The organism is Marinospirillum celere, from assembly GCF_900112235.1.
GTDB lineage: Bacteria > Pseudomonadota > Gammaproteobacteria > Pseudomonadales > Halomonadaceae > Marinospirillum > Marinospirillum celere.
Genome location: NZ_FOLH01000001.1, coordinates 686,634 through 742,394, shown reverse-complemented (window position 1 = coordinate 742,394; position 55,761 = coordinate 686,634). Strand labels below are relative to the sequence as shown.

Annotated in this window: 56 protein-coding genes, 2 tRNA genes and 1 pseudogene (2 of these 59 running past the window's edge); 26 read left to right on the top strand and 33 right to left on the bottom strand. The window is 50.6% G+C overall.

Annotation, left to right across the window (positions count from 1 at the left end; all coding sequences use genetic code 11):
* Both BM185_RS03495 and BM185_RS03490 read right to left on the bottom strand, forming a co-directional pair.
* Positions 1-117 carry the 5' portion of an ATP-binding protein gene (locus BM185_RS03495; RefSeq protein ID WP_091959301.1) on the bottom strand. Its footprint begins 657 nt before the window's first position, so only the first 117 of its 774 coding nucleotides appear in the window; it begins with the start codon at positions 115-117; its stop codon lies off the left edge, out of view.
* Positions 114-1,253, bottom strand: a complete 1,140-nt coding sequence (locus tag BM185_RS03490) for an E22 family MetX-like putative esterase (RefSeq protein WP_091959298.1) — start codon at positions 1,251-1,253, stop codon at positions 114-116. Before BM185_RS03490 ends, BM185_RS03495 begins: the two co-directional genes overlap by 4 nt.
* Before the next feature lie 82 nt (positions 1,254-1,335).
* Here BM185_RS03490 and apbC point away from each other — a divergent pair, with 82 nt between their 5' ends.
* Positions 1,336-2,142 carry an iron-sulfur cluster carrier protein ApbC gene (gene apbC, locus BM185_RS03485; RefSeq protein ID WP_091959295.1) on the top strand — a complete coding sequence of 269 codons (807 nt, stop codon included), beginning with the start codon at positions 1,336-1,338 and terminating at the stop codon, positions 2,140-2,142.
* A gap of 83 nt (positions 2,143-2,225) precedes the next feature.
* On the opposite strand, the gene BM185_RS03480 is transcribed toward apbC, so the two are convergent.
* From BM185_RS03480 to BM185_RS03470, 3 genes are all read right to left on the bottom strand, one after another.
* Positions 2,226-2,301 (bottom strand) — tRNA-Ala (locus BM185_RS03480).
* Between the two features lie 50 nt (positions 2,302-2,351).
* Entirely contained in the window at positions 2,352-2,552 is a 201-nt protein-coding gene (locus tag BM185_RS03475; RefSeq protein ID WP_091959292.1) for a DUF3185 family protein, read from the bottom strand.
* Positions 2,552-3,799 (bottom strand): YihY family inner membrane protein, encoded by a 1,248-nt coding sequence (locus BM185_RS03470; protein WP_091959289.1) that lies wholly within the window; start codon positions 3,797-3,799, stop codon positions 2,552-2,554. Before BM185_RS03470 ends, BM185_RS03475 begins: the two co-directional genes overlap by 1 nt.
* Positions 3,800-3,876: 77 nt before the next feature.
* Between BM185_RS03470 and arsC the strand changes: the two genes are divergently transcribed.
* The 3 genes from arsC to BM185_RS03455 are packed head-to-tail and all read left to right on the top strand — an operon-like array spanning position 3,877 to position 5,283.
* Positions 3,877-4,230: an arsenate reductase (glutaredoxin) gene (gene arsC / locus BM185_RS03465; RefSeq protein WP_091959286.1), complete on the top strand. Its 354-nt coding sequence runs from the start codon at positions 3,877-3,879 to the stop codon at positions 4,228-4,230.
* Positions 4,231-4,240: 10 nt separating this feature from the next.
* A complete protein-coding gene (gene wrbA / locus BM185_RS03460) occupies positions 4,241-4,843 on the top strand; it encodes an NAD(P)H:quinone oxidoreductase (protein ID WP_091959283.1) in 603 nt (200 codons plus the stop codon).
* A 38-nt stretch (positions 4,844-4,881) separates the two neighbouring features.
* A complete protein-coding gene (locus tag BM185_RS03455; protein ID WP_091959277.1) occupies positions 4,882-5,283 on the top strand; it encodes a DUF2069 domain-containing protein in 402 nt (133 codons plus the stop codon).
* On the opposite strand, the gene BM185_RS03450 is transcribed toward BM185_RS03455, so the two are convergent.
* The 4 genes from BM185_RS03450 to BM185_RS03435 form a co-directional block, all read right to left on the bottom strand.
* Positions 5,280-6,437: a carboxylate-amine ligase gene (locus BM185_RS03450; RefSeq protein WP_091959274.1), complete on the bottom strand. Its 1,158-nt coding sequence runs from the start codon at positions 6,435-6,437 to the stop codon at positions 5,280-5,282. The genes BM185_RS03455 and BM185_RS03450 overlap by 4 nt on opposite strands.
* Before the next feature lie 115 nt (positions 6,438-6,552).
* On the bottom strand, positions 6,553-7,479 hold the full coding sequence (locus BM185_RS03445) for a GGDEF domain-containing protein (RefSeq protein WP_091959271.1): 927 nt from the start codon (positions 7,477-7,479) through the stop codon (positions 6,553-6,555).
* Positions 7,480-7,586: 107 nt separating this feature from the next.
* Positions 7,587-8,282: a DnaA regulatory inactivator Hda gene (gene hda / locus BM185_RS03440; RefSeq protein WP_091959269.1), complete on the bottom strand. Its 696-nt coding sequence runs from the start codon at positions 8,280-8,282 to the stop codon at positions 7,587-7,589.
* 8 nt (positions 8,283-8,290) lie between these two features.
* Positions 8,291-9,547 (bottom strand): DUF2066 domain-containing protein, encoded by a 1,257-nt coding sequence (locus BM185_RS03435; RefSeq protein ID WP_091959266.1) that lies wholly within the window; start codon positions 9,545-9,547, stop codon positions 8,291-8,293.
* Positions 9,548-9,697: 150 nt separating this feature from the next.
* Between BM185_RS03435 and purM the strand changes: the two genes are divergently transcribed.
* From purM to BM185_RS03385, 10 genes are all read left to right on the top strand, one after another.
* Entirely contained in the window at positions 9,698-10,756 is a 1,059-nt protein-coding gene (gene purM / locus BM185_RS03430) for a phosphoribosylformylglycinamidine cyclo-ligase (RefSeq protein WP_091959263.1), read from the top strand.
* A complete protein-coding gene (gene purN, locus BM185_RS03425) occupies positions 10,753-11,430 on the top strand; it encodes a phosphoribosylglycinamide formyltransferase (RefSeq protein ID WP_091959260.1) in 678 nt (225 codons plus the stop codon). The genes purM and purN overlap by 4 nt, the downstream gene beginning before the upstream one ends.
* Positions 11,431-11,613: 183 nt before the next feature.
* Positions 11,614-13,527 carry a threonine--tRNA ligase gene (gene thrS, locus BM185_RS03420; protein WP_091959258.1) on the top strand — a complete coding sequence of 638 codons (1,914 nt, stop codon included), beginning with the start codon at positions 11,614-11,616 and terminating at the stop codon, positions 13,525-13,527.
* Positions 13,528-13,559: 32 nt separating this feature from the next.
* Positions 13,560-14,138, top strand: coding sequence for a translation initiation factor IF-3 (gene infC / locus BM185_RS03415; RefSeq protein WP_425434187.1), 579 nt, complete (start codon positions 13,560-13,562; stop codon positions 14,136-14,138).
* Positions 14,139-14,276: 138 nt separating this feature from the next.
* The gene (gene rpmI, locus BM185_RS03410; RefSeq protein ID WP_091959255.1) at positions 14,277-14,471 is read left to right on the top strand and encodes a 50S ribosomal protein L35; all 195 of its coding nucleotides are present in this window, start codon (positions 14,277-14,279) and stop codon (positions 14,469-14,471) included.
* Positions 14,472-14,508: 37 nt separating this feature from the next.
* Positions 14,509-14,865 (top strand): 50S ribosomal protein L20, encoded by a 357-nt coding sequence (gene rplT, locus BM185_RS03405; protein WP_072326259.1) that lies wholly within the window; start codon positions 14,509-14,511, stop codon positions 14,863-14,865.
* 115 nt (positions 14,866-14,980) lie between these two features.
* Positions 14,981-15,973: a phenylalanine--tRNA ligase subunit alpha gene (gene pheS / locus BM185_RS03400; protein WP_091959251.1), complete on the top strand. Its 993-nt coding sequence runs from the start codon at positions 14,981-14,983 to the stop codon at positions 15,971-15,973.
* A 35-nt stretch (positions 15,974-16,008) separates the two neighbouring features.
* A complete protein-coding gene (gene pheT / locus BM185_RS03395) occupies positions 16,009-18,399 on the top strand; it encodes a phenylalanine--tRNA ligase subunit beta (protein WP_091959248.1) in 2,391 nt (796 codons plus the stop codon).
* Positions 18,400-18,478: 79 nt separating this feature from the next.
* The gene (gene ihfA, locus BM185_RS03390; RefSeq protein WP_091959246.1) at positions 18,479-18,772 is read left to right on the top strand and encodes an integration host factor subunit alpha; all 294 of its coding nucleotides are present in this window, start codon (positions 18,479-18,481) and stop codon (positions 18,770-18,772) included.
* A 123-nt stretch (positions 18,773-18,895) separates the two neighbouring features.
* Positions 18,896-18,972, top strand: a tRNA-Pro gene (locus BM185_RS03385).
* A 296-nt stretch (positions 18,973-19,268) separates the two neighbouring features.
* Here BM185_RS03385 and BM185_RS03380 read toward each other — a convergent pair.
* The 11 genes and pseudogenes from BM185_RS03380 to BM185_RS15010 all read right to left on the bottom strand — a co-directional run.
* Positions 19,269-19,502, bottom strand: coding sequence for a hypothetical protein (locus BM185_RS03380; protein ID WP_091959244.1), 234 nt, complete (start codon positions 19,500-19,502; stop codon positions 19,269-19,271).
* 18 nt (positions 19,503-19,520) lie between these two features.
* Positions 19,521-22,676, bottom strand: coding sequence for a type I restriction endonuclease subunit R (locus tag BM185_RS03375; RefSeq protein ID WP_091959241.1), 3,156 nt, complete (start codon positions 22,674-22,676; stop codon positions 19,521-19,523).
* Between the two features lie 9 nt (positions 22,677-22,685).
* Entirely contained in the window at positions 22,686-23,684 is a 999-nt protein-coding gene (locus BM185_RS03370; protein WP_091959238.1) for a virulence RhuM family protein/type II toxin-antitoxin system death-on-curing family toxin, read from the bottom strand.
* A 41-nt stretch (positions 23,685-23,725) separates the two neighbouring features.
* The gene (locus BM185_RS03365) at positions 23,726-24,901 is read right to left on the bottom strand and encodes a DUF4268 domain-containing protein (RefSeq protein WP_091959235.1); all 1,176 of its coding nucleotides are present in this window, start codon (positions 24,899-24,901) and stop codon (positions 23,726-23,728) included.
* Complete coding sequence (locus BM185_RS03360; RefSeq protein ID WP_091959232.1) at positions 24,894-26,366, bottom strand: restriction endonuclease subunit S; 1,473 nt, start codon at positions 26,364-26,366, stop codon at positions 24,894-24,896. The genes BM185_RS03365 and BM185_RS03360 overlap by 8 nt, the downstream gene beginning before the upstream one ends.
* Before the next feature lie 90 nt (positions 26,367-26,456).
* Positions 26,457-27,497, bottom strand: a complete 1,041-nt coding sequence (locus tag BM185_RS03355) for an ATP-binding protein (RefSeq protein WP_091959229.1) — start codon at positions 27,495-27,497, stop codon at positions 26,457-26,459.
* A complete protein-coding gene (locus BM185_RS03350; RefSeq protein ID WP_245751664.1) occupies positions 27,487-29,214 on the bottom strand; it encodes a class I SAM-dependent DNA methyltransferase in 1,728 nt (575 codons plus the stop codon). Before BM185_RS03350 ends, BM185_RS03355 begins: the two co-directional genes overlap by 11 nt.
* A gap of 134 nt (positions 29,215-29,348) precedes the next feature.
* Positions 29,349-29,696, bottom strand: a complete 348-nt coding sequence (locus BM185_RS14920) for an HNH endonuclease (RefSeq protein ID WP_218149366.1) — start codon at positions 29,694-29,696, stop codon at positions 29,349-29,351.
* A 95-nt stretch (positions 29,697-29,791) separates the two neighbouring features.
* Complete coding sequence (locus tag BM185_RS03340; protein ID WP_091959226.1) at positions 29,792-30,643, bottom strand: DUF429 domain-containing protein; 852 nt, start codon at positions 30,641-30,643, stop codon at positions 29,792-29,794.
* Positions 30,640-30,906 (bottom strand): caspase family protein, encoded by a 267-nt coding sequence (locus tag BM185_RS03335; protein WP_177203457.1) that lies wholly within the window; start codon positions 30,904-30,906, stop codon positions 30,640-30,642. The genes BM185_RS03340 and BM185_RS03335 overlap by 4 nt, the downstream gene beginning before the upstream one ends.
* A 209-nt stretch (positions 30,907-31,115) precedes the next feature.
* Positions 31,116-31,295, bottom strand: a pseudogene (locus tag BM185_RS15010) (transposase); the annotation flags it as partial.
* A 14-nt stretch (positions 31,296-31,309) separates the two neighbouring features.
* On the opposite strand from BM185_RS15010, the gene BM185_RS03325 reads away from it, so the two are divergent.
* Positions 31,310-31,564, top strand: a complete 255-nt coding sequence (locus tag BM185_RS03325) for a hypothetical protein (RefSeq protein WP_245751690.1) — start codon at positions 31,310-31,312, stop codon at positions 31,562-31,564.
* Here BM185_RS03325 and BM185_RS03320 read toward each other — a convergent pair.
* The 3 genes from BM185_RS03320 to BM185_RS03310 form a co-directional block, all read right to left on the bottom strand.
* On the bottom strand, positions 31,547-31,834 hold the full coding sequence (locus tag BM185_RS03320) for a helix-turn-helix domain-containing protein (RefSeq protein ID WP_218149364.1): 288 nt from the start codon (positions 31,832-31,834) through the stop codon (positions 31,547-31,549). The genes BM185_RS03325 and BM185_RS03320 overlap by 18 nt on opposite strands.
* Positions 31,835-32,119: 285 nt before the next feature.
* Entirely contained in the window at positions 32,120-33,112 is a 993-nt protein-coding gene (locus tag BM185_RS03315) for a sensor domain-containing diguanylate cyclase (RefSeq protein WP_091959217.1), read from the bottom strand.
* Between the two features lie 58 nt (positions 33,113-33,170).
* Positions 33,171-34,346 (bottom strand): DUF3095 domain-containing protein, encoded by a 1,176-nt coding sequence (locus BM185_RS03310; protein ID WP_177203456.1) that lies wholly within the window; start codon positions 34,344-34,346, stop codon positions 33,171-33,173.
* Between the two features lie 123 nt (positions 34,347-34,469).
* Between BM185_RS03310 and BM185_RS03305 the strand changes: the two genes are divergently transcribed.
* The 4 genes from BM185_RS03305 (at position 34,470) to BM185_RS03290 (ending at position 39,106) form a co-directional block, all read left to right on the top strand.
* Positions 34,470-35,021, top strand: coding sequence for a DUF3833 domain-containing protein (locus BM185_RS03305; RefSeq protein WP_245751663.1), 552 nt, complete (start codon positions 34,470-34,472; stop codon positions 35,019-35,021).
* A 10-nt stretch (positions 35,022-35,031) separates the two neighbouring features.
* Positions 35,032-35,571, top strand: coding sequence for a glutathione peroxidase (locus BM185_RS03300; RefSeq protein WP_091959211.1), 540 nt, complete (start codon positions 35,032-35,034; stop codon positions 35,569-35,571).
* The gene (locus BM185_RS03295) at positions 35,568-36,635 is read left to right on the top strand and encodes a DUF3080 family protein (RefSeq protein WP_091959208.1); all 1,068 of its coding nucleotides are present in this window, start codon (positions 35,568-35,570) and stop codon (positions 36,633-36,635) included. Before BM185_RS03300 ends, BM185_RS03295 begins: the two co-directional genes overlap by 4 nt.
* Positions 36,636-36,697: 62 nt before the next feature.
* Positions 36,698-39,106 (top strand): EAL domain-containing protein, encoded by a 2,409-nt coding sequence (locus BM185_RS03290; RefSeq protein WP_091959205.1) that lies wholly within the window; start codon positions 36,698-36,700, stop codon positions 39,104-39,106.
* Here BM185_RS03290 and BM185_RS03285 read toward each other — a convergent pair.
* Positions 39,101-39,679, bottom strand: a complete 579-nt coding sequence (locus BM185_RS03285) for an IMPACT family protein (RefSeq protein ID WP_091959202.1) — start codon at positions 39,677-39,679, stop codon at positions 39,101-39,103. The genes BM185_RS03290 and BM185_RS03285 overlap by 6 nt on opposite strands.
* A complete protein-coding gene (locus tag BM185_RS03280; protein WP_091959199.1) occupies positions 39,679-39,882 on the bottom strand; it encodes a tautomerase family protein in 204 nt (67 codons plus the stop codon). Before BM185_RS03280 ends, BM185_RS03285 begins: the two co-directional genes overlap by 1 nt.
* A gap of 94 nt (positions 39,883-39,976) precedes the next feature.
* On the opposite strand from BM185_RS03280, the gene BM185_RS03275 reads away from it, so the two are divergent.
* A complete protein-coding gene (locus BM185_RS03275; RefSeq protein ID WP_091959196.1) occupies positions 39,977-41,173 on the top strand; it encodes an alpha-hydroxy acid oxidase in 1,197 nt (398 codons plus the stop codon).
* Here BM185_RS03275 and BM185_RS03270 read toward each other — a convergent pair.
* From BM185_RS03270 to ppsA, 4 genes are all read right to left on the bottom strand, one after another.
* Positions 41,158-41,760 carry a Maf family protein gene (locus BM185_RS03270; protein WP_091959193.1) on the bottom strand — a complete coding sequence of 201 codons (603 nt, stop codon included), beginning with the start codon at positions 41,758-41,760 and terminating at the stop codon, positions 41,158-41,160. The two genes, BM185_RS03275 and BM185_RS03270, sit on opposite strands and share 16 nt — an antisense overlap.
* 1 nt (position 41,761) lies before the next feature.
* Positions 41,762-43,564, bottom strand: coding sequence for a gamma-glutamyltransferase (gene ggt / locus BM185_RS03265; protein WP_091959190.1), 1,803 nt, complete (start codon positions 43,562-43,564; stop codon positions 41,762-41,764).
* Between the two features lie 29 nt (positions 43,565-43,593).
* On the bottom strand, positions 43,594-44,082 hold the full coding sequence (gene rraA / locus BM185_RS03260) for a ribonuclease E activity regulator RraA (RefSeq protein WP_091959187.1): 489 nt from the start codon (positions 44,080-44,082) through the stop codon (positions 43,594-43,596).
* Between the two features lie 157 nt (positions 44,083-44,239).
* Positions 44,240-46,639, bottom strand: a complete 2,400-nt coding sequence (gene ppsA, locus BM185_RS03255; protein ID WP_281247323.1) for a phosphoenolpyruvate synthase — start codon at positions 46,637-46,639, stop codon at positions 44,240-44,242.
* Between the two features lie 130 nt (positions 46,640-46,769).
* On the opposite strand from ppsA, the gene ppsR reads away from it, so the two are divergent.
* A complete protein-coding gene (gene ppsR / locus BM185_RS03250; protein ID WP_091959185.1) occupies positions 46,770-47,600 on the top strand; it encodes a posphoenolpyruvate synthetase regulatory kinase/phosphorylase PpsR in 831 nt (276 codons plus the stop codon).
* Between the two features lie 6 nt (positions 47,601-47,606).
* Positions 47,607-47,762 (top strand): hypothetical protein, encoded by a 156-nt coding sequence (locus tag BM185_RS14645; RefSeq protein ID WP_177203455.1) that lies wholly within the window; start codon positions 47,607-47,609, stop codon positions 47,760-47,762.
* A gap of 27 nt (positions 47,763-47,789) precedes the next feature.
* On the opposite strand, the gene BM185_RS03245 is transcribed toward BM185_RS14645, so the two are convergent.
* The 4 genes from BM185_RS03245 to BM185_RS03230 all read right to left on the bottom strand — a co-directional run bounded on the left by BM185_RS03245 (position 47,790) and on the right by BM185_RS03230 (position 50,710).
* Positions 47,790-48,014 (bottom strand): addiction module protein, encoded by a 225-nt coding sequence (locus tag BM185_RS03245; RefSeq protein ID WP_091959181.1) that lies wholly within the window; start codon positions 48,012-48,014, stop codon positions 47,790-47,792.
* 69 nt (positions 48,015-48,083) lie between these two features.
* Positions 48,084-49,127, bottom strand: coding sequence for a proline racemase family protein (locus BM185_RS03240; protein ID WP_091959178.1), 1,044 nt, complete (start codon positions 49,125-49,127; stop codon positions 48,084-48,086).
* Positions 49,128-49,136: 9 nt separating this feature from the next.
* Complete coding sequence (locus BM185_RS03235) at positions 49,137-50,264, bottom strand: zinc-binding dehydrogenase (protein ID WP_091959899.1); 1,128 nt, start codon at positions 50,262-50,264, stop codon at positions 49,137-49,139.
* 71 nt (positions 50,265-50,335) lie between these two features.
* Positions 50,336-50,710 (bottom strand): hypothetical protein, encoded by a 375-nt coding sequence (locus BM185_RS03230; protein ID WP_091959176.1) that lies wholly within the window; start codon positions 50,708-50,710, stop codon positions 50,336-50,338.
* A 141-nt stretch (positions 50,711-50,851) separates the two neighbouring features.
* Between BM185_RS03230 and BM185_RS03225 the strand changes: the two genes are divergently transcribed.
* The 4 genes in view from BM185_RS03225 to BM185_RS03210 are tightly spaced (at most 22 nt apart) and all read left to right on the top strand, a layout consistent with a single transcriptional unit that may run on beyond the window.
* Entirely contained in the window at positions 50,852-51,343 is a 492-nt protein-coding gene (locus BM185_RS03225; protein WP_143089473.1) for a hypothetical protein, read from the top strand.
* 22 nt (positions 51,344-51,365) lie between these two features.
* Positions 51,366-54,974, top strand: a complete 3,609-nt coding sequence (locus BM185_RS03220) for an AsmA family protein (RefSeq protein WP_091959170.1) — start codon at positions 51,366-51,368, stop codon at positions 54,972-54,974.
* Positions 54,971-55,249 (top strand): hypothetical protein, encoded by a 279-nt coding sequence (locus tag BM185_RS03215; RefSeq protein ID WP_091959168.1) that lies wholly within the window; start codon positions 54,971-54,973, stop codon positions 55,247-55,249. The genes BM185_RS03220 and BM185_RS03215 overlap by 4 nt, the downstream gene beginning before the upstream one ends.
* A gap of 10 nt (positions 55,250-55,259) precedes the next feature.
* Positions 55,260-55,761, top strand: partial view of a tetratricopeptide repeat protein gene (locus BM185_RS03210; RefSeq protein ID WP_143089472.1) — the 5' portion only. The gene runs 2,999 nt beyond the window's last position; the window shows 502 of its 3,501 coding nt (coding positions 1-502); it begins with the start codon at positions 55,260-55,262; its stop codon lies beyond the right edge, outside the window.

Sequence of the window (55,761 nt, the reverse complement as noted above, 5' to 3'; positions counted from 1 at the left end):
ACCCAGCAGGCGCTCTAAGGGCAAAGCCTCAAAAGTATACAAAGGTTTAATCTTCTGGCTGTGCTGACGCCAGACTCCGCCATAAGCTTTTTGCCAATCAATCGCATCAATATTCATGCATCCGTCTCCAGAAATTCCTGCAAAAAATCAGCTTGACTGGAAATCGTGTAGATACCATCCAGATGTCCCCAAGAGCCTTCAATTTCGCGATAAAAACTTTTTTTGCCTAGCTCCAGAAGTAATTCATGGGTTTGCTTGGCTAAATAGGGTTGCAGCATTTGATCCTGGGTTGCTGGCAGGAACAGGCACTTGGCTTTAATTTTGGCAAGGCCCTCTTTCAAACTACTGCCCTGCCCCGCAAGAAACAGTTGATTAGCCCGGATCAGATAGAGCAGATGATTGGCATCTGCAAATTTGGTACGGGCCCGACATTCCTCACGAAAACGTTTGATCAGGCGATATTCACCCAGTAGCTGCTCAAGAGGCTCCTGCTCTAAGGGATGGTGCTGAAAAAAGGTTCGGTTGATGAGTTCTGGACTCAACGCTTGGCGATTGATTTGCATAAGGGTTTGCAGCACCCCCTGTTCGGGAGCTTTCTGGTCATAATAATCACCTTGACGCCAGTTGGGATCGGCCAAAATAGGTTCAGCCCACTGCTGTAAGCCTAGACAGGTCCATGCATCGGCCTCGCCCATACCGATCACAGAAACCATGCGTTCAACAGCATCAGGAAAATCGATAGCCCACTGTAAGGCTTGTAAGGAACCCATCGAGGGGCCTATCACGGCATGCAGGCGCTCAATGCCGAGAGATTCCATCAAGGCTTTTTGGGTAGCCACAAAATCAGCAATGGTGACAACAGGGAAGTCTAATCCCCAAGGGCGGCCTGTTTCTGGATTAATAGTTGCAGGCCCGGTGGTGATTACTTGTGGGTTAAACGGCTCCTGATTAACCAGGGTGTCACAACTGAAAATAAAATAACGGTCGGTGTCCAGGGGTTTGCCAGGGCCGATGATGGCGTCCCAGTAGCCAGGAAGAGGGTCCTCCTCCGAGTAACGGCCAGCCGCATGGCTGGAGCCTGAAAAATAATGGGTTACCAGAATTGCATTGTCCTTACGACTATTGAGGCTGCCCCAGGACTCCCAGCCCAAGCTGATTTCTGGTAGGAAACGACCGTTAAAAGTTGTGAAATCGCGAAGTTCAAAGCGTTTTTTAGTGACCAGCAACTTGTTGGCTCCCTGGCTTAATGACATGTAAAGAAGGTTCTGCTTTGCCAGCTATAGGAATCAGAGCTAAGATGTTGCTACATTCAAGAAAAGTAGCAGGAGATTCCAAGTGACTGAAGGCGTTAAGCATATTATCGCAGTAGCTTCGGGTAAAGGTGGCGTAGGTAAAAGTACCGTCACTGCCAATCTCGCTCTGGCCATGGCGGCTCAGGGCATGCGAGTGGGTGTGCTGGATGCCGATATTTATGGTCCGAGTCAGGCGCAGATGTTTGATGTGCCAAGCGACCAAAAGCCCAAATCTGATGATGGCCAGACTTTTGACCCGGTAACCGCTAAAGGCGTTCAACTGATGTCGATGGCTTTTCTGGTTGACCAGAAAACCCCGATGATCTGGCGAGGCCCTATGGCTTCAGGTGCTTTTCAGCAACTGTTAAACCAAAGCCGTTGGGATAATCTGGATTATCTATTTATTGATATGCCACCAGGCACAGGTGATATTCAGCTTACGATGGCGCAAAAGGTTGAAGTCAGTGGCGCGGTTATTGTGACTACACCACAGGATATCGCTTTGCTGGATGCCAAGCGCGGCATAGAGATGTTTAGACAGGTTAAGGTGCCCGTTTTGGGTGTTGTTGAAAACATGAGTCTGCATACCTGTTCTCAGTGTGGCCACAGCGAGCCTATTTTTGGGGAAGGTGGTGGCGAACGTATTGCCAAAGAATACCAAACAGAGCTGCTGGGTCAGTTACCTTTGGCGCTATCGATTCGTGAGCAGATGGACAAAGGGCACCCTAGTGTAGAAGTTGATCCTGAAGGACCGGTTGCTCAGGTTTTTGCCAAGATTGCCCAAAAAATTCGTTCAGAAATGGACAACAAGGAAGAAACCTCTGGACCTAGCATTTCGTTCAGCGACTAAGTTCAGTTAAACGGGCATAAGGAAGTGCCCTGCCTTGGCAGCAGGAAAAAGGCTTTAAGGAGAAAAACAATCAGGGAAGGAATTGGTGGAGCTAAGCGGGATCGAACCGCTGACCTCTTGCATGCCATGCAAGCGCTCTCCCAGCTGAGCTATAGCCCCACAAGCTGAAGAGGCTCGAATTATATAGCTCCCTGTTCAGCTGTCAAGCCTCACCTGCCAAATTTCCATAAGCCCAAACCACCCATCAGCAAACAAATGGTGCCCGTTACATAATACTGCCAGACGGCTTCAGGGGTTTCCCCGGTAATTTCACGTATCAGGCGAGTATCCAGCTGCTGCTGTAGATCATAGCCCCAGTAAATTAAAATCGCGCCCATCAGGATTAACACCAAGCTGATAGCTCTTCTCATCAGGATTTCCTTTGTTCAAAGTAATGGCTCAAGGGTTGGTCGAAAAGTTGTTTTTGTTGCTCTTCGAGCTGTTTATGGGTGCTCTGAAGGAGTGTGAGGTCAGCCAGGTTCTCTGGCCAGTCTTCAGCAGGGGGCAGGCGCCAGGGTAGCTGTTCCAACCAATCAGAGAAGGTAATATGGGCGAAATTACAGCCAGGAAGCCATTCCTGACGCTCAGCGTCAAAAACAATCCAGTGCCTTTCCTGTAGCCAGGCCAATTCTTCCTGCCATAAATCAGAGCTTTCATTGCCGGCCAGATTGCGTAAACGGTTTTCTTCCAAGCCCTCTCCGCGGCCAAAGGCATCCCAAAGCACGCGCAGAACGACCAGGAGTTGCAAGCCCGGCTCCAGCTTTTCAGACACCTTTTCTTCTTCGGGAAGGCCTCTTAGAGCCACCCATTCGGCACACAGCAGGATTAGCATCCAGGACACATACATCCAAAGCAGAAACAAGGGAAAGGCTGCAAAAGCACCATAAACCAGCTGATAGTTAGGAAAGTTGGTTACAAACCAAGTGAAGCCAGCTTTGGCCATTTCAAACAATAAAGCCATCGCCATACCCCCTAAGGCTGCATCCTTAAAGCGTACCCGGCAGTGGGGTACTGCCCAGTAGAGAAGCGTGAACGCCAGGGCACTAAATACAAAAGGCAGGTAATTCCACAAGACCACGCCGCCACCAATGGGGTCGGTAACCTTTTCCAATAGAGGCAAGGAAGTCAGATAAGAGCTGAGAACCAGGCCTGCACCAAGCAGTAAAGGGCCCAGGGTTAATACCGTCCAATAAATTAAAAAAGCCTGCAGTCCTCTTCTTGGCTTTTCAACGCGCCAAATAGCATTGAAGGCTTTTTCAATATTGATGATCATCAACCCTGCTGTGACAATCAAAAAGGCCACCCCGACCAAGGTTAGCTGCCGTGCCTGTTCGGCAAAGTTACCCATGTAGTCCTGAACAACTTGGCCGGTTGCCGGTACAAAATGATCAAACAGCATGCTTTGAAGCTCATCACCAACCCCCCTAAATACCGGCAAGGCAGCCAGCATGGAATAGGTGACTGTTAAGAGCGGCACCACAGCAAAGAGTGAGGTATAAGTCAGCGCTGCTGCATTGCGTGGGCAGTCATCTGTGATAAATCGTTGAAACACTGCATGCAAAGCCTTTATCGGTGACCAAGTCAGTATCAGTGCGTAGAGCTCGGCAATTCTTTGCATGGGCAAGGTTCCTTCAAAGCGGTCAGACAGTTAGAATAGTGCCAGTTTATCACTGACCAGAGAAAGGCAACAATTCAATGACTGCTCGTCTGCTGCATAATCCACGTTGTTCCAAATCCCGTCAGGCACTACAGCTGCTAGAAGAAAAAGGACTTAGCTTTGAAGTGCGTAAATATCTTGATGAGCCTTTGGATGCTACTGAATTGAAACAGCTGTTAAAGCAGCTGGATATGAGTGCCAGAGACCTGATGCGCAAAGGCGAAAGCGTCTATAAAGAGCTTAACCTGGCTGATTCATCTCTTACAGAAGAGCAGCTCCTTCAGGCCCTGGTTGGACACCCCAAGCTCATTGAGCGCCCTATTTTGATCAATAACGGCAAGGCTGTTGTTGGGCGCCCTCCCGAGCAGGTTCTGGATATTATTGAACTCTAAGGATTATTGGATGGATCTTCCCTATATACTGGTACTCTATTATTCTCGTCATGGCAGCTTAACTAATATGGCCCGGGAAATGGCGCGCGGTGTTGAACAGGTTGCAGGCATGGAAGCGCGCTTAAGAACCGTACCTTCGGTTTCGCCGGTTTCTGAAGCAACCCAGCCACCGATTCCTGAAACCGGAGCTGTTTATGCCACTGAAGAGGATTTGCGCCACTGCTCAGGCTTGCTGCTCGGTAGCCCGACTCGATTTGGCAACATGGCTGCTCCCATGAAGTATTTTATTGACTCAACCAGCGGGCTTTGGCTATCCGGAGCGTTGATTGATAAACCCGCCGCCACCTTTACCTCGACCTCCAGCCTGCATGGTGGTCAGGAAACCACCCTGCTATCCATGGCGCTTCCGCTGCTTCATCACGGCATGCTTTGGGCGGGTCTACCCTACTCCAATAGTGAGCTGGTAACGACTCGTGATGGTGGAACACCCTATGGTGCCACCCATGTTGCAGGCAGTAAAAACACTTCCGAATTAACAGCAACAGAAATCAGCCTTTGTCGCGCACAGGGCAAGAGAATTGCACAGCTGGCTAAAAAGCTGTCTGCACACTAGTCGTCTCTTACCAGAATTCATCAACTCAAGGTCTTATTGTGAAAGCTGCTCAACCCCTCCCCAAGCGTGAACTGGAAATGAAGCTCAAAGTCAGCCGAATACTGACTTTAATCTGCTATTTTGGCCTTCTGGTGACGCTGTTACTGGGGCTGGTTCTCTTCCCGCCACCTGAAGAAGCCCGTTTTGCTGTGATTCTAGGTGTCCTTTGGGTGCCTTTATTGGTCTTTTTTCCCTTCGTATGGCTTAAAAAGCCCCGCCCCCATATTTGGCTGTGTTTTGTCAGTTTGATTTATTTCATGCAGGGCACGACCACGGCCTTTGTACCTGGCAAAGCAGGTATAGGCTTTGCTCAGGCACTCTTTGCATTAATACTTTTTACGGCGGCCATGCTCTATGGACGCTGGCGCGCCATGCAGTTACGCGGAGCCTACCTGGATTAATCAGCAAGAGTCATATCCAGTAGGAGACGCACAACTTCTAACCAGGCTTCCTGTTCGCTTCGACCTGAACGTAGCGCCGAGGCCTGGGCACCGATCTGCAAATGAGCACTGGTGCCCCGGCCCAGAATTTTGACGCAGGTTTCCAGCTCTTCCAGACAACCCATGGCCTTGGCATCCTCTTGCAGCATGGCAACCATTTCCAGTAGCAGCTGCTTATAAGGGCGGATTTCACCTGTACCCAAATCCACCAAGCCGGCATCGGTTCCATAGCACTGAGCTCGCCAACGATTTTCATTGATCAACATCCGGGCATAGCTCCGCCAGCGTTGATTTTTCAGGCGCAGTCGATAGAAATAGCGCAGCAAGCAGCGATACAGGGCTGCTATAGCCACTGAGTCATCAACTCGGGTGCAGGAATCAGCAACCCGCATCTCCAAGGCTTCATGACGGCTGGAAGGCCGTAAATCCCACCAAAGACGGGAAATATCTTCAATAAGGCCTGATTTCACCAATACATTGGTGTGGGCTTCAAAATCAGCCCAGGAATCAAAAAGATCAGGCAGGCCGGTGCGTGGTAACTCGGAAAAAGCACTGATCCGGTAGCTTTTCAGGCCGGTATTGGCTCCCAGCCAGAAAGGCGAACTGGTCGACAGGGCAAGAATATGAGGAACAAAATAGGAAACCTGATTCATAAGATCAATGCGCAGATCCGGGTCCTCGATCATCACCTTCACCTGCATGCCGCAGGTCAGCAAACGCCTGGATAGATCGCGTAGTTCAAGCACCATGCCGTGCTGTTGCCCGTCTTGGGTTTGTCGCTGCCGGTGCCAATCTGCAAAGGGATGGGTGCCAGCGGCCATAGGCGCCAAACCAAATTCACTGGCCAGATCAGCCAGTTGACGACGCAATTGCCAAGCTTCCTTGCGCATTTCAACCAGGCTTTCATGAAAACTGGTTGAGGTTCGTATCTGAGCGCCAAGGAATTCGGGACGAATTTTCTCACCCAACTGCTCACGAAGGCGTCTGACCAAGTCTGCTGGTTGCTCAACGATTACATCCAGCGTTTGCAAATCGACCAGTAGAAACTCTTCTTGAAGCGCAGTTGCAAAAGTCGGTGGTTTTTGGGAAGGGGGAATAACCTGACTATGGAACATATGAACTCCATGTACAATGAAGTTCATATTTTAAAGCTTAGTGGCGGGATTCCAATCTTATTTGTCAGCTATGCGACCAAAAGAGAACGGACCTTTTGTCGCACCGGGTCAGAGCTTAGGGCAGCTGCAAGCTAACCAAGCCCAGTCGATGAACTTCGTGAGCAATGTCCGGGTTTTTCAATTCCCGCATTCTGCTGATCACCTTGTCGAGCAAAAGATCTGGCTCACCGGGTTCAGGCAGCTCTGCAACACCAACAGATGAATGAATACGCAGTGTTGGAAACTCAGAATATTTAACTTTACCCAGAGCTTTGCTGATTTTTTCGGCAATCTGTAGGCCATCGTGCTGACCTTTGTTGGGCATAAGCACACAGAGCTTGCGTCCACTAAAGCGGGCACAGATATCATCACGGCCAGCGCAATGCTGTAAAAGACTGCCCATATTTTTCAGGACCCGGTCGCCTATGCTTTGACCAAACTGCTCGTTGATCTCATGAAGATTCTTCATATCAATAGCCAGAAGGGTCAAGCGCAGGCCACTTGGGCCAACCTGATCAATCAGCTCGCGGAACAGCTGCAAAAAAGCATCCCGCTGGTAAAGATGGGTGGTTTTATCTTGACGGGATTCTATTTGGGCATCTGCCAGAAGGTTGTGTACTTGATCGGTCACTGCAACCCGTTCAGCAATGTCGCGACCATTAGCCACAACATAAGAGCGCCCTTCAAAGTCAAGCAGCTGGATTCGGAATTCAAAGTCGTGATCTGATCCTATACTGCGCCTGACTGGGGTGACCAGAGTCATGCCTTCGCCAATATCAATATATTGCAGGTTTTCCAGTATCCCTTCCAGCTCGCCATCTGTTAGTTCCGGTAGGAAGCTAAAAGGCCCCTGCTCCATAAGTTCATCAACGGTTTTTCCCAGCCAGGCAGCGCCGTGTTCGTTGATAAACAGTAGGCTACGATCCCTCGGATCGAGTACCAGTACCAGATCCAGAGACTGTTGCAGGATGTGGGCAATTTCTTGTTCAGAAATCTTGGCCAAGATGCTTTCCTTCTGCTGCTATAGATAATAATGACATAAACAAGCCATCAGCTTCTAGATTTATAGTTCAACTGAATGCCGGAAGCAAGACATCCCGAACAGTCAAATTACCACTTTAATGCTTGGCGCACAAAAGGAATCGTCAATTTCCGCTGTTCCTTAAGGCTGGCATCATCCAGTACATCCAGGGTTGAAAAGAGGCCGCTCAGGCGCCTGGGGCTACGGTGAAGCAGATAACGGGCCACCTCATCAGGCATTTGCAATCCCCTTTGACTGGCCCGCATTTTCAACGCAGCCAGCTTGTCTTCATCTTCAAGGGTTTGAAGTTGATAGGTCAAGCCCCAAGCCAGCCGGGAAGCCAAGTCCGGCAGTCTAATTGGCAGGTGGGACGGGCCTGACAGAGCGGTTATTAACAGCATCTTGCCTTGTTCGCGAAGACGGTTGAAAAGATGGAAAAGAGCCTCTTCCCAAGCTGGAATACCAGCGACTGCATCCAGGTCGTCCAGGCAAACCACTTCCTGATCAAGCTGATCCAGCTGCTGGGGTGCTTCGCCTGCTTTTTCCTGTAGGGACACATAGGCTGCGGTCAGCCCTTGATTTAAAGCCTGGTGGTAGCTGGCTTGCAATAAATGGGTTTTACCGCTGTCCTGCTTTCCCCAAAGAAAGACATAACGAAAATCGGGCTGTTCAAGCATTTCGGGCAAATGAGCCGCAATTGCAGGATTTTTACCCAGATGAAAATTGGAAAACTGGGCTGCATCTTGCAAATTGACACTTAATGAAAGCTGAACTGGTCCGCTCATGGTGATTCCTAGTTGGCCTGCCATTCAAACCAGGCATCAACCTGTCTGAATAAGCTGGGTTCTTCACTTGAAGTTCCAAGGTCCTGATCCAACTGCTGGGGCTGCAGGCCGAAGTTCTGATCACCCGATTGTTGCAGGCTATAAAAAGAAGCTTCGGTCAGACGGCCATCCAGACTCAAGTTGGCACGCAGTTGATTCATCCCGCCTCGCAAATCCACTTTCAACAACAATTGGTCATCCTGCACTCTGACCAGCTCAACCGAATTGGTCAGCGAAAGACCGCCCAGATAATCCATCAGCTGGGCAAAGTGGCGTATTTGGCGGATATTGGTGATTGCCAGATGGTAAACCCCGGCTCCCTGATCTGGTGAGCTGGCATAACGCTCAGAAAGAGACTCGGCCACAAAGTTAACCCCCGTGGTCAAGGCTTCCCCCAGAGTGCCTGCATTGGTTCTGCTTGCTACCCGGTCCAGCCCTGTAAACAGCTGCCAATTAACAGCCCAGGTTCCTGATGAGGGGTAAATGCGTCCAATAGCAACCGCATCGGGTTGGTAGGTTTGGCTGGCAGCTAGAATTTCACGGCTAAATCCACCCCAGATATCTGAAAGCAGTGAAGAAGGCAGCTGCTCTTCAGAAGCAGGTAGAAGCATGGGGATGCCCCTTTCTTCGGCCAGATCGACAAGTAGTTCACTTAAGGATTCATTACTTTCAGGGGTGACCAGATAGCGCCCCTGGCGGCCTTGTAAGGCAATAAAAAACAACGTTTTAGGACGACTGGCATCCCACACCGGAGCCTGCATGCGTTGCAGAAGGTTGTTGATGGCACTGGGATCAAAATCCAGCTCCAACTGATGGGCTCTGACTTGCTCCCCGGCTTCATTTTCAATTAATTCTTGCGTGCTTTGGTAGCTATACTGACTGACCCAACGCTGGGCGTTGCTTAGCTCGCGCCAAAGCTCATAGTGTTCATGCTCACGATAGCTGGCATAGGGCTCAGCATCCTGGCCTTCTTCCCGTGCCTTTTGGAAGTCATCCGGTGGCATCTTTTCCAGGACCGCCTCAGTCCCTGAAACCCGAACCAAAAGACGTTGCAATAACTGATTAGCTGTTTTTGCGCGTGTCCTATCACTGGTATCCGGTACCAAAGTCTGAAGACTGTAGAGATTATCGACGCGGTCCGCATAAAGTGGCTGGCTGGCAACCAGGCATAGAAAAAACAGAAAACTTATAGAGGGGGCAGCCTTGATCAGTTTCACCTTGCTCATCCGTTGGTCTGTGCAGTTTTATGATTAAGCAAACTATTTTAACTCAGACGACCCATCTTCGTGGAGCCTGAAGCATCTGGATGCTAGAATACGCAAGTTTTTTGGCCTTGCCCATTTTTACCGACTGATTTTTCCAATGCAGGACACTCCATGAGCCGTAGCAAAACACCGATTACCTATAAAGATGCTGGCGTTGATATCGATGCTGGTAATGCCCTAGTTGAACGTATTAAAGGTGTTGCCAAGCGCACCAGTCGCCCCGAGGTCATGGGTGGCCTGGGTGGTTTTGGAGCCCTTTGCCAACTTCCCGCTGGTTATAAAGAGCCCCTACTGGTCTCAGGCACCGATGGCGTGGGCACCAAACTTCGCTTGGCAATGGATCTAGGCCAGCATGACACTATTGGTATCGATCTGGTTGCCATGTGTGTTAATGATTTGATCGTTTGTGGTGCCGAGCCTCTCTTCTTCCTCGACTACTACGCCACAGGCAAACTTAATGTTGATGTAGCTGCTGATGTTGTCACCGGCATAGGCACTGGTTGCGAGCAAGCGGGCTGCGCCCTGGTGGGTGGCGAAACAGCCGAAATGCCAGGTATGTACGAAGGTGATGATTATGATCTGGCCGGTTTTTGCGTCGGTGTCGTCGAAAAATCGCAAGTTCTGGATGGCAGCAAAGTCGGTGAAGGCGATCTGCTGCTGGGTTTAGCCTCCTCTGGCCCCCACTCCAACGGCTACTCGCTGATTCGTAAACTCCTGGAAGTCAGTGGCGATTCCTTGGATATGCAACTGAGTGATGGCAAGACTCTGGCTCAGGCGCTGATGGAACCAACCCGCATCTATGTTAAGCCTCTACTGAAACTGCTTGGTCAAAACCAAGGGGTTCACGCCCTGTCTCATATTACCGGTGGCGGCCTCTACGAAAATATTCCTCGTGTTTTGCCTGAAAACTGCAAGGCCAACCTGGATTTGACTCATTATCAGCGTCCAGCTGTTTTCGATTGGATGCAGGATGTGGGTCAGGTGCCTGAAAAAGAAATGTACCGCACCCTCAACTGTGGCATCGGCATGGTCTTGGCTGTGGCAGCCGACCAGGCAGCCAGCGTTCAGAGCTTGCTGGAAGCTGAAGGTGAACAGGTTTTCCAGTTGGGGCGCATAGAAACACGTGCTGCCGGCGAGGAACAGGTTGAAATCAAGGGGTTGAAGGAATGATCTATTCCAGCCAGCCTGCTGAAGGGCGTCGTCTGGTTGTTCTTATTTCCGGTAATGGCAGCAATCTTCAAGCTTTGCTTGATGCTCAGCAATCAGAAGAAGGCCTGGGTGGTCAAATCGTTGCAGTGGTAAGTGATCAGGCCGATGCCTATGGTTTGGAAAGAGCGCGCCAGGCCGGTGTCGCTGCCGAGGTTTTACCAGCTGGCACTTATACTAGCCGCGAAGATTATGATCAGGCATTGATTCGCCTGATTGATGATTACCAGCCGGATTTATTGGTGCTGGCAGGCTTCATGCGCATCCTCTCACCAGCCTTTGTACTGCGCTATCATGGTCGTCTGCTCAACATCCACCCTTCGTTGTTGCCTAAATACAAAGGGCTGCATACTCATCGTAGGGCTTTGGAAGCAGGTGATAATGAGCATGGTGTCAGCATTCATTTTGTCACCGAAGAGCTGGATGGTGGCCCTTTAGTGATTCAGGCCAAGGTGCCGGTGGAAGTGGATGACGATGAAAAAACTCTGGCCAGACGTGTTCAGGTCAAAGAGCACCTCCTCTACCCCATTGTGGTGCGCTGGTTTCTTCAGGGGCGTTTGCAGCTCCAGGGCGATCAGCCGCAGTTGGATGGTCAGCCTCTTCCAAAATCAGGTGTTTTATACCAGGAAAGCGCCTAAAAACAGTGGCTTTCTCTGGACAGGCGGCCAGCTGCCTGTCATCATTTTACTTTTACAAACTTGCCTCCGGCCTGCGGTGGGAAAGTGTCGCCTTCGTTTGGCGGCCGCCACCAAAAGAAAGGAATGCAAGCCAGTTGAACCAAGTGTCCTCTCGTAAGGGACACCACTGCTCAGGAAAAAATTATGCCTGTTATTACCCTCCCCGATGGAAGTCAGCGTTCCTTTGATCACCCAGTTACTGTGCACCAGGTTGCCGAATCAATCGGTAGTGGCTTAGCCAAGGCCGCACTTGGTGGCAAAGTCAATGGTGAACTGGTCGATACCAGCTATACCCTCACTGATGACAGTGAACTGGCCATAGTGACTCCCCGGGATGATGATGGTCTGGAAATTCTACGCCACTCATGTGCTCACTTGATGGCTCAAGCCGTCAAAAAGCTCTTCCCTGAAGCTCAGGTCACTATCGGTCCGACCATCGAAGATGGTTTTTATTATGACTTTGATGTGCCTGAAGCCTTTACGCCGGAAGACCTGGAAGCTATCGAAAAGGAAATGAATCGCCTGGCCAAGGCGGACATCCCTGTTGAGCGCTTTGTAATGAGCCGTGAAGAGGCCATCCCCTATTTTGAAGAGCAAGGCGAGATCTACAAAGCTGAAATCATTCGTGATATTCCAGCTAAAGAAGAACTCTCACTCTATAAGCAGGATGATTTTACTGACCTTTGCCGCGGCCCTCATGTACCCAGTACCGGCAAAATCAAAGCTTTCAAATTGATGCGGGTTTCCGGTGCCTACTGGCGCGGTGACTCCAAAAACAAGATGCTGCAGCGGATCTATGGGACCTGCTGGGCTGACAAGAAAGACCTCAAAGCCTATTTGCACCGCCTGGAAGAAGCTGAAAAGCGCGACCACCGCAAACTGGCCAAGCGCATGGACCTCTTCCACATCCAGGATGAAGCCCCAGGCATGGTCTTTTGGCATGCCAATGGCTGGACGCTCTACCAAACCCTGGAAACCTACATGCGTGGCATTCTACGCAACAATGGCTACCAGGAAGTGCGCACCCCTCAGGTGGTTGACCGCGTGCTTTGGGAAAAGTCCGGTCACTGGGAACACTACCAGAGCAATATGTTCACCACGGTTTCTGAGCATCGTGACTATGCCATCAAACCGATGAACTGCCCTTGCCACTTGCAAATTTTCAACCAGGGCCTGAAAAGCTACCGCGATCTACCACTGCGCATGGCTGAGTTTGGCTCCTGCCACCGCAACGAGCCTTCTGGTTCTTTGCACGGACTGATGCGCGTACGTGGCTTTACTCAGGATGATGCGCACATCTTCTGTACTGAAGAACAAATGGAAGAAGAAGCCGCCCGCTTTATTCAGCTGACTCTGGATGTCTACAAGGATTTTGGCTTTGAAGATGTGGAACTGAAGCTCTCTACCCGCCCCGAAAGCCGGATCGGTGCTGATGAGCTTTGGGATAAAGCCGAGCATGCCCTGGAACATGCCCTGAACAAAATCGGCAAAACCTGGGACCTGCAACCCGGCGAAGGTGCTTTCTACGGGCCAAAAATTGAATTTTCACTGCGTGATTGCCTAGGCCGCGTCTGGCAATGTGGTACGCTGCAGCTGGACTTTGTTTTACCTAGCAGGCTCGGCTCCAATTTTGTTTCTGAAGACGGCAGCCGTAAACCACCAGTGATGCTACACCGGGCCATTTTGGGTTCCTTTGAGCGTTTTATCGGTATCCTGATAGAACATTATGCTGGCGACCTGCCGCCTTGGCTGGCTCCTGTTCAGGCAGTGGTGCTAAATATCACTGATAAACAGGCGCCTTATGTCAAAGAAATAGCTCAAAAGTTGCATGCTTGCGGTGTTCGGGTCGAAACCGACTTGAGAAATGAAAAAATAGGCTTTAAAATCCGGGAGCATACCCTAGCCAAGGTTCCTTATTTGCTTGTTGTTGGCGATAAGGAAGTCGAATCAGGCACTGTTGCTCTGAGAACACGGCATGGTGAAGACCTGGGTACTTATGATCTGGCTGATCTTCAGGCCAAACTACTTGAGCGCAATCAGGGTTCAAGTCTACACTGAAGCAAGTCGGCAGGGCTGAACGGTTCAGCCCTGTGATCAACTTAAAACAAGATGGAGATAAAGCAATCAAGCGCGCTAATCCAATCAGAGGGCGGGATCCGAAAAAGAACCTGCCCCCGATCAACGAGAATATCCAGGCTGACGAAGTTCGTCTTATCGATCAAGACGGCGAGCAAGTTGGCGTTGTTCCCCTCCAGGAAGCCCTGGATAAAGCCGCTGAGGCCGAACTGGATCTGGTTAAGATTTCTGAAGCAGACCCAATCGTCTGCAAGATCATGGACTATGGCAAGTACGTTTTCGAACAGAAAAAAGCCAAAAATGCCCAGAAGAAAAAGCAGAAACAGATCCAGATCAAAGAGGTCAAGTTTCGCCCTGGCACCGAAGAAGGTGACTTTCAGATTAAATTTCGTAATCTGAAACGCTTCCTTGAAGACGGTGACAAGGTTAAAATGACGCTTCGATTCCGTGGGCGCGAAATGGCGCACCAGGATATAGGCCTACGCCTTTTCCAACGGGTTGAAGAAGAACTGGGTGATACCGTGGTGATCGAATCCCGCCCTCGTCTCGAAGGCAGGCAGATGGTCATGATGATGGCACCCAAGAAAAAGTGATCCCCTGTCACTTGTAAAGCCCAAGCCGGTTGCTCGACAACCGGTTTTAATGCTTTACAGACAGGTCAATTTCCGGGCCTGGATCCTGCCCAATCCCTTGCAACGCATCGTTAAAGATGCACTTGTGGAGTAAAAGTAATGCCTAAAATCAAATCCAACAGTGGTGCGCGCAAGCGTTTCAAGCCGACTGCTAAAGGCTTCAAGCACAAGCAGTCCTTCCGCAGCCACATCCTGACCAAGAAAAGCCCTAAGCGTAAGCGTCAATTGCGTGGCATGAAGCAAATTGCTGCTTCTGATGTGCCGCTGATTAAGCGCATGTTGCCCAACGTCTAAGCTTTTTTTAATTCAATATAAGTCAGGAGTAAGTTAAATGGCTCGCGTAAAGCGTGGTGTACAGGCGCGTCGTCGTCACAAAAAGATTCTGAAGCTGGCCAAGGGTTACTATGGTGCCCGCAGCCGTGTATTTCGTGTTGCTAAACAGGCTGTCATCAAGGCAGGTCAATATGCCTATCGTGACCGCCGTGTTCGTAAGCGTCAGTTCCGTGCGCTGTGGATTGCCCGTATCAATGCGGCTGCCCGCATCAACGGCATGTCCTACAGCCGCTTCATTTCCGGCCTGAAAAAAGCTGACATCGCCATTGACCGTAAGGTTCTGGCCGATATCGCTGTTCACGACCAGGCTACTTTTGCAGCCATCGTTGAGAAATCCAAAGCCGCCCTGGCCTAATAGTTTTCCAGCGATCGCTGACAGCAGCCGTTTCCAAGCGGCTTGCTGAATAACGGGGGAAGGGCAAGGCTCTTCCCCTTTTTTTATTCGTCATCAAAATTCTGGAGTCGTGCAGATGGATAATGATGCCACCTTGCAAAGCCTGGTGCAGCAAGCATTGGAGCAGCTCAAAAAGGCCACTGATAGCCAGGCTCTGGACCAACTTCGCGTCCAGTATCTCGGTAAAAAAGGTGAACTGACCAGCCAGCTAAAAAGTCTGGGCCAGCTCCCCGCTGAAGAAAGGCCCAAGGCGGGTGAAAAAATCAACCAGGCCAAACAGCAGGTTCAGGAAGCGATCAATCAGCGTAAAGAGTTGCTTGAAGCTGAAGCCATGAATGCTCGCCTGGCATCCGAAGCAGTCGATGTTACCCTACCTGGCCGCAGTCAGCCTTCTGGCGGCTTACACCCAGTCACGCGAACTCTAGAGCGTATTGAAGATTTTTTCTCGACCATCGGCTTTTCGGTGGAAGAAGGCCCAGAAGTTGAAGATGATTACCACAACTTTGAAGCCCTGAATATTCCGGCGCATCACCCGGCGCGTGCAATGCACGACACCTTCTATTTTGATGCCCATACCCTGCTGCGAACCCACACCTCCCCTGTTCAGGTTCGTACTATGGAAAACCAGCAACCACCGATCCGCATCATCTGCCCAGGTCGTGTTTACCGCTGTGATTCCGACATGACCCATTCACCCATGTTCCACCAAGTTGAAGGCCTGCTGGTTGATGAAAACATCAGCTTTGCCGATCTTAAGGGCATTCTGCAGCAGTTCCTGCGCGCTTTCTTTGAACAGGATCTAAGGGTGCGCTTCCGCCCCTCCTACTTCCCCTTTACCGAGCCCTCCATTGAAGTCGACGTGGACCGCGGTGATGGCCGCTGGCTGGAAGTTTTAGGTTGCGGCATGGTTCATCCCAAGGTTTTTGAAATGTCCGGTATCGATCCGGAAAAATATACTGGTTTTGCTTTCGGTATGGGTGTCGAGCGCTTGGCCATGCTGCGCTACGGCGTTGATGATCTGCGCCTGTTCTTTGACAATGATGTCAAATTCCTTGGCCAATTGAGCTGATCCGCTAGCCCACCAATTGACAGGATAAATAGATAATGAAATTCAGTGAACTTTGGCTGCGTGAATGGGTTAATCCAGCTTTGGATACCGAAGGCCTAGAAATGCAACTGTCTCTGGCCGGCCTGGAAGTCGATGGCTGTGAGCCAGCCGCCGGTGAATTTAGTGGTGTCGTAGTCGGTGAAATCCTCACTGCCGAACCCCACCCCAACGCTGACAAGCTTCAGGTTTGCCAGGTCAGCGATGGCGAAAATGAATATTCCGTTGTTTGCGGTGCACCCAATGCCCGTGCCGGTTTGAAAACCGCTTTTGCCCGTGTTGGGGCTGTTCTTCCCGGCGACTTTAAAATCAAAAAAGCCAAACTCCGCCAGGTAGAATCCTTAGGCATGCTGAGTTCTGAAAAAGAACTGGGCTTATCCGATAACCATGAAGGCATCATGGAACTCCCCGAGGATGCCACTTTGGGCCAGGATCTGCGCTTTTATCTGAACCTGAATGACACCCTGTTTGATGTTGACCTGACACCTAACCGTTCAGATTGCCTCTCGATTGCCGGCATGGCACGTGAAGTTGGTGTCTTGAACCGGGTCCGTGTCAATCAACCCATTTTCAAGCGAGTCGAAGCCACAATCGAAGACCAGCCTGAAATCATTCTAGAAGCCCCGCAAGCCTGCCCTAAATACCTGGGCCGGATTATCAAGGGCGTTGATATCAAGGCAGCCACCCCGGTTTGGATGAAAGAAAAACTTCGCCGCAGTGGCATTCGCAGCCTGGACCCCGTTGTTGATGTCACCAACTATGTGATGTTGGAACTGGGTCAACCCATGCATGCTTTCGATTTGAGTCAGATTGAAGGCGCTATCCGGGTTCGCAAAGCAGAAGATCAAGAAAAACTGGTTTTATTGGATGGCTCCGAACTGGAACTGACTTCGGACACTCTGGTAATTGCTGATCAGCAAAAAGCCCTGGCACTTGCGGGCATTATGGGTGGAGAGCATTCAGGCTGTAATGATGCCACTCAGGATATCCTGCTGGAAGTTGCCTTTTTTGATCCTCTGGCTCTTGCTGGTAAAGCACGTAACTATGGCCTACATACTGATTCCTCACACCGGTTCGAACGAGGTGTTGATTTCCAGGTTCAGGAAAGAGCCATGGAACGGGCAACGGAACTCTTGCTGGAGATAACCGGCGGTCAGCCAGGCCCTGTTGTTGAAGCGGTAGAGCCTGAATTTTTGCCCAAGCGCCCTGATGTCATTTTGCGCAAACAGCGTCTTGAACAGCTGCTGGCCATTCGCCTACCCGATACAGAAGTCACCGATATTCTGACGCGTTTGGGATTAAAGGTTGAAGACCAGGGTGAAGCCTGGCGTGTTCAGGTGCCCAGCTATCGCTTTGATATCAGCCTGGAAGTTGACCTGATTGAAGAAGTGGCCCGGGTCTATGGCTATGACAACCTGCCCGTCAAAGCCCCCACTGCTGCCCTTTTTCTGCAAAGCAAGCCGGAAGCGGAAGTTTCCCTGCGTCAACTGCGCTCAACCCTGGTTGCCAGAGGCTATCAAGAAGCGGTCACCTACAGCTTTATTGACCCCAAAGCCTCGCAAGCTTTTGATCCAGAAAACACACCGCTGCCCTTGGCGAATCCGATTTCGGCTGAACTCTCTGTGATGCGTACCAGCCTTTTACCGGGATTAACCAAGGCCCTGGCTTACAACCAAAAGCGTCAGCATCCTCGCGTGCGCTTGTTTGAATCAGGCTTACGCTTTATCCAGGCAGCTGAAGGATTACGCCAGGAGCCCATGCTGGCTGGCCTCATCAGCGGGTCTCGCTTCCCTGAAAGCTGGACCAACCAGGATGAGCCGGTCGACTTTTATGATATTAAAGGTGATGTCGAGGCCCTGCTGGAACTCGGTGGCAACACCTCTAGCTGGAAATTCTCAGCCGCGCAACACCCTGCCCTTCATCCTGGTCAGAGTGCGCAAATCCTACGTCTGGGTGACCAAGGACACTGGCAGCCTGTTGGCTGGGTCGGTGCCCTGCATCCCCAGTTGAGCAAACAAATGGATCTGCGCGGACAGGCTTTCGTCTTTGAAATCACTTTGGACAGCCTACAGCAGGGACAAGTACCCGGCTTCACCAGCCTCTCTCGCTTCCCTGAAATGCGCCGGGATTTGGCATTACTGGTTAATGAACAGCTAGCCGTCGGTGAACTTTTGCAGGAAGCAGAGAATCAAGGCGGTGAATGGCTGCAAAAAGTGACCCTTTTTGATGTTTATCAAGGAAAAGGGGTTCCTGAAGGCAAAAAGAGCCTTGCTATGGGCTTGACCTGGCAGCATCCTTCGCGCACTCTTACAGATGAAGAGATAAATGCTCAGGTAGACCAGATAGTTACGGCCTTTTCTCAGGGCTTTGGTGCGGAATTAAGGAGCTAATCAGAATCTAGCTCCTTGCAACTGGTTACTGAGCTCAAGGCAGTAAACTGTCAACCAGAAGAAGAAGGAGCTGATTACTGTGGGTGCCTTAACCAAAGCCGACATGGCTGAAAAACTGATCGAAGACCTGGGTCTGAGCAAAAGGGATGCCAAAGAAATGGTAGAACTCTTCTTTAGCGAGATCCGGGAATGCCTTAAAGAAAACGAGCAGGTCAAAATCTCAGGATTTGGGAATTTTGACCTGCGCGATAAACGCGAAAGGCCGGGACGCAATCCCAAAACCGGAGAGGAAATTCCGATTTCAGCTCGACGCGTAGTGACCTTCAAGGCTGGACAAAAGCTTAAAAGCCGGGTTGAAAACTACCAAGGCTAAAAAAACCTAAACTTTTGTTATTTAGGGGTTTTCAAAACCTTAAAAGGCGCCTATAATGCGCAGCGTCTTGAGGGCAAACCCCAATTAGCCACAAGATAGCTTCCAGAAGAAGCAAAGAATTGACGGAGCGTGGCGCAGCTTGGTAGCGCACTTGCATGGGGTGCAAGGGGTCGCTGGTTCGAATCCAGTCGCTCCGACCAACAAAATCAAGGGCTTACAGCCACAAGCTGTAAGCCCTTTTTTGATGCACTACGTTTTTGCCCCACTTTTTGCTCCACCTTCTCGAAAACCTGGCTCAAGGGTATCAAATGGGTTTGCTAATAGTGTCCTTAGTGGCCGTCAAGAGGCTTTAAAGCACAGGTCGCTGCAGTTCGTGACTTATCGCACCCATGGACTAGCTTAGCTATATCAGTTGGGCAAAAAAAACGCATTTATGAAAGATCAAAACGCTCGACCCCATCACGCTGATCAGGCGCAACCTGCAACTTTCAGGCTGTCATCGAAGAACCCCTTTCCTACTAAAAATCCTCATGAATGCACTGAGCACCTCTTCCTGAGTCACTTCTGGGAAACCAATGGCATAAGCTAACTCTTCAGGTGTTACATCTAGCCATTCTAAGGGCTGATGGCCATAAGGGCTGTCAACGGCAAGATAATGTTTTTGGAGGCTCTGCTTCCATTCAATAGAAGTTAAAGTTTCAAGCGTACTTTCTTCGCTGCTTGTATTCAAAGGAATAATCTTCCCTAATCACCGGCTCCACCCATTCGACAAGGTTTCTGCCTGTTTGAGTACCAGCTCTATGGCTTCTTTGGCCTGGTCTGGCGGGTATTTGTATTTTTGCAGGGTGCGCCGTACCAGGATGCGCAGTTTGGCTCTCACGCTTTCGCGTACTTGCCAGTCCACGGTGGTGGAGGCGCGGAGTTTGGTGGTGATTTCTATGGCGATCTTTTTCAGGATTTCATCACCCAGCTCACGCACGGCGCTTTCGTTGTTGGCCAGGGCGTCGTAAAAAGCCACTTCGTCTGAGTTGAGGCCCAAAGCAGCATCGCGCTCCAGTTCGGCCTGAAAGTCCTTGGCCATCTGGATCAGCTCTTCAATCACCTGCGCGGTTTCTATGCCTCGGTTGTTGTACTTGCGCAGGGTAGCTTCCAGGCGGTCAGCGTATTTCTTTTCCTGTACCAGGTTGGTGCTGGTTTTGGATTTGATGTCGTCTTTTAGGAGTTTTTCCAGCAGTTCCACGGCAAAGTTTTTGTAGGGCATCTGGCGTACATCTTCCAGAAATTCATCCGAAAGCAGACCAATATTGGGTTTATCCAGCCCACAGAGCGCAAAAACATCCGTCACGCCTTCAGCGACCAGCGCATTGTCGAGGATTTGCTTCAAAGCGGAGTTCTTGTCTTCCTGGGTCAGCTTTTTATCCACGCTGGTGGTTTTGGTGATGGCGGCTTTCACCGCTGATAAAAAGGCGACTTCCTTGTGGTAGGCGCGGGCTTCATCCAGGGTGCTGCACAGGGAATAAGCCTTGTTCATCGCCAGCACGGTATCCAGAAAGCGTTTTTTGCCGTCCTCTAGCCCCAGAATGTGGTTGGCCGCAGGAATCAGCAGACGGTTCGGGTTTTCTTCAAAGCCGCTGTAATCAAAGCCCTGGGGGTTGGGGCCAGTTGCAAACATGCCGTGAATCACATCCAGCTTTTCCAGCAGGATGGCAAAGGCCTCTTCTGCCTTGTGCGTCGGTTCACCCTTGCCCTTGGAGTCGGTGTAGGTTTTCAGTGCCTGCTTCAGTTCATTGGCAATGCCGATGTAATCCACCACTAAGCCGCCAGGCTTGTTCTTGAACACGCGGTTCACCCGTGCAATGGCCTGCATCAGGTTATGCCCCTTCATGGGCTTGTCGACATACAGGGTATGGCAGCAGGGCGCATCAAAGCCGGTGAGCCACATATCGCGCACAATCACCAGTTTCAACGGGTCGTTGATGTCCTTGAAGCGTTTTTCCAGCCGTTTTTTGGTCTGCTTGTTGTAGATATGCGGCTGTAGCAGAGGTTTATCAGATGCGGAGCCGGTCATCACAATTTTAATCGCGCCCTTCTCTGGATCAGTCTCGTGCCAGTCAGGGCGCAGGGCAACGATTTCGTTATACAGTTGGGCACAAATATCACGGCTCATGCCGACGATCATCGCCTTGCCATCCATGCTGGTATTGCGGGTTTCAAAGTGCTCAACCAGATCAGCAGCAACCTGCTGCAAGCGCGGGGTCGCACCGACCAGTTTTTCCAGGCGGCTCCACTCCCCCTTGGTCTTTTCACGGCTGCTGACATCCTCGTCATCTTCCACCACTTCTTCGACTTGATCCGATAACTCCGCAATGATTTCACGATTCAAATCCAGCTTGGCCAGGCGGGATTCGTAATAGATGGGCACGGTGGCACCATCATCTACTGCGTCCTGAATGTCATAGATGGACACATAATCGCCAAATACGGCGCGGGTATCCTTGTCTTCACTGGCAATCGGGGTGCCGGTAAAACCGATAAACGTCGCATTGGGTACGGCATCGCGCATGTGCTTGGCATAACCAAACTTGTAGGTGCCATCCTGTTTCAAGGTGGCTTTCAGGCCGTACTGGCTTCGGTGCGCCTCATCCGAAATCACCACGATATTGTGGCGCTCGTTCAGAATCGGGTGGCCACTTTCGTCTTCCAGCAGGGCAAACTTCTGTACCGTGGTAAAGATAATACCGCCAGACTCCCGCTCGGCCAGCAGCTCTCGCAGCTTGTCGCGGTCATCAGCTTGCACTGGATCTTGTTTCAGCAGCTCTTTTGCACCGCTGAAGGTGGCAAACAACTGGCCATCCAGATCGTTGCGATCCGTCACCACAATCAAGGTGGGATTGTTCATCTCCGGCTGTTGCAGCAGCTTGCCCGCATAACAGCACATGGAAATGCTCTTGCCGGAACCCTGGGTATGCCACACCACCCCGGCTTTTTTACTGCCCGGCAGCACCTCATCCCCATAGGTGGCACGTTTTTCACCCTGCCAAAGCTCTGGTGGTGGCTGGGCAGCAATCACCGTGGCTCTCACGGCTTCACGCACGGCATGGAACTGGTGATAGCCAGCGATTTTCTTGATCAGCCGCTCGGCATCCGTTTCATAAATCACAAAGTAGCGGATGTAATCCAAAAACAGTTCACGACTGAAGAACCCCCGCACCAGAGTTTCCAGCTGCCATTCCAGTAGTGGTTTGTCATCTTCATGCTTGATCGTCCGCCAGGGCATAAAGCGTTCTTCATTGGCGGTCAATGACCCAACTCTGGCCGTGTACCCATCACTGATCACCAGCGCCTCGTTATACACAAACAGGTCGCTGATTTCGTCCTTGTAGGTTTGTATCTGATTAAAGGCATCCCAGATATCAGCCTTCTCAACACTGGGGCTCTTCAACTCCAGCACCGCCAGTGGCAGACCATTGATAAAGCAGATCACATCGGGGCGGCGGGGTTGTTTACTGCCCTGAATGGTGAACTGGTTGATCACTCGAAAACGGTTGGCATCCAGCCGGGAAAAGTCGATCAAAAAAGCACGATCATGGATCATCTCATCATCCCGCTTGTATTCAACCGGTACACCTGCCAGCAGCAGACGATGAAAAGCGCGGTTACTGACCAGAGTATCCAGGCTTTCTGGCTTGCGCACCAAAGCCACCGCCTGCTCCACAGCGCTCTCCGGTAAATGCGGGTTGATACGCCGAATCGCAGACTCAAGATCAGCCAGCAACAGCACCTGGCGGTAATCGCTTCGCTCGGGCGTGGGGCCATCCGGTGCCAGATCCGGCCCGTGGGCGACTTCCCAGCCATCCTCAGCAAACCAGGCCAGGCATTGTTGTTCCAGTTGATCTTCAGTCATGGGGCATCCTTATTCCGGTGAATCCACCCGCAGCTCAATAAAATGCTCAATCAGGCGAATCATCAATTCTTTTTGGTCTGGCAGGCTTTCAGCCACCAACAATGCCAGTGCGACCAGAGTGTTGTCATTAATCAGCTGCTCAACAGGCTTGGCCAGCAGGTGTTGGTTCAAACGCAGATACCACAAAAACAAAAAGGAGCCACTGCGTTTGTTGCCATCAGCGAGGGGGTGGTTTTTGATCACAAAATAGAGAAGATGCGCGGCACGGCTGGCCACATTGGGATAAAACAGCTCATCCCCGAAACCTTGTTCAATGGTCGCCAGAGCAGAGGCCAATCCCTCGCCGCGTAACTGGCCAAACAACTCAGTGGCTTCACCCTTGCTGATCAGGGTTAGTTTCAGCTCGGCAATCGCTGTCAGCGCCTGATTCAGATGCAGCGACCGCATATCCAACTGTTTAATGCTGATTTCCGCCAACTGCTGCTCATCATAGCCCTGCAACAGGCTCCAAGAGCGGGCATAGTCACTGATCACCGCTGCCACCGCCTCACCTTCAGGCGATACCAGCTGTTGATTGCTGAGGGTGCGGGTTAATAGATTCACCGCCTGCTCGAACTCAATGCCCCTTTCCTGCAAGCGGCGTTGGTTCAAGGTGTAGCCCTGCACCAGATGCTGCTTGAGCACCCCCGTTGCCCATTGACGGAATTGGGTGGCACGCATCGAATTGACACGGTAGCCAACTGAGATAATGGCATCCAGGTTGTAGTGTTTGGTGCGGTAGCGCTGACCATGTTCGGCCATGTGTTCCAAAATGGAACAGGTGCTCTGTTCGTCCAGCTCACCAGCCTTGTAAATGTTGCCTAAGTGTTTGGTGATTGCTGGACGCTGAGTACCAAACAACTCCGCCATCTGCGCCTGGCTCAGCCAGACCGTGTCTTTTTCCAGAGCGACCTGCAATTCGGCTTTGCCATCGGCGCTGGTGAAAATCTGAATGTGTTGAGTGGTCATCTCGTCACCTCCTTGCTGATATGTATGAGAGAGCAGCGGCCTCAGTCGTCTGCAACCTTACCAAGATCCGCCACTTTGAGCTCGCTTTTCACCTGATCCAGCGGGCTATTCAGCACCTTTTCCAGTCGCGTCATCTTCTCGACCATCCAGGCAATCATATCCGGCCAGTTGGCTTTGTTGTAGCCATCGACGGTTTGTTCATACTGCACTCGGCAAGCTTTTTTGTCGGGCAGGGGCAACCACACCAACGCATCGCCAAAAGCTGTTTCTATGCTGTTCTGCTGTGCTTGCAGGCGGCTGAAAACAAAACGGTTGGCCTCGGCCTGGCTGTTTTGCAAACTTAACCCGACACGAATTTCATTTTTGCCGAAGATCAGCTGATAGGGCATACCGCTGATACCCGAGCCTGCACTCAGCCAGTGGTCTTTGGTGGGGCTGATGTTATTAAATAACGTACACGGGCTTTGGTTAAACGCTTCCAGTGCCTGTTCCCAGAAGGCCAGTCTCAGGGTGTGGCGGTTTTTCTGTTCGTGGCTGGCACTCTTTTCTTCGGCTTCCTTGGCCATCATGCCAATCATAAAGTCTGTCGCTTCCGGGGTGGGAATGATCTGCTCGACATTCAGGAACAGCTCACTGCCCGCCTGATAGGGCGTGACCTTGAAGCACTGGCAGTTGACACCAAACTGACTGAGCCAGAGCACTGTGTTGGTGACTTCCTTGCGATACTTCGCTGCGACCAGAATCAGCCGCTGGCTTTTCAGTGTGTTGATCTGGGCGGATTGCAGGTCATCGGCTTGCAGGAAATCCAGCAGCAGTTTCTCGGCCTGTGCGGCCTCCCCGCACTCTTGTTGTGCTTTCTGGTTCAGGTAACGCTGGAAGATTTCCACCACCTGCTGCTTTTTCAGATTGGCGCAATAGCTGGCATATTTCAGTGCCTGCCAGATCACATCCCGGCCACTGTCATCCAGCTTGTTTTCAATAATGACCAGATTACCTTCCTTGTCGATGGCCAGCAGATCCAGCCGCTCGCGGGTGTCATCAAAGCCATCAAACTCCTTTTGGATGATCAGCAACTCATCCCCCTCACCCTGCGCCAAAGCCTGGGGGTAATGCTCCAGCCATTCCTGCAAATGCTTGCGCTCGGAAAAGCCCAGCTCGGTAAAACGCTTTACCTCCAGCAGGTTGATCCGATTGGCAGCTGGGTCGATCTTAAACATCCACCGCCTCCCGCGATTCGTTGATATCGCTTTCGATATCCGCAACAGACAGCTCGCCGGAAAGGAGCTTGGGGAGAAGGGTGTCGCGAAGCATGCTTAAACTTTGTGATTGCAATCGATTCAAAACAGTTTGCTCAATTATTGATTTGCTGACAGCTTCAAACTGGCACATCAGATCGAAGGATGGCGTGACGAACTCAATACTCTTCAAGTGTGATGAAGGGCGAGCAATTGAAGGAACTCCAACTTGTGAAGCATTTGAAAGCAGCAGGTGTTGACCTTGTGGTGATCTAAAAAAATAAGCAAGAAAGTAGGGGGATGCTTTGCTTCTATCGACACGTAGGTAAAACTGCCGCTGAGATATTACATACTTGTCGTACGCAGACTGCTTAGGGATAAGGGAAACCTGCCCAATATTTCCCGCGTGCGTAAAGACAATATCTTCAGGAAAAACATTTGAGTTTTTTAGTTTTTCAGCATGCTCAAGTGTGATGAAATTATTTTCACCATCAGTAACAAGCAACTCCTTGAGATGCTGACCGCTAATTATTGGAACACCGCTATCAACAAAGGTTGAAACCTTTATATTCGAGCCAAATGGTCCCATACCAATTTTTTCTGCAAGGTCTTCTGTTCTTCGAACCTCCCACCCCTCCGGTATTTCCCCCAGTTCGCTGTCTTGCATGGCGGAGGGAAACAGGCGGGCGGTTTGTGCCAGTTGTGAAAAGGCTTCGGGGTCTTGCTGGCTCATCTCGTGCAGGGCGGCTTCGGGCTTACCGGATATCACCTGCATGGCGGCAAGCAGGGCATCTTCCTCACTACCACCGGCTTCCAGCGCGGCCATCTTGGCTTTGACCGGCTCAAAATCCACAAACCAGCTTTTGAAAATCGCCTGCGCCATCTGTTCGAGGGTTTGGTTGATTTGGTGGTTAACAATCTCTTTTTCTTCAAGCGATTTACAGCAAGCAACTATTCGTCTTTGTTCATCCCACTCTGGGTAGTCGATCCTAAGCCCTTGAAGTTGTTTTGTATCCAGCTTACCAGCTCCAATACCTGTACTTTCAACCATTGATAAAAGGCGATTCGTGTTTGCCTTTATCCAGTAAAACAAGTACCAACTATCAATAACCTGATCCTCGACGAGATTAGGCTTAACATTAATAGCTTTAACATCCTGATTGAAGGCTACATCGGTAACAGCAATTCCAACAGGAATTCTCTGGTGCAGAGTGCTACCCCTAACCAGAAGAAGAATCGAACCAGGTGCAGCCAGTCGAGAACCCGCTTTCAAGCCCTTTGATGTAATTTGCAAATCAGATGTTGAGTACCTTGCTCCATGCATTGAAGATGCGCTGATCCAAGGGATATCACCACCCCAGAAATCAGGGTCTTTTTTTGATGGAGTACCACCTGAATACCAGTCTGTAAGGTCGCCAAAGCTTGAGCTATGCCACTTAGAATTCATACCCCAGACCTCCCAGATACTCCTTAATATCAGCCCCCAGTCGGATACTCTTGGGAAACTGTTCGGCCAACCCTATTGCATGATTCTTTCTCATACTTTCACCTTCCAATAGCCCCGTGTGCCGCCAATTCGCTCAATGGCTCCGGCTTCTTTCAGTTTGTCGAGGTGTTTTTGTACCGCTGAGGCGTTGATATTTAAAGCCTCCGCAATCTCACGATGGGATTTGCGCGGGTTTTCAATGATCAGTTGCAGCACGGCTTGCTGGCGTTCAGTCAGCTCGGATTGCACCACCACTTCACCACCTATTGCACCACCTACTGAGCCACCCATTACACCACTTTCGACCACCTCAGTTCGGTGAAACTCGATATCGATAAAATCCCCGCTTTCACTGAATGCCGGTGCGGGGTTGTCTGCTTCTTGGCAGAGCTCATGGATACGGCTCATGCCACTGCCCCATTGTTCGATATAGCCCAGTTCTTTAAACACGCGGGCGATGACCTTGTTGCGGATTTCCGAGCGGCCTTTCAGGACTTCATTCAGGGTCAAACCATGCGGTAGCCCCCCAGGAGAGACGATATTCAGCACATCATCATAGATACCGACTTTGATGTCTCTTCCAGCGTTGCTGTAATCCCGATGCACCACGGCATTGATCAGGGCTTCACGAATGGCGGGAATGGGGATTTCGTAGCTTTCAGTGCGTTGCAGGCCGAGGATTTCCGCTTTCAGGTGCAGGTGGTTTTTAATGAAGGCTTCGGTTTGTGCCAGTTGGCTGAAGAGGTCGCCCTGGTATTCCTTCTTGTCCAGAAACACCGCCATGCTGGTGCCCTTGAAGCGGCTGCATTTAATTTCCACCTGCTCATACAAGCCGAGCAAAATCATCAAGCCATGGGTTGGGTGATCCTTCCCTTGTTCTTCCCGAATCAGTTTCAGGCTTTTCATCCGTGCCAGATCCAGCGGCTTGCCTCGCTGCGCAAATGCCTGTTGCAGTGGCGCAAGATCCAGGCTGTTGAGCTCTGTTTCCCAGGCGATTTGTTCGTCATAACTTTGCAGCAGGCGTTGGCGTTCCAGGGCTTTACCTTCACCCTGCTGAATTTCAGCCCAGAGTGGGTGTTGTTCAGAGGCCATAACCCAAGCCTGCTAGGTTCTTTTTGATTTCCGCTTCCAACCGGTCGCTTTCAGCAAACTGTTGGCTGAGTTGGCTGGTCAGGCGTGCCATTTTTTCGGCAAAGGGTTCGCCGTCGTCTTCCTGTTCCTGAGCACCCACATAGCGGCCTGGGGTGAGCACAAAGTCATGCTTCTGGATCTCTTCCAGACTGGCGGATTTGCAGAAGCCGGGGATGTCTTCGTAATTTTCGCCTTGTTGCCAGGCGTGGAAGGTGTCGGTGATTTTGGCGATGTCTTCGCTGGTGAAATCCCGCAGTACGCGGTCGCGCATATAGCCCAGGTTGCGTGCATCAATAAACAGAAATTCTGTGCGGCGGTCGCGTTTTTTCTCATTACGCACCCTGCCGTTGGCCTTGTCCTTGGTTAAAAACCAAATGCAGGCGGGTATCTGGGTGTTGGTGAACAACTGCCCTGGCAGGGCCACCATGCACTCCACCAGGTCTTCTTCGATTAGGCGCTTACGAATGTCGCCTTCGTTGTTGGTGTTGGAACTCATGGAGCCGTTGGCCAGCAGCAGCGCCATGCTACCCGTAGGGGCCAGGTGGTGAATCATGTGTTGCATCCAGCCAAAGTTGGCATTGCCCTTGGGTGGAGTGCCGTACTGCCAGCGCACATCTTCAGCCAGAGATTCATGCCACCAGTCCTTGATGTTGAAGGGCGGGTTGGCCATCACAAAATCAGCGCGCAGGTCGGGGTGCTGGTCATCCAGAAAGGTGTCAGCGTTTTTCTTGCCGAAGTTGAAGTCGATGCCGCGAATGGCCATGTTCATGGCGGCCAGCTTCCAGGTGGTGGGGTTGGATTCCTGCCCATACACCGAGATGTGCTTTTTCTGCTCACTGGCGTCGTAGTGCTGCTCTTTGGCGTGTTCTTCGATGAACTTGTCGCTGGAGACAAAAAAGCCGCCTGAGCCCATGGCTGGGTCATACACGCGACCCGAATAGGGCTGCAGCATTTCTACAATCAGGGTAACGATGCTTTTGGGGGTGTAATACTGGCCGCCCTGCTTGCCTTCGGCCAGGGCAAACTGACCCAGAAAGTATTCGTAGACGTGGCCCAGAATGTCCTTGCTGTGGAGTTGGAGCCTTTCGCCACCATACACCGGCTTGGTGAAGGAGGTGTCCGAGAAGGTATTGATCAGGCCAAGCAGCTTGTCGTTGTCCAACTGGTACTGGCTGATGCGGTTCAAAATACCCTTCAGCTTGGCATTGCTCTTTTCGATTTCTTCCAGCGCATTGTCAATCAGCCAGGACACTGAACGCAGTTTCACCTCGTTACCAGCATCATCCTGCCAAAGCACCGAACCCAGCGGCAGCACCGCTTTTTCTTTCAGGGTGTTCCAGCGGGCAGCCTTGGGCACCCAGAAGACGTTGGCTTCACGGTAATAATCCAGCAGTTCCAGCTCATCATTCAGTGCCTGCTGGTAGTCTTCGTCGCTGTCAAAGTCTTCACGCGGCAGGTGGTAGATGTTGTCATCACTGGCAGTTTTGAAGAGTTCCAGTAGTTCATCCTGGCGTTCTTCAAAGGCATCAGACACATACTTGAGAAAGATCAGGCCCAGCACCACATGCTTGTAGTTGGCTGCATCCAGGTTGGCGCGAAGTTTATCGGCGGCTTTCCAGAGCTTGTCGTCCAGCTCTTTTAAAAATTGGGTTTCCAGTTCAGAGGCGGTTTTGCTCACCTGGGTTGTCTCCTGACTTAGGCGTTGAATGTCCATCATTGGTTGACCGTAAAGAACGAGCGAGTTTAGCCCTGCGGGGGTGTGGGGTCAAAGATCCGCCCCCTGCACCAGTCTTTGCTGTAAGCCCTTTTGAATCAACCATAATGCGCCTTTCTGTGACAATTGGGGCATAAGGCGATGGCATTTTCTACAGTATCTTCGCCACCAAGAGCCAGAGGTGTTTTATGGTGTACTTCAAGGTAGGGTGTGCCATCTGATTTTCGGTTGAAGGGTGCTGGTGTCCCACAGGCTTGACCATTTTCGCGTTCTTCAGGCGTATAGCGAACAAAAGCTGCCAGGTTGTTAGCGATTCTAACTACGTGAAGATTGACCGCTCCTATGTTGGTGTACCCCAGAGCAGCCTGGACCTGTGTTGCAGTGGCCTCTTTATCAGGCTGACCAATGAAGAAAGCAATCAGCTTCTCATCCGCTTCGCTGAACATCCATTAAACTCCATTTGGTGGTGACTAAAACCTTATCATTTTAAGTGCTGCTGGCGTCATTTTGTGTCGCAGCGTAGGCTGATGGGCAAATTAATCTAGCTTAATTTTTTCGGTACTGACAAATAGAAGGGCTTAACCCACTCAGCAGGAACTCGTTTTGTCTTGATTGCGCGAGCTTCCAGCTCCTTCGACAGAGACTTGCCGTAAGGTGCAACGATGTAGCCGCTATCCATATCTCCGATCATTAAACACCGCCTTGCTTCTATCAGGTTAAAGGCAACAAGCAAACAAATGCAGGCATCTAGACAGTCTTGATCGTTTTTACGAGGCTTATTTTGAGCTGCCTGCTCAAGCCAAGCAGTGATCTTCGGAAGGTTGCGAGTGCCAATCTCTTTCGATAAAAGGTTACAAACATGCTGCCAGTCAGAAATTGAAAAGGTTTTTCTTCTTTCAGGGTTATATTTGGGCAGCTTACCAGTTGACCGAACTGAATCAGGGAGTGTCCAGCCCAGTGCTATCATGGCAAGCACTGGGTAGGTCTCAATGACCCATGTACCCTCCAAAACTATAAGAGGATTAGCAGGACCCCCAAATTTATTTAAAAAGGCCCAGATTGGCGCATCCTGACCGAACATTTCGGCTTTTCCTGTGTTTGCAGGCTGGACGCCACCATAACGCCGACTCACTGGTGAGGCTACCAGGTTCTCTACAGGTCTTTGACCAGAAGGGTTCTTTACAATCGTGGGCTGATCAAGCATTACCAGTGTTGCCTGGGGTTTGTATTGCGACTGCCACTGAGTAATCGTGTCTGTTGCATCGCTGTAATTGACTGCCTGGGGCAAGCCTAATTCTTGATAAGTTCCATCATCAGAGCTGAGAATTCCCACAAGTGCACCGGAATTAGATGGTGTCCAAGCAGAGTCAAAGCCAACAAGTAAAGTTTTCATATATGCTTTGCTAACACTTTTACATCGTCGTTTGAAAAACGTAGAAATGATTTAAGTATGTTGGACTTTGTTGCTTCTTGGTCTGCAAGGTATGTGACATTACCCTTCTCGACTCCAAGCTCCTCTACAAGAAGCTCGCTCACTTCGTGAGCATCGTTTACTGCATAACCTAAAGGCGAAGCATTCTTATATTGGTTTATCCCAACAACTAATGCTCTACTAGCCTCATACTTTGGTTGAAGTATAAATTTCAAATCACGCACTGAATTTATTCCTTGAATGCTCTAACTAGCTTGTAGAAAAACATCTTTCCAATCAGCTTTGTTTACCAACAACTCATTCTCTGTTATTCATTTTTCAGTTGCCGGTTTTTATCGGAAAAATCTTGTAATTCTCTGTTTATTGCCTTTTAGGCCTTGGCTTCTGTAAGCCAGTAGTTGTGGGGCTTACTGCCCTCCCCAGTTCTCCCACTTTATTGGACCAGCTTGCCATAGTGGGCGAGCTTTTCAATGTTATGGGTCAGGCAATAGAGCTGCCATTGGTCTTGAATCTTGGCTTTGCTTCTCAAGCTGAATCGGTTCAGTCGTTTGTTGGTACCGATATTGCCGAATATAGACCCAACAACAGACATTCTATGTCCGTAGATCTGCTTATACTTACTTTGGCATTGCCAACTGTTATCAAGAGTGTTACGAACTTGATCACAGGGTGCGTCGACGAGTCCGTATGGCCTACTGGCGGCAATGGCGGAAACCCCGCACCAAGGTAAGAAACTTAATCAGACTGGGGGTTCGAGTGCAGGCTGCCGTTGCCTGTGGGATCACCAGCAAAGGCCCCTGGCTCAGCTCCAAAACACCGGAGATCAACCAAGCATTATCGGATGAATATCTGAAGAAAGCCCGATTAACCCAACGCCCTTAATACAGCCTGAGGCTCTTTTGCAACCACATGCAATAAGGCAAGGGCAGGCCCATGTGGTGTTCGATCACCACGCTCCCAGTGCCTTAAAGTCGCAACACTAATACAAAACTTTGAAGCAAACTCCATTTGCGTCATACCTAAGTTTTTTCGAATCTCAGCCACATTAACTGGCTCAGGACGATGCGTTCTTGCAGCAACTTCCCCTCCCTGATTTAGCTCAATCGCTTTCTGTAAGCCTTGAGCAATGCTCTCATATGCACTAGTCATCATTTACCTCCAAAGCGGCATGAGCAAGAATGCTAACTAGCTTAGCAAGCGCATTTGTATCAGCTTTTAATAAACAGGATACAGGGTAATCAAATGGATCACTCAAGGCATGCTACTAGGAAAGTAGCAAACCATTGAGTCGATTGCTCTTTTGGGACTTCTCTGCGGCTTTCACGCTACCGCCCCAGGGAATGAGGCCATTTTCGACGCGCATCCTGCGGAGGTGGGGTTATCCTTTAGTTCTTTTTATCAAACATGCTTTTGGCCTGCAAGTTGGACTGGCTGCTTTTAGACGAAACCCTGGTCTAGGTGTTCTACACAATTACGCCCATTGCTTTTCGCATGGTAGAGTGCTCTGTCTGCTCTACTGACTAGCTGCTCGGCACTGTCCCCCTTTTTGTATAGGGCAACACCCAAGCTTGCAGTTAGTGAACCTCCAAAGGGCATGGTTTGATTTGCAAGAACACATCTAAGCTTTTTAGCAAAATGAAGCAATCCTTCCAGGTTGCTTTCTGTACACAAAACCAGAAACTCCTCCCCTCCCCAGCGCCCCAGCACATCGGTTGTTCGAGTATTGCTTTGAAGTACCGAGGCAATTAAGACCAGTACTTGATCACCTGCCAGGTGCCCATAGGTGTCGTTGATCAGCTTAAAGTTATCAATATCGAGCAGAATCAATCCAAAAGGCCGTGAGTAGCGTTCCGCTCTTTTGATTTCATCAGCCAGTTCACGGTCCAGTTTGTGACGATTGAATAAGCCTGTTAGCCGATCAGTGACTGCCAGCTCCTCTAAAGCTTGGGTACGTTCTAATACTTTACTTTCAAGCTCAGCATTGAGCTTTTCATACTGAGTATTCAAAGATTCGGCACGCTGCATCTCTTCACGCAAAAGCTGTTCGGTTTTCTTGAGGTCACTGATATTTCGGGAAACTCCTGCTATATATTCAGCTGTGCCCTTTTCATCAACCAGCGGAACCAGCAGGGTTGACCAGTAGTTTTCTCCAAATCCCTTTTCTTCGTAACTCATTGGCTGGCGTGTTTTGAGACACTTGTCGTAACGCTCTTGTATTGCTTGCCACATTTCTTTAGGCAGGATTTCATCAAGTGCAAGCCCAGGACAGAGTTGGTCGCGGAATGCACGCTCTTGTGCTGGGTTAAAGTCAATTAGGTAGTAACGCTGCTGTCGTTTCTCAATGACGAACATCGTATCGGGTGAATGCTGCCAAAGTAACTTCAGGCTTTGTAAGGTGGTCTGGGTCGCCTCAAGGAAGGAAGAACTCATGCAACCCCCATGTCTTTTATCAAAAAGCACATTTTAAAGCTCTAATGTAAATTAAAATTTAAAGCTTCTCTATTATTTTCTGCTTCAATTCCCTGGCAGCTAAGGCATAACCACCATCGCAGCCATCAACGAAGTGGATGTGTTTCACCCCGGTTTCACTGACTACGCAGGTTAACTGGGCTGCCTTACTAACATGTATTCCATAGTTTAGTTTACTTGCAGCCTGTTGTTGGTCAAGCCATTCGGTGAAGCTATCCAAATCTTTTGTATCTGCAGCGAAAACACTGCGAAAAACACCGTCAAATTTACGGTAATCCGAGCTGACCACGGCATCCTGCTTGTACCGTCCCCACTCGGCCTTGCCTGTTCGTAAATTGAGTCCCATTAAAATGAGACCTAGAAAGTTTAAAAAACGCAGTTTCCATAACTGTTTTCGGTGCGTTGATTCAGGGTTCATGTAGCTTTTGACACGGGATTCAGCAGCCAGCTTATTACTGCTAAAAGAAAGCCTCATACCCTTGGCAGTCAAGGGCTGTTGCAGGTCATCGGTCCCCAGGATTTCCTGCATTTTAGCCAGAAGCTCCTGGTAGAGTTTCATTTCTTCTGCAAGACTGGATGAACGCACCTGAACAAGAAGGCTGACAGTGACTTCTCGCGGGCTGGGTATTTGTTGCCAGCGACACTCAAAACCAGAAAAGTCAGCAGCGGCCGTGGCTTTATCATAAGACACCTCCCAACGGTTATCCTGTTTAACCAGGCGGTCAGCCTCTTGCATGCCGTCTCCGGCAAAAATAGCCTGCTGAAGGTCTTTTGATTTACTAAAGCGACACACCAGAAGAGGTGCTTTTTTGCTGATTTCAGAATAGGGCAATAAACCCGTACGCAGGTTTAAATTAAAGTGCTCACTGGCTAGTTCCTTGCAGCCCTGCAAGGCTTTACGCACTGGTTCCAGATAACCGGGTGGAATACAAAAGCTGGCTCCATCACCACCAAAAACATAGGGAATGGCCATGGGTTTGACCGCATTTAGCATAGCCGCGACCGTGCAGCCTCCCAAAGAGTTGATTTCCCGGTAGCGCCCCTCTTCGATTGCCTTAGTTGAGCCCTGAACATCTGTAACGACCACCCACCAGTCATCCGGTAGCTCTTGATAGTTATCGATCAGCAGCACCTCAGAAAACTGGGCCAGAGGAGGTAGATCTTCAAAGAAATGGTCATGCTTTCCAGGGTTCAAGCGGGATCTCCAGTGGTGGGCAAGTCTGATTTTTAACATTACTCGATTAAATTTACCAGACTAAAAATTCTTGTGTATACTCTTTGTATCGAGTTGGTATAGAAATTATTGAGGAAGCCGATCATGCTGATGTCAAAACGCTTTGCCCAAGGCCTTCTAGTGCTCTTGATTAGTTTCCTGTTGGCAGCCTGCGGCAGTGTCAAAATCAAAGACTTTGAAGGCCAGGAGCCTGAATTTAAGATAGAAAGCTACTTCCTCGGTGAAACCTGGGGCTGGGGCATGGTGCAGGATTACTCTGGCAAAATAACACGCCAGTTTACCGTGTATATTGAGGGTTATATGGATGGCGATACCCTGGTTCTGGATGAAGACTTTGTTTATTCAGATGGCACTGAAGAAAAACGCATCTGGCGCCTGACGCCCAAGGATGAGAACTGCTACACAGGAACTGCCGGTGATGTTGTTGGTGAAGCTACTGCCTGCAATTACGGTAATGCCTTTCACATGAAGTACCGCCTGCAAGTTCCCATAGGTGAAAGAGAATGGGTTTTTACTATGGATGACTGGATGTACAAGCAAGAAAACCAGGTGGTGTTCAATAGAACCCGGATGAGCAAATGGGGCATCACTTTGGGCCATGTTACGCTAACCTTTACTAAACAGCCGCTTGACTGAGGATATCCCCATGCCTGTTTTAATCCTGTTACTGGCTCTGATGGTGACTAGTCCCCTTTTGGCAGCCGAAACCAAGACCTGCCCGGCCATTTTGAGTTCCACCCAACCCAAGCTACATTCAGGCGAGAGTGTGGATCTCTGCGAATTTGCCGGCAAACCCTTATTAATTGTGAATACAGCCAGCCACTGTGGCTATACAGGTCAATTTGAAGGCCTGGAGAAGCTTCATCAACGCTATCAAGACCAAGGCCTGGTCGTGCTGGGCTTTCCCTCTAATGACTTTCGTCAGGAAGCCAGTGACGAGGCCAAAACAGCTGAAGTCTGCTTTATCAATTATGGGGTCACCTTCACCATGCTGAGCCCCACAGCCGTGGCTCGTGGTGATTTAAATCCGGTCTTTTCCGAACTTAGCAACCAGGGCGCAGGCTTGCCACGGTGGAATTTCTACAAATACCTGGTTAATCGTGACGGTGAGCTGGTTACCAGCTTTGGTAGCCGTACCCGTCCTGAATCTCAAGCTATGCAGGAAGCGCTAGAAAAATTGCTATGAGCAGGGCTTGGCTGCTGGTGGTGTTGATCAGTTCCAGCGTGCTGTTACTGGCAGGCTGCTCAGGATCTTCAACCCAGCAGCTCTTGGATGATTACTTAACCCGAGTGACCCGTGCACTTGAAATTGATGCCATTCAACCTGAAGCCCGCCCTACTCTGCCTAACTGGCCCAGTGCATCACAGCGTGAAGTTCCGTTGCAGGGAATACGCCTGGGACTCCTTGAAGCCTATGGCCTAAGAGCTTGCCCTGATTTACTCACGCGTGTTGCTGAGCGCAATAATCAGCTCGGGCGGGTGATGATTCCATCCCAGCGCTTTTTGTATGAACTGCGCTTAGCTTCCACTCTACAAAGCTGCGTTGAAAACCCCAGTACTCAAGTTGAAGCTGAAACTCTGGAAGAGCTGGAAAGGCTGACTCAACAAGTTTATCGGCGTCTTCCGGCAGTCTTTTGGAATTTTCTGGTCAGCAGTGATGAAATGGCCGGGCTGTTTAGTCTCAGTGGCGAAGGTTTAAGCCCTGATCGCCACCTGCCCCTCAGTGAACAACAGACGCAGCTTGAATACCTTCTTGAAACCGCACGACTGCTCGAAAACCAGCAACGACCCAGCCGTTATCAGGATTTTGAGCGGGAACTAAGAGTGTTTCGTGATCAGGCGGTTGTCGGCCAGCTTTTACGGGCTTTTACTGATGCCAATCGCTATTTACAGGCCGTCAATCATCAGCTTCGGCAAAGGCTTGAAGGTACCCTCTTGTGCCCACGCCCTACTCCTGAGCTACCCCGTGCCCAAATCAGCCAGAATGTGCTTTTAAATGTGTATATTGCCGATGTTCAACCCTGGTTTGCACGCCTGGAACGCAAAGCCCAGATCTGGCTTCCAGCCATCAATCAACTCCTGGACTCTCCACTGGCTCCATCTGCCATTCAGGAATATCGTGAAACCTGGATTAACCCAGACAATCCGGAAACTCCCTGGCGTCGCTTTCAGGAACTCAATCGTCAACATGCCGGTTACTGGGAAAAGTTACTGCAACAGTGCGGTCTGCAGCCTGGTCTAGCTGATTGAATCTTGACTCCGGGTGCAATTAAGTTAGGCTGGATGCAATAACCCTCAATAATGGAAGGTTAATGTCCAAGGTCTATAACCATAAAATGGAAAATCGGCACCCCCTATTGCAGCTCTTTGTCTTTGTCAGCTTTTTCAGTCTCAACCTGGTTGCTGAAACGCTGCGCCTGGGCGTTCTTTCACCCCGGCCTGTAGAAATCACTCAAGAACGCTGGCAACCCTTGGCGGAGTATCTGTCCGAAGCCCTGCCTGACCATGAGATAGAGTTGATAGCAGCCAACTATCTGGAGCTGGATCAACTGGTTACTCAAGGAGAATTGGACTTTGTACTGACCAATCCCAGCCACTATATTCATATTCGCTACCATCAAGAGTTATCAGGGGCTCTGGCAACCCTGATGGTCGAAGACCAAGGCCATGCCCTGACTGGCTTTGGGGGTGTCATCTTCACCCTGGCAACTTCCGATATCCATCAACTGAGTGATGTATCCGGCAAAAACCTGGCGGCCGTAGCAACTGATTCTTTGGGTGGCTATCAAGCTCAGGCGTATGAATTGCTTCAGGAAAATATCAAAATCCCTCAGGATCTCAATAATCTATTCCTGACGGGCATGCCCCATGATCAGGCCGTTCAGGCTGTGCTGGATGGCCGTGCCGATGTGGGCTTTGTACGTACCGGAATTCTCGAAGCCATGGCTGCTGAAAATGCCATTGACCTGGACCAGCTAAGAATCATCAACTCAGACAGGGTTCAACATTTTCCTCTCCTGATTTCGACGCGCCTCTATCCTGAATGGCCTTTTATCGCCCTTGCGCGAGTGGACTCATCCATTTCTCGCAAAATTGCTGGTGCCCTGCTACTGCTTTCCAATACATCACCCGTAGCCGAGGCAGCACAGGTTCAGGGTTTTTCCATTCCTGCCGACTATGCACCTGTTGAAGACCTTGCTCGTGCCTTGCGTTTGCCGCCCTATGATCAAGAAGTGCAGTTGAGCCTGGCTGATATCTGGGAACACTGGCGGAATCTGGCTTTAACTCTTTTGACGGTAGTAGCCAGCGTTTTATTGATTGGTAGCCTCTACCTCCTGTACATCAATCGGCGCTTGGCACGCTCCTATACTGAAATTAGTGCTATGGCAAAACGCGTCAACCATCTGGCTTATTTTGACACTCTTACGGGTTTGTCCAATCGTGCCTTCCTGCATGAACAGTTGGATAAAATCTTCCAGCAAAACCACAGTCAGATGAAGCACACCAGTAATCTGCTGGTATTTATCAACCTTGATCGCTTTAAGGTACTTAACCTGGCCCGAGGCAACAACTTTGGTGACCAACTGCTCAAGGCAGTGGCTGAAGAACTACAGCAAACCACGAAAGCGCTAGTGTTGCCGGCAACAGCCAGCCAGCAGGTTGCCCGTTTAAATGCGGATGAATTTGCGGTTTTGCTGGCCTTTGATCGTAAGTTAAGTAGCCACCAGGAATGGAAACTGGGCGAACAGGTTGCTGAGCGACTGAAAGAACGCTTTAGCCAGCCCCTGGAGCTTGAAGGCGAGGCGCTAAACCTATCCGCACGCATGGCCAGCAGTTATTTCCCCGACAGCCCTCAGGACTCAACGGAAGCTGTTGTGCGTCGGGTTAATACGGCTCTGGATATGGCCAGGCGTCAGGGGGGTGGCTGCTTTGTCTTTTTTGAAACCCCTATGGGCGAGCAGGCTATTGAGCATTTTGAAATTGAAAAAACCCTGTCCCAGGCAATACGCAATCATGAACTCTGCTTGCATCTACAACCCCAGGTAACCTCAGAAGGTCAGCTTAAAGCAGCCGAAGCCCTGGTGCGCTGGGAACATCCTCAAAAAGGACTACTGAGTCCGGGCCTCTTTATTCCAGTCGCTGAAGAGTCGAACCTGGTTGTTGAAATAGGCTGCTGGGTTGTTACTGAGGCCTTAAGACTCATTCAGGTGGCTAGAAAACGCGGACTGGATTTTGAGATGTCCATCAATATCAGTGCCCGACACTTCCACCAAAAGAATTTTGTCGATTGGTTGAAAGATCAGGTATATGCTGCAGAAATCAATCCAAAATACTTGACTCTGGAAATCACAGAAAGCCTGATTATTGATAATATCGATGAAGTTGTAGAGAAAATGCGAGAGCTTCGCCGTTTTGGTCTTAAATTTTCAATTGATGATTTTGGTACTGGCTATTCTTCGCTTTCCTACCTCAAACACCTGCCCATTCATGAGATCAAAATTGATAAAAGCTTTGTGCAGGATGTTTCCACGGACCCAGACAGCGCAGCGCTGGTAGAAACGATTCTGGCCGTTGCGGAAAAAATGCAGTTGCAGGTGGTTGCCGAGGGGGTGGAAACCCAGGAGCAGTTGGAGTTTTTGGCATCCAAAGCCAAGATTCTTTATCAGGGCTATTACTTTTCCAAGCCTCAACCCGGTGAAGCCTGGATCAACAACCTATAAAACCTGGATGCGCCCCGAAGAGGCTTCCTGCAAGGCGACCCTGCAAAGTTCCAGGTCCTCTGCTTCGCCTGTCAGCTTGGCAATAATCTGCTGCTGATAATCAACCTCCAGCGTCAGTGCCCGTTCTTCAGCCTGGTGGCGTAATTGGGATTCAAATTCATAATCCAACTGCAAGCAGAGTTCGCTCAGGGTTTTCACTTCAATAAGATCAGCGCTATTCAGCGGTTCACTAATCGCCTGGCTATAAGCCCTGACCAAGCCACCTGCGCCCAGCTTGGTACCGCCAAAATAGCGCACAACTGTCGCCAACACTCTATCCAGCTGCTTATGCTGAAGCACCCGCAACATGGGTAATGCAGCGGTCCCCGAAGGCTCACCATCATCAGATTGAAGCACCTGGCCTTCAACCAGCATGCAAAAGCAAAGGTGGCGCGCTTCAGGATGCTGGGCTTTAAGCTCAGCTAGGCGCTGCTTACCAGCTTGATGGCTGTCAATAGGTTCTATACAGCCCAGAAAGCGGGATTTCTTGATGATTACTTCACTGTGTAGGGCACCGGCCAGTGTTTTGGTCATCAAAGCCCCTGTTTGCGCCTTTCATCGACCGGGATGCCACCGACGCCCCAGTTTTCCATTTCCACCTCATCGATGACCACAACAGTGGTCGATGGGTTTTTACCCAGAACATCCACCAAAAGTTGGGTTGCACCTTCAATCAATTGCTTTTTCTGTTCTTGGCTGACTCCTTCACGAGTCACCTTGATATTCACGTAAGGCATAAGCAGGTCCAGTAGTTTTGTATTGAAAGTTAAAGCGTTATGATTGTCGCATATTTATCAAATCTTTGTCCCTCTCACAGAAGGAAGCTGCATCTTGTTACGCTACCCCTATACCGGTCGTGATCTGGCCAAGGCTCAGAATATTGAGGATTTAGCCGCCAGAGCAGCAAAGCGCTTACCCAATTTTTGCATGGAATACCTGGAGGGAGGAGCCGATGACGAACTTACTCTAAGGCGTAATCGTGAAGCCTTCCAAGCCATAGAGTTTCGGCCCCGCACCCTCGTGGATATCACCCGCCGCAGCCTGAGAACCAAAATCTTTGAGCATTCTTCCAGCCTACCCCTGGCGATAGCACCGACTGGCTTTAACGGGCTTTTGAGTCATCAAGGGGATCTCAAGCTTGCATTGGCTGCCCGGGATGCGGATATTCCTTTCATTCAAAGCATGGTTTCGACCCTGCCTTTGGAGCTGATTGCGGAAACCGGTGTGCGCCACTGGATGCACCTCTATTTGTTCAAGAACAGAGACAACCTGAAAGGTATTATTGAGCGCGCCAGAAAAGCAGGATGCGAAGCTCTGGTGATTACCACGGACACCTCGATTATTGGTAATCGTGAGTGGGATAAACGCAACTACCGGGCACCTATGAAGCTGAATGCCCGCAATCTAGCCCATTTGGCAACACGACCCGGTTGGATTTGGGATATTTTGATTCCTCATGGCATGCCTAAATTTTGTAATCTGGGTGACTTTCTGCCTCCTGAGAAAGCCAGCGCCAAGAATGCGGCCACCTTCCTGACCCAGGAAATCGATCCTTCTTTGAACTGGCAGGATATCCAATGGTTAAGAGATCTCTGGCCCGGAAAACTACTCATCAAAGGCATTCTAGCCAGCGAAGATGCGCTTCTCGCCAAGGAACTGGGCGTTGATGGCATCTTCCTGTCCAATCATGGTGGACGTCAGCTAGACTCGGTTCCCAGCCCAATAGATGTCTTACCGGAAATTCGCCAAGCAGTAGGCGAAGATTTTTTTGTCGCTGTAGATGGCGGGCTCAGACGAGGCAGTGATGTTATCAAGGCACTTTGCTTGGGTGCTGATTTGGTAACCAGTGGCCGAGCAACCCTTTATGGACTGGCGGCAGGTGGCCGCAAGGGTGCTAAACGTGCTTTGGAGATACTGACTTCGGAAATGGATAGAACGCTCGGTTTGCTGGGCTGCACCCAATTGGAGCAATTGAATAAAAGCTACCTGATGCCGACGACCAGAGTTCAGTATCAAAAAACCTTGTAACCCAGCTCACGCAGCAGTTGACTTAGCTTTTCCAGGGGCAGGCCCACAACATTGGTGTAACTGCCTTCTATACGCTCCACAAGAGCAGCTCCCCGCCCCTGGATCGCATAACCCCCGGCCTTGTCACCGGATTCACCTGTAGCGACATAGGCGCGAATTTCTTCGTCATCCAGATGACGAAATACAACCTGGGTGGTCACCACGGCGGTTAACCAAGTGGCACCCTGAACGAGAGCCAGGGCTGTTTTAACTTCATGGGCACGTCCCGAAAGACGTTGCAGCAGGTTTACCGCGCCCTCTGCATCTTCAGGTTTACCCAAGGGGCGGCCATCCAAGACCACTTCAGTATCGGCTGCCAAAAGCGGATACTGAGCTAAAGTGGCTGGAAGCTCACTAGCTACGCGGTGGGCTTTGGCGATTGCCAGGCGCAGTACTAGCTCTTCTCCTGCTTCTTTACCGACCTGACTTTCATCAATATCAGCAGGACGCACTTCCAATTGAAGGCTAGGTAGTAGCTGGTGGAGAAGTTCACGTCTGCGTGGTGAAGCCGAAGCCAGCAACATTTTAGACAAGGGTTTCCAATCCATGCTAGTCACCTGCAACCCAACCTTCCCGACGGGGATCAGCCCCGCCCAAAATACCTTGAGGGGTTACCAAGAGCCCTTGAATACCACTGGTCAACTCTCTTTCTTCCACTTTTTGACCCCTGGCTTCAAGGCTGACCAGCAGATAGTCATCAAAGCGGCCTTTTTCCAAGAGGGTTCTGGAATCAAAGGCAGCAATATTGGGTAGTTGGATAGCATCCTGAGGCGAGAGTTGCCATTGCAGCATACCCAGAAGGGTTTTGGCCGTGTAATGAATAATCGCTGCACCACCGGGTGAACCCAGGCTGGCAACCAGTTCTTCAGAGTGAGGGTTAAAGACCAGTGTTGGGCTCATACTCGAACGTGGACGCTTGCCTGGTTCGACACGGTTAGCGATAGGTCGACCTGCATCATCTTCAGGCCGAAAGGAAAAGTCAGTCAGTTGATTATTCAGCAGATAGCCACCAGCTAATCCGGTGCCACCATCAACCAGAATTCGGCTACCAAAAGCCTGTTCAACAGAAGTGGTCATGGCCAAACCCCGGCCCTGGCTATCGATAATACTGATATGGCTGGTCCCATACTCAGGCTGTTCAGGCTGCGGGGCCAGGTTGCTGATAAGGTTGCCTGGAAACCCGGCCCTGACTTCATCCCGAGCGACGGGAGCTATCTCGCGGGCTCTGGATTTCAGATAATCAGGTTGTAAAAGACTGGACCAGTCACCGCCTGGGGCTTCCACAAAATCAGGATCGGCAAGGTATTTGGCGCGGTCTGCAAAGGCCAGACGTGAGGCCTCAATATACAAATGCAGACCCTCAGGCGAATAAAAATTTTCCTGGTTGGCTGTCTCGGGTTTATTGAGAACTTCCAGAATACCGAGAATCTGCATTACTGCCAGCTGCCCGGATGAAGGTGGTGGAAAACCGCAGACCAACTGCTCCAACCAACTCGCACACAAGGCTTCACGAGCGATCGGCTGATAGCCCGCCAGGTCCTCAAGCGTCATACTACTGGGTAGATGCTCGGTACGGGTAATATTTTCCAGTAGGTTTTCAGCTAGAGCGCCGGTGTAAAAGGCTTCTGAGCCTTCCTGAGCGAGCTGCCGATAGATAGCTGCCAAGGCTGGATTGGTTAACAGATGCCCTTCCGGTAAGGCTTCACCTTCTTGGGTAAAGTAAAAACCACGTGCGGCGGGGTTAGAATGCAGCAAAGGGTCTGCTGCCAGCATTTGATGCAGCCGTGAACTGACTGGAAAACCTTCTTCTGCCAGCTGAATTGCAGGTTCAAAAAGCTGCTCCCAGGGTAGCTCACCCTGTTCCTTATGCGCAGCTTCAAGCATAGCCAACAGACCAGGCACACCTACTGCCCCGCCGCTGGCTACGGCTTCCATAAAATTCATGGGGCGGCCTTCAGCATCCAAAAAAAGATCAGGCGTAGCTCCGGCTGGAGCAGTTTCCCGGCCATCCCAGGCAATCAAATGCTCGCCATCCCAACTCAATAGAAAACCACCGCCCCCTATGCCACTGGACTGGGGTTCAACCAAACCCAGGACCAGCTGCACAGCAATAGCTGCATCAACCGCACTGCCACCCTGCTCCAGAATTTGCTTGCCTGCTTCAGCAGCCAAGGGATTCGCAGCAGCAACGGCATAGTTTTCATGCACCCAGCCCTCGCGCTCCTGAAGACCTGTCGCCATTTCCGGTTGTTGTAGCTCAACGGGATCAGGACTGGAAACATCTTCAGACAAGCCAGCACAACCGATCAGCAGTGCTGCAAAAGCCAGGGCCAGGGGTGTTTTTCTAGTCATTATCAAGACAGCTTTACCGTGTGGAACCGTTATTCAGGCATTTTTAAGGGTTCGGGAGAGACGATAATCCCATTATTATCGGCATAGACATAATCGCCGGTAACAAAGGTCACACCACCGAAGGAAACAGGCACCTGATACTCACCTACACCCTTTTTCTCAGATTTTTTGGGATGGGTACCCAACGCCTGAACACCGATATCCAGCTGATTAATGATATCAACGTCACGAATACAGCCGTACATGATCACGCCTTCCCAGCCATTTTTGACGGCCTTCTCAGCCAGCATGTCACCCAGCATGGCACAGCGGAAAGAACCACCGGCATCGACCACCATCACCTTGCCTTTACCCGGCTTGTCGACTTCTTCTTTAACCAGCGAGTTGTCTTCAAAACACTTGATGGTAACAATTTCACCACCAAAGGAATCACGGCCACCCAGGTTCATAAACATGGGTTCAACCACGTCGATCAAGTCAGGATAGGCGTCACAGAGATCAGGGGTTACGTATTGCATGCTAGCTCCTTGTTATCACTTGCTTTAAGTTGAAGGCTGATCAGGCTGGATGCCGGTGTTGCTTGTCAGGCTGTCTGCAACAGGACGTTGCAGTCAGAGCTTACAGGGATGTATTCACGCGTCCTGACAAGCAAGCTCCGGCGTCTAGTCTATTTCTTTAGCTCTCAGGTGTCTCATTGGCCAGGCTAAACCAGGTATCCAAAACGGCATCCGGATTCAAGGAAACTGAATCGATGCCCTGCTCCATCAACCAGCGTGCCAGGTCGGGATGGTCAGAAGGCCCCTGACCGCAGATGCCAACGTATTTGCCCTGCTTCTTGCAGGCTTCAATCGCCATGGATAGCAGGCGTTTAACGGCAGGGTTGCGTTCATCAAACAGGTGCGCAACGATGCCGGAGTCTCTATCCAGCCCCAGGGTAAGCTGGGTCAGGTCGTTGGAGCCGATGGAGAAGCCATCAAAGTACTCCAGGAACTCTTCAGCCAGCAACGCATTGGCGGGCAGTTCGCACATCATGATCAGTTTCAGGCCGTTTTCACCGCGTACCAGGCCATTAGCTGCCAAGAGGTCGGAAACCCCTTTAGCTTCGCCAGGTGTACGCACAAAGGGCACCATGATTTCGACATTGTTCAAGCCCATGACATCACGGACTTTTTTCAGTGCTCGGCATTCCAGCTCAAAACAATCCTGAAACTTCTCGGAAATGTAGCGCGAAGCCCCGCGGAAACCCAGCATGGGGTTTTCTTCGGCGGGCTCGTACTGCTTGCCACCGATCAGGTTTTCATATTCGTTGGATTTAAAGTCGGACAGGCGCACGATGACACGTTTCGGCCAGAAGGCTGCCGCAAGACTGGCAATCCCTTCCACCAGTTTTTCGACGTAAAAGTCGACGGGTCCAGCATAACCGGCAATTCGGCTATTAATGCTTTTTTGTAGATCACTGGGCAGGCTGTCGAATTCCAGCAGCGCCTTGGGGTGAACCCCGATCATCCGGTTGATGATGAATTCCAGGCGGGCCAGGCCGACACCCGCATTGGGCAGAGCCGCAAAACCAAAGGCTCGGTCCGGGTTGCCGACGTTCATCATGATCTTGAAAGGCAGCTCTGGCATGGCATCAATGCTGTTGGTCAGCAGTTCATAATCCAGAATACCGGCATAAACAAAGCCGGTATCGCCTTCGGCGCAGGAAACAGTGACTTCAGTACCATCTTCCAGCTCTTCAGTGGCATCACCACAGCCAACCACGGCAGGAATCCCCAGTTCACGGGCAATGATCGCCGCGTGACAGGTACGCCCACCACGATTGGTGACGATGGCTGAGGCCTTTTTCATGACCGGTTCCCAGTCAGGATCGGTCATGTCGGTGACCAGAATATCACCGGCTTCCACCTTGTCCATTTCATGAGGGCCGGTCACGATACGGACCTTGCCCGCACCAATACGCTGGCCAATGGCACGGCCTTCAATCAACACTTCGCCCTGTTCTTTGAGCAGAAAACGTTCCATGACATTGTTGCCGTCACGGCTTTTCACCGTTTCTGGGCGGGCCTGAACGATATACAACTGACCATCATCACCATCTTTAGCCCATTCAATATCCATAGGGCGCTGGTAGTGCTTCTCGATAATCATCGCCTGACGTGCCAAGTTCATGATTTCATCATCATTCAAAGAGAAGCGCTGACGATCTTCTGGGGCGACTTCGACGGTCTTAACTGATTTACCCGCCGAGGATTCTTCACCGTAGACCATCTTAATTAACTTGCTGCCCAGGTTACGACGCAAAATTGCCGGACGCCCTGCTTCCAGAGTCGGCTTATGAACATAGAACTCATCCGGGTTGACCGAGCCTTGAACCACGGTTTCACCCAGACCGTAGGCACTGGTCACAAAAACCGCATCCCGAAAGCCGGATTCAGTATCCAGGGTAAACATCACCCCGGCGGCACCGGTTTCCGAGCGCACCATCTTCTGAATGCCCGCTGAGAGAGCAACCAGGGAATGATCAAAACCCTGGTGAACGCGATAGGAAATCGCTCGATCATTAAACAGAGAGGCAAAGACTTCATGCACGGCCTGCTTGACCTGAGCAAAGCCTTCGATATTCAGGAAGGTTTCCTGCTGGCCAGCGAAAGAAGCATCCGGCAGGTCTTCCGCCGTTGCTGAAGAGCGCACAGCAACTTTTAATTGAGGATGCTGTTTTTCGAGGTGCTGATAGGCTTCAGCCAGGGCTTTTTCAAGCGCTTCGGGAAAGGGTGTATCTATAATCCACTGACGAATTTGAGCACCCGTGGTAGCAAGAGCTCGAACATCATCAACATCCAGCTCATTAAGGGCCTGATTGATACGATCAGCCAGACCACCATGCTTCAAAAACTCGCGGTAGGCCTCAGCAGTGGTCGCAAAACCACCGGGCACCTGTACACCAACTGAAGCTAAATTACTGATCATCTCACCCAGGGATGCGTTCTTACCGCCAACCCTTTCAACGTCATTCATACCCAGATGATCAAACCAAAGAATATGCTCGTTGTTTTCACCCGCTGCAGTCTTGCTCAAGACAGGCCTCCCGTTAAACTCTGATCAGCCGATGGCTTTACCCTGACAAAGCAGGCAAAATGACCGCTTTCGGGTAAAAAAACCTAGCCAGTTAATTTTCCACAGATAATACACGATTTTAGGGGGCTGCATGAAGCGCACTGTCTTTTTCATTTCTGACGGAACAGGGATCACGGCCGAAGCTTTAGGTCGCAGTCTACTTGCACAGTTTGAAGGCATCCAGTTTGAACTCATTACTCAGCCCTACATCAATAATGCTGAAAAAGCCCACAAACTGGTACAGCTAATTAACCAAACCGCTGAAAAAGATGGCAGCCGCCCACTGTTGATCGACACTATCGTTGACCAGAGTATCCGCAGCATCATCAGTCTTAGCAATGCCATGACCATGGATGTCTTCTCCACCTTCCTAGCACCTTTGGAAGAAGAACTGGGTGCCCATTCCAGCTATTCGGTAGGTAAAACCCACGCTCTGACCAAAGAAAAGGAAGATACCTACAAAGCCCGTATCGACTCAGTTCACTATGCTCTGGACAACGATGATGGTGCCCGAACCCACCACTATGATCAGGCTGACTTAATTCTGGTGGGTGTTTCCCGCTGTGGTAAAACCCCCACCTGCATTTACATGGCCCTGCAGTTTGGTGTGCGTGCTGCCAACTACCCCATCACGGAAGATGACCTGCTCGACAGCGAACTCCCCAAAGCCTTAAGACCCTACCGACACAAAATTTTTGGTTTGACCATCGACCCCGAGCGGCTTGCCTCCATCCGAAATGAACGCCGTCCTGACAGCAAATATTCCTCCTTGAAACAATGTATACGTGAAGTGGAAGAAGTGGAAAACCTCTACCGCCGCCACCGCATCGACTTCATCGACTCCACCCATCACTCAATTGAAGAAATCTCCACCCGTATCCTGTCACAGGCTGGAATCGAAAGACGTTTTTCGCCGAGGTGAGGGTTTATGCTTTTTTTCGAGGCAGTTGAGGCAGTTAAAGAAATTGATATCAAGTGGTTTCAAGCTTTAAGTACCGGCTTGATGCTGAAAGTGGAGCTAAAAGCTATAGCCTTTTTTTCCAATAGTCAGGCGAACGATGCAGGTTCATCACAGCAACAATGAGGAAATCAGCTGGGTGAAATCGAAAAGTCATTTTTCAAGGCTTTTCCAGATCCTTGCAAAGACCTCTTCACCAGGCAAGGTTTGAACGCTACCTGAACGAACTTCTTCCAGGCGCTGCCTGGCAACGGCAGCCCACTGCTGGTCTATTTCTGGCTCAGGAGGATTCAGGCTTTGAAGAACCGACTCAGCTACTTTCGCCCGCTCCTCTACCGGGAGCAATTCGACCTCACGTATCAACTCACTGACATCCATAAGCTGCCCTCAATGCTAATTACAACAATTTAAATACAATAGCACCCCTCCAACCAATAACCCAGAGCCTCACTCCGGATGGCTGCTGGTCAGTATCGGCAAGAGTCCTTCACAGCGGGTCATGGGGTCATTGCAGTTGATGACGATATCGGATCGGGCAAGGACGTAGCCTTTGCCGGTGATGGTGTTTTCCACGACAGCATGGCCCTCCTCCTTGCCCAGGCCGGTGAAGGTGCCAATAAAGCCGGTTTCCCGTAGAGAGACAGTTTCCAGGCGATCACCAGGGTTCAAACGGCCTTCGTATTGCATCAGAGCCATGCGAGCTGAGGTGCCGGTGCCTGTGGTACTGCGGCAAATCACGCCAGGATGGACATAGGTTGCTGAACGGGAACGATAGAAGCCTTCTGCGACCTTTTCTTCTGGTCCCATAAAATGCAAAAACGGTAAGGGGCCGACATCGCCCAGGGTGTAGTGGGAAAAGCCCCGCGAGGCCTGAATCGCCTCGACGATTGAGTAGGCACAGCGGGCCAGACGTTTTTCTTCGGACTTGTCCAGTGAAAAGCCCAGCTCACGGGCATCGACCAAGGCATAGAAACCCCCACTGTAGGCCACGCTATAGGTGACTTCCCCTAGGGTTGGCACATTAATTTTTGCTCTGTGAGTATGGATATAGCTGGGCAGGCCCTCACAGGTAATCGCTTCCACGACCCCATTTTTGATACGAGCTTCAATTTGCACCAAACCCGCCGGAGCTTCCAGTTTGAAGCGTTGGACCCCTTCACGTTTGGGAATCAAACCAGCTTCCAACAGGGCTGTAGCTGTGCAAATAGTGTTGGAGCCGGAATAAATCGGATAACCCATCACTTCCATGATGATATAACCCCATTCGGCTTGTGGGTCGGTGGCCGGTACAATCAAATCCACCGACATTTCCGGAATACCATAGGGTTCTTCCAATAGCAGGCGGCGCAGGCCATCGGCATCATCACGCAGATATTCCATCTGAGCGCGAACCGTTTTACCGGGCAAAGGATCAATACCACCCGTGACAATTCGGCTGACATCCCCACCGGCATGGGTATCCATCATCTGAAAGGCGATTTCCTTGGCCATGATTACCTCCTAGTTTAAAGAAAAGGGCTTTCCATGGGTTTCCCATTCGCTGTCAGGGACGATCACAATTTTACCCAGGTAATTACTTCCCCTTTGTACAAAGTAGTCTTCGGCCTGGTGGAGTTCAGAAAGCTTAAAAGTAGCATGCAGAACCGGCTTGAGCTGCCCGCCTCTAATCCAGTCAATGAGCTGTTCGGCCTCTTCACGAGTGCCATGAGAAACCCCAAAGATCTGCACCTGGTATAAATAAATTCGGGTCCACATGATTTCGCTTAAATTGCCACCACTGGCCCCAGCAATGCTCAGGCGGGGGTAGGTGGTGCGTGCCTTCATATCAAAAATCATGCTATCGATAAACAGGTCCGTCATTTCTCCACCGACCAGATCCATCACCGCATCTATCGGCTTATTGCCGGTAAGCTGTTTAATCTGACCCGTAAAATCATCCATCTTGTTGCGATCCAGTACGGCTTCTGCACCTAATTTAAGCAGCGCTTCAGCCTTATCCTGCTGACTCAAGGCATAAGGAATCGCACCAATAATCCGGCACAATTGAATCAGCGCTGTCCCTACACCACCACTGGCACCCGTGACCAAAACACGCTCACCTGCCTGGACGCCAGCCACACGCAGCATATGCAAAGCGGTCTGGTAGGAACACATGCCCATAGCCGCCAATTCAGCATCAGCCAGCTCTGGGTTCTGGACTTCATAAAATTGGTCAGAAGGCAGGGCCACATATTCAGCAAAACCACCATCCGCGCCATGTCCGTAATAATCGGGTGTTAAATTAATATCCCGGCGCTGGTCGGCATAAAGATTGAAATCCAGCAATCCCCGTTGACCAATACGAGCCTCGCTGACGCCCTCGCCAACGGCTACAACGTGGCCTGCAATGTCCGCGCCTTGAATACGCGGGAAAGTCAGCGTGGCTGAACCACCCATCTGAAACGAGGTGACCTCCCCCTTGTCTTTGGTAGGGTAGAGCCCTTCACGAGCTTTGCGATCCGTATTGTTTTTCGCAGTCGCTGTTACCTTAACCAGCACCTCGCCCGGGCCGAGTTCAGGCACAGGAACATCGGTTTTATACACTAACTGGTCCGTTCCTCCATGCCCTGTTAAAAGCATGGCAGCCATGCGGGCTGGATAAGCAGTAGACTTGCTCGCTGTCACTTGTAAACCTCCTTCTTTGCTAGTGGCTTTTATTGTTACTGGCCTCTAGAAGCTCGTTTTTCAAGGATTTTTTCCAAACGAAATTCAATTCGCTTCAGTTCTTCCAAGCCTTCTTCATTGAGCAGAAAATCCTGTTTATGATGATCCATACGCCTTTTGCCGGCCCAGTATTTGTTTTCCAGCTCCAACAATTGTTCACGTATTTCATCAACTTCAGGGGCATGATAAAAAGGCTGGGACAGTCCCCAGGTCCAGGAAGATTCATTCAATTGGCCTGACCGGGCCTGACGTATCAAATGCAGCAGTTTTTCCGGCTTTTGGCGCAGGCTGCCTCGCCCGAGATGGAGCAACCCGAGCGACAAGGCCACGATCACCAAAAAAGCCAGAGTAAAGGTAAGAATTAGCTGCATGCAAAGCTCCTAATGAAATGACTGAGCGAAACTATCTCTTCAGTCTAGCAATAGCAGCCAAAAAACTGCCAGGTCTAAAAAACTGCTGATATACTTTCTGAAAACACCTCAACCCCAAAGGATTGCTAAAGGATGCAGACCATGCCTAACCAACGCCCGCTTCGCTTCAGTCTCTGGTTACTGCCCCTGCTGGGTTTACTCCTGCTCGCGGGTTGTGGGGATGATGATTCAGGGTCTACGCCAGAAGCTGGAACTCTTGATAAAGTCTGGAGCTATGATCGAATTAAAGCCTGTGCAGACTGTCACTCACCAGCCGGGGGGGGGACCGGAGCATCAAATGGCCCTGATCTTTCCACTCCGGCAAAGTTTAGAAATAATTTACTAGGGGCATCAATTGATAGTTACCCTGGCTGGAATACAACTCAAGATTGCAGCACTACAAGTTTTCCTTGGATCACAGAAAGCACGCCTAATAAATCAGCACTTTTAGCTGCAGTCTCATGGAAGTGGGCAGAAGGCAATACAAACTGCGAAGGAACTTATAGTTTCCATCAGCCAAATAATGCGATTGATAATGTACCGGGATTACTGGCTGATCTTGAACTCTGGATTGAAAACGGTGCCAACCCCTAACCGCCCTTAAAGGATTTTTGTGATGACTGAGGGCACTCCTCCGAACCAACCAGAAAAGCGTTCACCAGCCAATCGTCGTAAACGGCGTTGGTTGCTGGGCTTATTGATTTTCTTTTTATTTCTTCCTCTGTTATTGGCAATAATCACCTATTGGGTGTTGCGCTCGCCTTTGCTGCATTCCCAAATCTGGCCACGTATTCAACCGATAATCGCCGAAGAAACGGGGTTTCAGGTGGATTTAGCCAGCCTCAAGCTGGATTTACTGGGGCAGGTGCAGGTTACCGGTATTGCAGTCCGCAACTTGGAACCTCAGGCTGATTTTTGTGAAGACCTGGAACTAACACTGGATGAAGTGGACCTGCAATTTCGTCCCTGGCCTCTGTTGAGTGGTGAATTGCAGGTAGATTTGCTGGCTGTGCGCAACCTGGATGTCCGCGGTTGCCTGCTGGTTGATTTACCCCCGCCTGTGCCCCCAACTGAACCACCACCCAGCCCTGAAGAACAGTTGGCACCAATTTTGGAACTCTTGGATGAACCGCCACTGGCTATTCATCTGCATCGCTTGTTATTAGAAGGCATTAAGGCCGACCTGCAAATCCAAATTCCGGCTGAACAGCTGAAAATAGCTTGGCAGGGACAAGTGGATCTGGATACTCAACTCCAGTGGACGCAAAATGAATTAAAAGGGCAGCTTCAGGGACAGCTTCTATCCCTGGCCCCTTTGCAGGTGGATCAACAGGCCGAAGAAAGCCTGCAGCTGAGTGTTTTACCGCAAATTCAAGCCAATCTTGGCTGGCAGCTGGAACGCAACAGTCCCTGGTCGTTAGAACTCAACCCCTTGGCACTGGATGTTCAGCTTCAGGATTTAGATCTCCAACTTCAGTCAGATGACGTGCAGCTTACTGCCAATTGGCCCGAATACCAGTTCAAGCTTGAAGACGCCGGCCATTTGAGCCTGATGCTGGATGGCGACTGGCCGCTGACCAGCGAACTTTTGTTGACCAGCCAGCTAAAAACGGGTCACCTTAGCCTGCAAACCCCTGAAATCGTCCTCAATACCCAGCTTCATCAAGGGCTACGCCTGGAAGCCTTGGGTCATCTGGACCTGCTGAATCCCAATCTGGAAAATCTACAACTGGAAATGGCCAGTCAACAGGGTGTTAAAGACTTGCAACTGACTGCCGAGGGAGAAACACTTAGCCTGCAAAGTCTGCTGTTAACCTTCCAGGCAGGGAGTTATGGTGAAAAGCTGGACACTTCAGCCAACCAGGGCGATTTTTTGCTAGGTGTCAGCCTGGATCTTTTAGAGCTGGAAGCCGAGCCACTCCTTAATCCCCTCAATCTGCACCCCCAGCTGCAAATTCAGCTGAGTCAAGACCTTAGCCAGGCCAGACTCACTTCCAATCTAAACCTGGACCAATTACAGCTGCTTGATCTGGATATTGAAGTCTTTAACCGGCCAGAACAGCTGGAAATGAATCAACAGTTACAGCTTTCAATTCCTCTGGCGCTAAAAGAATACCTGGCCGAAGCCCAGGAACTGGAAGTTCTGGGTGCTCTGGCACTCAAACTGCAAGGCCAAACCCGCTGGCAACATGATCAGGCTGATTTATTCCAAGCCGATTTAGAAGCCCTGCCTTGGGGACAACTACACCAGGATCTGCAATTAACACTCAGCCAGGAATCCACGCCCTCGGGTGATCTGCATTTAATCCAGCCCCTGGTTACTGAGCTGGAAATCTTCTCAGACCTGGATGCTGAGCAGCATCAAGTTCGGCTGAATTTACACAGTGAAATCCTGCATCCGCCTTTGTTGCAGCCCCTGCCCTTCGCCTTCAACTTGAATGTACAGGCTGATACAGCACTGGAAAGGCTAGTGACAGAGGGTCTAATCAACCTGGATCAAAACAGACTGGTGAACTGGCAGTTCAACCTAGATAACCTGCCACGCTTGGCACAGCTTCAAGGCCAGCTTGATGTTCAGCTGCTGCCCGAATGGCAGCAATTCATCGAGGAAGTCGCTGAACTCAAGGCTTTCGGGCCCATCCACTGGCAGCAAGGGCTGGATCTACAAATAGCCCATCCCTATGCTCGTTTGGAAGAGTTGGACCCTGAGCGCCTAGATGCCTTGGATGTTACTGCTTTACTAACCAGCCGTTTGAATCAGCCAGAGCCGCCTGCTGGTGCTGAAATCCGTTTACTGGATGCTTTGGAAGTTGAACAGCGCTTGGCTTGGTCAACCGAAGCAGCAAATCTGGATGTCAGGCTCTTACTACCCGGAGCCCTTTTGCCAGAAGGCATGGAAGTTAACGGTATAAACTTACTCTTGGCTGTCCAAAGTGATTCAGGGTTAGAACCTGAACAGCTGAACCTTCAGCTTAAACTGGACCAGCAACAACTCAGCCTTCCTGATCAACTACTGCTTGAAGCCCTGGCATTTGATTTACAGTTGGGACTGCAACTCCTTGGAGAACAGCTAACCACTGAAGTGGCCTTGAATACTCAAGCTGATCGCCTGGCTCTGCTGCTAACTGATCAAGAGCCTTTGGAAGTGGCTGAGCTGCTGTTCCCCCTGGTAATGCTGGCCTCGACTGAAGTGGATTTAGCCAGTGAACAGGTTTTTGTACACTCCCTGCTACTAACTCTGGGTGATGCTTGGCTGGAACAAACCCTAAGCGCAGAAAGTGACTTTAGTGGCGAACGTCTGCTGGCTGAGGGCCAAACCCAGTTGCGCTTAAGGGATAATCTCTTCTCGGCTATCACTGGCCCCATGCAGGGGTCGGGAAGCCTGTTGATTCCCTGGTCGATCAGTCTGGTCGATCTAAGCCAGTTATCCCTGAATGCTTTGGCTCAGTTCGAACAGCTGAGTCTAAGCCTTCCTGAAGCCAGTATTGAGCAGCTGGATGGCCAAATAAGCATTCAGCAGGAACTAGATTTGGTTGATTTTGAACGCCTGAGGTTTAGCTACCTTCTGGAACCCGATGCCTTCCAGCGGGTTGATTTCAATCGTGTCGAGCCCTGGCTGGATGGCCGTCAGGATTTCAGCCTGGAGCGCCTGGCCGCTGAAGACTTGGCTTTAGGCCCTCTGGAAGCAACCTTTTCCATTCAACAGAACCTGATTCGCTTACAGGATTTCAGCCTTCAGGCTTTGGGTGGTGAGGTTGCCGGTCAGTTTTATCTGGATGTTAACCCAGCCGGTTGGCGTTTAGGCCTTTTAAGCCGGGTCAGCCGCCTGGATTTGCGTGAACTCTTACCGGAAACCCTGGCGGCTACCGCCTATTCTCCGGTCAATGCACGTACGGCCTTTGAATTTGATTTTTCCCAACGGCTGGCTGAAGGGCGAATTGATTTAACCGATATCAACCGGACCCAGCTACTGCAACTGCTGGATATTATTGATCCTGACCATCGTGATCCCCAGTTGGCTACCGCCCGGTCTGGCCTCAGAGCTGCCCATCCCCGCTGGGTCCGCGTTGAAATGCAAAATGGTTTAATGGATCTGACCCTAAGCCTGTCGCTGTTCCGTGATCCGATTCGAGTGCGCAACCTGCCCTTAACGCCCTTGATTGAACGTTTTGCTGAAGAAGCCTTGCTGTTACCTGAATTGCTACCTCTGGAGTCTGCACCATGAAAGCCCTTGCCTTAGTCCTGCTTTTGTTGACCAGCCTTGGCCTGACCGGCTGTGCCAACCTGCTGAGCTCTCTGGTTCCAGATGTTTATCTGGTCGATCGGCATACTGTGATGGAAGCCGATGCCGCCGGTGACTGGCCTGAATTGGAGCAACGCCTGCGCTCAGATATTCATTCTGGCCCCCAGGCTTTCAGTGGTTTGGATGAACGCCTTGAAGAGGAAGCCGCCTTCCAGGTTTTAAATGATGAGTATGTTTCTGAGCAGAAACAGCCTTGAGGGTCCAGCCATGATTAAAAAGCTTGCCCTGCCCCTGGCTCTCAGCCTGCTCGCCACACCAGTACTGGCCAGCGCTCCTGACTGGCGAAACAATCAATTGCTGCTGCCTGAAAAGGTCACTGTGGGGCCTTCGGATAACTATCAGGCCCAGGTCGATAGCGAACAACAGCGGTTGTTTTTTACGCGCCACCAGAATCTGGTTTCCCAACCGGTTCAACAAAACCTGGAAACCGGCCGTGTCCGTCAGTTGTTACCACCGGATCATGATGCCAAGGACCCTGCCCTTTCTCCGAATGAGCGGCAACTTGCCTTAACCAGCTATAGGCGCAATGCGCTGGGCTCGGTTTGCCTGCTCCCCCTCTTTGGTGAAGACAGGGACTTACGCTGCCTGACCCCTGATGGCGAAAGAGCCTGGCTGCCCTTCTGGGTGAATAACACCACTCTGGGTTATCTGCGCCGCGCAGCCAATCGCCAGGAACAAGAATTGGTCTTCCATTCGCTGGATACCAATC

What these genes read in the sequence shown, in the direction of transcription:
- BM185_RS03490 (WP_091959298.1), bottom strand. Translation starts at nt 1,253, where the DNA reads ATGTCATTAAGCCAGGGAGCCAACAAGTTGCTGGTCACTAAAAAACGC.
- BM185_RS03475 (WP_091959292.1), bottom strand. Translation starts at nt 2,552, where the DNA reads ATGAGAAGAGCTATCAGCTTGGTGTTAATCCTGATGGGCGCGATTTTA.
- BM185_RS03470 (WP_091959289.1), bottom strand. Translation starts at nt 3,799, where the DNA reads ATGCAAAGAATTGCCGAGCTCTACGCACTGATACTGACTTGGTCACCG.
- arsC (WP_091959286.1), top strand. Translation starts at nt 3,877, where the DNA reads ATGACTGCTCGTCTGCTGCATAATCCACGTTGTTCCAAATCCCGTCAG.
- wrbA (WP_091959283.1), top strand. Translation starts at nt 4,241, where the DNA reads ATGGATCTTCCCTATATACTGGTACTCTATTATTCTCGTCATGGCAGC.
- BM185_RS03450 (WP_091959274.1), bottom strand. Translation starts at nt 6,437, where the DNA reads ATGTTCCATAGTCAGGTTATTCCCCCTTCCCAAAAACCACCGACTTTT.
- hda (WP_091959269.1), bottom strand. Translation starts at nt 8,282, where the DNA reads ATGAGCGGACCAGTTCAGCTTTCATTAAGTGTCAATTTGCAAGATGCA.
- BM185_RS03435 (WP_091959266.1), bottom strand. Translation starts at nt 9,547, where the DNA reads ATGAGCAAGGTGAAACTGATCAAGGCTGCCCCCTCTATAAGTTTTCTG.
- purM (WP_091959263.1), top strand. Translation starts at nt 9,698, where the DNA reads ATGAGCCGTAGCAAAACACCGATTACCTATAAAGATGCTGGCGTTGAT.
- purN (WP_091959260.1), top strand. Translation starts at nt 10,753, where the DNA reads ATGATCTATTCCAGCCAGCCTGCTGAAGGGCGTCGTCTGGTTGTTCTT.
- thrS (WP_091959258.1), top strand. Translation starts at nt 11,614, where the DNA reads ATGCCTGTTATTACCCTCCCCGATGGAAGTCAGCGTTCCTTTGATCAC.
- rpmI (WP_091959255.1), top strand. Translation starts at nt 14,277, where the DNA reads ATGCCTAAAATCAAATCCAACAGTGGTGCGCGCAAGCGTTTCAAGCCG.
- rplT (WP_072326259.1), top strand. Translation starts at nt 14,509, where the DNA reads ATGGCTCGCGTAAAGCGTGGTGTACAGGCGCGTCGTCGTCACAAAAAG.
- pheS (WP_091959251.1), top strand. Translation starts at nt 14,981, where the DNA reads ATGGATAATGATGCCACCTTGCAAAGCCTGGTGCAGCAAGCATTGGAG.
- pheT (WP_091959248.1), top strand. Translation starts at nt 16,009, where the DNA reads ATGAAATTCAGTGAACTTTGGCTGCGTGAATGGGTTAATCCAGCTTTG.
- BM185_RS03375 (WP_091959241.1), bottom strand. Translation starts at nt 22,676, where the DNA reads ATGACTGAAGATCAACTGGAACAACAATGCCTGGCCTGGTTTGCTGAG.
- BM185_RS03370 (WP_091959238.1), bottom strand. Translation starts at nt 23,684, where the DNA reads ATGACCACTCAACACATTCAGATTTTCACCAGCGCCGATGGCAAAGCC.
- BM185_RS03365 (WP_091959235.1), bottom strand. Translation starts at nt 24,901, where the DNA reads ATGTTTAAGATCGACCCAGCTGCCAATCGGATCAACCTGCTGGAGGTA.
- BM185_RS03360 (WP_091959232.1), bottom strand. Translation starts at nt 26,366, where the DNA reads ATGAATTCTAAGTGGCATAGCTCAAGCTTTGGCGACCTTACAGACTGG.
- BM185_RS03355 (WP_091959229.1), bottom strand. Translation starts at nt 27,497, where the DNA reads ATGGCCTCTGAACAACACCCACTCTGGGCTGAAATTCAGCAGGGTGAA.
- BM185_RS14920 (WP_218149366.1), bottom strand. Translation starts at nt 29,696, where the DNA reads ATGTTCAGCGAAGCGGATGAGAAGCTGATTGCTTTCTTCATTGGTCAG.
- BM185_RS03340 (WP_091959226.1), bottom strand. Translation starts at nt 30,643, where the DNA reads ATGAAAACTTTACTTGTTGGCTTTGACTCTGCTTGGACACCATCTAAT.
- BM185_RS03320 (WP_218149364.1), bottom strand. Translation starts at nt 31,834, where the DNA reads ATGATGACTAGTGCATATGAGAGCATTGCTCAAGGCTTACAGAAAGCG.
- BM185_RS03315 (WP_091959217.1), bottom strand. Translation starts at nt 33,112, where the DNA reads ATGAGTTCTTCCTTCCTTGAGGCGACCCAGACCACCTTACAAAGCCTG.
- BM185_RS03305 (WP_245751663.1), top strand. Translation starts at nt 34,470, where the DNA reads ATGCTGATGTCAAAACGCTTTGCCCAAGGCCTTCTAGTGCTCTTGATT.
- BM185_RS03300 (WP_091959211.1), top strand. Translation starts at nt 35,032, where the DNA reads ATGCCTGTTTTAATCCTGTTACTGGCTCTGATGGTGACTAGTCCCCTT.
- BM185_RS03295 (WP_091959208.1), top strand. Translation starts at nt 35,568, where the DNA reads ATGAGCAGGGCTTGGCTGCTGGTGGTGTTGATCAGTTCCAGCGTGCTG.
- BM185_RS03290 (WP_091959205.1), top strand. Translation starts at nt 36,698, where the DNA reads ATGTCCAAGGTCTATAACCATAAAATGGAAAATCGGCACCCCCTATTG.
- BM185_RS03285 (WP_091959202.1), bottom strand. Translation starts at nt 39,679, where the DNA reads ATGACCAAAACACTGGCCGGTGCCCTACACAGTGAAGTAATCATCAAG.
- BM185_RS03280 (WP_091959199.1), bottom strand. Translation starts at nt 39,882, where the DNA reads ATGCCTTACGTGAATATCAAGGTGACTCGTGAAGGAGTCAGCCAAGAA.
- BM185_RS03270 (WP_091959193.1), bottom strand. Translation starts at nt 41,760, where the DNA reads ATGGATTGGAAACCCTTGTCTAAAATGTTGCTGGCTTCGGCTTCACCA.
- ggt (WP_091959190.1), bottom strand. Translation starts at nt 43,564, where the DNA reads ATGACTAGAAAAACACCCCTGGCCCTGGCTTTTGCAGCACTGCTGATC.
- rraA (WP_091959187.1), bottom strand. Translation starts at nt 44,082, where the DNA reads ATGCAATACGTAACCCCTGATCTCTGTGACGCCTATCCTGACTTGATC.
- ppsR (WP_091959185.1), top strand. Translation starts at nt 46,770, where the DNA reads ATGAAGCGCACTGTCTTTTTCATTTCTGACGGAACAGGGATCACGGCC.
- BM185_RS14645 (WP_177203455.1), top strand. Translation starts at nt 47,607, where the DNA reads ATGCTTTTTTTCGAGGCAGTTGAGGCAGTTAAAGAAATTGATATCAAG.
- BM185_RS03245 (WP_091959181.1), bottom strand. Translation starts at nt 48,014, where the DNA reads ATGGATGTCAGTGAGTTGATACGTGAGGTCGAATTGCTCCCGGTAGAG.
- BM185_RS03240 (WP_091959178.1), bottom strand. Translation starts at nt 49,127, where the DNA reads ATGGCCAAGGAAATCGCCTTTCAGATGATGGATACCCATGCCGGTGGG.
- BM185_RS03235 (WP_091959899.1), bottom strand. Translation starts at nt 50,264, where the DNA reads ATGGCTGCCATGCTTTTAACAGGGCATGGAGGAACGGACCAGTTAGTG.
- BM185_RS03230 (WP_091959176.1), bottom strand. Translation starts at nt 50,710, where the DNA reads ATGCAGCTAATTCTTACCTTTACTCTGGCTTTTTTGGTGATCGTGGCC.
- BM185_RS03225 (WP_143089473.1), top strand. Translation starts at nt 50,852, where the DNA reads ATGCCTAACCAACGCCCGCTTCGCTTCAGTCTCTGGTTACTGCCCCTG.
- BM185_RS03220 (WP_091959170.1), top strand. Translation starts at nt 51,366, where the DNA reads ATGACTGAGGGCACTCCTCCGAACCAACCAGAAAAGCGTTCACCAGCC.
- BM185_RS03215 (WP_091959168.1), top strand. Translation starts at nt 54,971, where the DNA reads ATGAAAGCCCTTGCCTTAGTCCTGCTTTTGTTGACCAGCCTTGGCCTG.